The following is a 57,273-nucleotide window of genomic DNA, read 5'->3' as shown; positions in this document are numbered from 1 at the left end:
CCCATGTCGCCGGTGTGGTCGCCGCTGTAGTTCATCGCCATGACGTTGACGCCCGAGAGGATGACCCCCTCCTGTTTGGCGGCCTCCAACTGGGCGACGCCCTGCGGGGTCAGCCCGTCCGGCATGGCGGGCAGGGTGAAGGAGATGTTCAGGCCCTCGTGGGTGCGCTGGATGAGCGCGAGCGCCTGGGCGCGGCGGGCGGCCGCCTCGGCGTCGGCGAGCGCCTCGCCCTCGAGGTCGAAGTCGATCCTGCTGGCCTGGTAGCGCTCGATCACCTCGGCGTAGGCGGAGGCGAGTTCGGGGACGTCGGTGCAGACGGTGGCGAGCTCGGTGCCCTCGGCGCCGCCGAAGGAGAGCCGTACGTCGCCACCGGCCCGGCGGACGCCCTCGATCCGGGTGTCCAGCCCCTGGTCCTCCAGCGAGGTGCCGCCGTCCCACACCGGGGCGCAGCCGTCGCCCGCGACGACGAAGCCCAGCGAGAACTCCTTGACCCCGCGCGACGCCGCGGCGGCCATGTCGTACCCCGGGTCCGACCAGGCGTTGACGTACGGCACGAACTCGGCGGGCGGGCGCGCCGCGGGGGGCTGTGACACCCGGGGCTGTGAGGGCGCGGCGTGCGGCTCGGGCGACTGCTTCTGGTGTCCCGCCCATACGGCGATGGTGGCGCAGACCACCGCGCCGGCCACGGCGATTCCGCTCATGCGGGGGCTGGCCCTCATGGCTCTGGCTCCTCCTTGTGGTCCGGTACGAGGCGCCGGGGGCCTGTGCCGCCCGTGCCGTTCTCCCCGCCAAACCTCGCATATTCGGTGAAGCCTACTGAACTATGACACACCGCATGTTTGACTTATATGTCGCATGTCGTATTTTCTGCATTAGCCTCTTCCGTATGGATCCTCAGTCAGATGTGGCCGAGCGCGCGCCTTCGCGTCCCCTCCGCGCTGACGTGGCCCGGAAGGGGCCCGTGTTCGTGGACCTGTCCGGGCGCCGTGGCCGGCTGGTACGGCATGTGGGCGTCGTCGCGGGAGCCGCCTGCCTCGGCTATTCGGCGGTCCTGGGGTTGGGCTACGCGGGCGGTACGCCGTTCGCGCCGCAGACGCTGATCCCCGGGCATCCCGTCTCCACCGAGGCGTTCGGCCGGGGGCCGACCCACACCCCCGAGGGGCGTTCGGGCCCCTCCGAATCGCACGAGCGGCGGGACGCGCACGCGTACGGCTACGAGGACGAGTACGGGGACGACGCGTACGGGCCGACCGAGCGTCAGCACCGGCGCGAGCGGCACGCCTCGGGGCGCCCGGAGCACCGGGACGCCCGGGAGCCCGTCGCCCTGCCCCCCATCACCACCCGGCCGCGGCCCGCGCCTCCGCGCCCCGACCCGCCCAAGGCCCCCCGCACGGCGCCGCGGCACTCCCCCGCGCACCACCGCCCCGGCGGGCGCGAGTCCGCCGCGGGGCACCGGCCCGGCAAGCACCACAAGGCCGGCCACACGCCGTCACATCCGGCCGGTCACCCGCCCGGCAAGCGGCCCACGGGCGCGTCGCACACTCCGTCGAAGCAGCACCCCGCCGGGGCCGAGCCGCCCGCCAAGGGCTCCGGCCACTCCCAGGCCCCCGGCCACACCACCCGGCCCGGACACGCCGCGTCCCCCCAGAAGCCCCAGTCCCAGAAGCCCCCGCAGGCCGACCCGCCCAAGCCCCCCAAGGGGCCCGCCGGAGGCGGCGCCCCGGACGATGGGCCGGGCGCCCCCAAGGCCGAGGGCGAGGGCGAGGCGCCATGAGCGGCGGCAGACCGCCCAGGCTGCCGCGGCCGCGCCGCCGGCTCCCCGCGGCCCGTCAGGACGGCGCGCCCCGTACGGTGTTCCGGCTGACCGGCGCCGGCCGCCGTGCCGCGCGCCTCCGCACGGGCGGACCGGGCGCCAGGGGCAGGCTCAGGCTCACCGGCAAGCTCAGGTTCACCGGCGGGCTCAGGCTCACCGGCAAGCTCAGGTTCACCGGCGGGCTCAGGCTCACCGGCAAGCTCAGGTTCACCGGCGGGCTCAGGAGCAGGTTCCGTACCGTCAAGCTGCGCAAGCTCCGCACCCGCACCCGGATGGTGCTCGCCCTCGCGACCCTGCTCGCGCTGGTGTGCACCCTGCTGCTGGACGGCTATCTGCACGCCGAGGTCGGCAACGACGCCCGGGTGTACCGCTCACACGCCTCGCGCACGGTCCCCGACCGGCTGCGCAAGGGCGGCCCGGTGATCACCTTCGACCGCCGGGGAAAGGCCACCGAGCACGCCATCCCGGCCAAGACCATCGCGCTGACCTTCGACGACGGCCCGGACCCGCGCTGGACCCCGGAGATCCTCGACGTGCTGCGCCGCCACAAGGTGCGGGGGACCTTCTTCGTACTGGGCCAGATGGTGATCCGCCATCCGGAGCTGGTCCGCCGGATGCGGGCCGCGGGCCATGAGGTCGGGGTGCACACCTTCTCCCATGTCGACCTGTCGTACCAGGACAAGGGGCGCATGGACCGCGAACTGGCCCAGTCCCAGCTGGCCCTGGCCGGTGCGGCGTCCATCACCAGCTCGCTCTTCCGCGCGCCGTACGCCTCCAAGGTGCGCGCGCTGGACGACCGCACCTGGCCGGTGCAGCAGCACATCGGCTCCAAGGGCTACGTCAGCGCCTTCGTGGACACCGACAGCGAGGACTGGCAGCGGCCCCCGGTGAAGGAGATCGTCCAGAACGCCACCCCCGAGGGCAGGAAGGGCGCGTCGGTGCTCTTCCACGACGCGGGCGGCAACCGCGCCCGCACGGTGAAGGCGCTGTCGCTGTACATCGAGCGGATGAAGAAGAAGGGCTACTCCTTCACCACGGTCACCGGCGCGCTCGGTGCCCACAGCGCCAACCACCCGGCCCGCACCCTGCCGGTCTGGGAGGGCCGGGCGCTGATCTGGGCGGCCGCGCTCAGCCACAGCGCGCTGCCGTTCCTGATGGGGCTGCTGGGGCTGGTGGGCTTCTCGGTGATCGGGCGGCTACTGCTGATGGTGGTCCTCGCCTGGTGGCACCGGCGCTCCCGGGAGCGGCGGCGCTGGAGCCGGGTGCAGGAGGTCACCGATCCGGTGACCGTGATCGTGCCCGCGTACAACGAGAAGGAGTGCATCGCCAACACCCTGAAGTCGCTGTCCGCCTCCACCCACCCCATCGAGATCCTGGTCGTGGACGACGGCTCCACCGACGGCACCGCCGATATCGCCGAGGCGATGGGGCTGCCCAACGTACGGGTGCTGCGCCAGGCCAACGCGGGCAAGCCCGCGGCCCTCAACCGGGGCATCGCCCATGCTCGCCACGAGCTGATCGTGATGATGGACGGCGACACCGTCTTCGAGCCCACCACCATCCGCGAGCTGGTCCGCCCGTTCGCCGACTCACGGGTGGGCGCGGTGGCGGGCAACGCCAAGGTCGGCAACCGGGGGAAATTGATCGGCGCCTGGCAGCACATCGAGTACGTGATGGGCTTCAACCTCGACCGGCGGATGTACGACCTGCTGCGCTGCATGCCCACCATCCCCGGCGCGATCGGCGCCTTCCGCCGCCGGGCGCTGCTGGAGGCCGGGGGCATGAGCGCGGACACCCTGGCCGAGGACACCGACATCACCATCGCCCTGCACCGGGCCGGCTGGCGGGTGGTCTACCAGGAGCACGCCCGCGCCTGGACCGAGGCGCCCAGCTCCCTCGGCCAGCTGTGGAAGCAGCGCTACCGCTGGTCCTACGGCACCATGCAGGCGCTGTGGAAGCACCGCCGCTCGCTCATCGACCGGGGCCCCTCGGGGCGGTTCGGGCGGGTGGGGATGCCGCTGGTGGTGCTCTTCCAGATCCTCACCCCGCTGTGCGCGCCGCTGATCGACCTCTTCACCCTCTACGGGGTGATCTTCCTGGACCCGGTGCGCTCGCTGCTGGCGTGGGCGGCGCTGCTGCTGGTGCAGCTGCTGGGCGCGGCGTACGCGTTCCGGTTGGACCGGGAGAACTACCGGGCACTGGCCGTACTGCCGTTGCAGCAGATCGCCTACCGCCAGTTGATGTATCTGGTGCTGCTGCACTCCTGCGTCACCGCGGCCACCGGTGCCCTGCTGCCGTGGCAGAAGCTCAAGCGGACCGGCGAGGTGGACACCCCGCGGGCGCCCGAGGCCGTACGGTGACCGGGCTCACCCGTTCGGCTCAGCGGGCGCGGGAACACGGCGTGACGTGAAGACGCTGTGCTGGACGGAGGTGTCCCCATGACCGACGAGAGCCACCGCGACGACAGCCCCCAGGAGGGCTACCGCATCGAGCACGACTCGATGGGAGAGGTCAGGGTGCCCGCACACGCCAAGTGGCGCGCCCAGACCCAGCGGGCGGTGGAGAACTTCCCCGTCAGCGGCCAGCACCTGGAGCGGGCGCACATCCAGGCGCTGGCCAGGATCAAGGGCGCGGCCGCCCTGGTCAACGCCGAGCTGGGCGTGGTGGACAAGGACGTCGCGGGGGCGATCTCGGAGGCGGCGGCCGAGGTCGCCGGGGGCCGCTGGGACGACCACTTCCCGGTGGACGTCTTCCAGACCGGCTCCGGCACCTCGTCCAACATGAACGTCAACGAGGTGCTGGCCACCCTGGCGAGCGAGCGCCTGGGCCGCCCGGTGCACCCCAATGACCACGTCAACGCCAGCCAGTCCTCCAACGACGTCTTCCCCTCCTCCATCCACATCGCGGCCACCGCGGCCGTCACCGGCGATCTGATCCCGGCCCTGACCCATCTGGCGGAGGCGCTGGAGCGCAAGGCCGCCGAGTTCGCCGAGGTGGTGAAGGCGGGGCGGACCCATCTGATGGACGCCACTCCGGTGACCCTCGGTCAGGAGTTCGGCGGCTACGCGGCCCAGGTGCGGTACGGGATCGAGCGGCTGCGCGCCTCGCTCCCCCGGCTGGCCGAGCTGCCGCTGGGCGGTACGGCGGTGGGCACCGGGATCAACACCCCGCCCGGGTTCGCCGCCGCCGTCATCGCCGAACTGACCCGCACCACCGGGCTGCCGCTGACCGAGGCCCGGGACCACTTCGAGGCGCAGGGCGCGCGGGACGGGCTGGTCGAGACGTCCGGGCAGCTGCGGACCATCGCCGTCGGCCTCACCAAGATCGCCAACGATCTGCGCTGGATGGCGTCGGGCCCGCGCACCGGGCTCGCCGAGATCGCGCTGCCCGATCTCCAGCCCGGCTCGTCGATCATGCCGGGGAAGGTCAACCCGGTGATCCCCGAGGCCACGCTGATGGTCGCGGCGCAGGTGACCGGCAATGACACCACCGTCGCCACGGCCGGGGCGGCCGGGAACTTCGAGCTCAATGTGATGCTCCCGGTGATCGCCAAGAATCTGCTGGAGTCGATCCGGCTGCTGACCAATGTCTCCCGGCTGCTCGCGGACCGCACGATCGACGGGATCACCGCCAACGCCGAGCGGGCCCGGGAGTACGCGGAGTCCTCACCGTCCGTCGTCACCCCGCTCAACCGCTACCTCGGCTACGAGGAGGCGGCGAAGGTGGCCAAGCGGTCGCTCGCGGAGCGCAGGACGATCCGCGAGGTGGTGCTGGAGTCCGGCTATGTGGAGCGCGGACTGCTGACCCTGGACCAGTTGGACGAGGCTCTTGACGTCCTGCGCATGACACACCCTTAGCCGGGCGTTGGTCCCCGGTTGCGTCGTAGGTCACGGCATCGCGGCCCGTGCGCACCTAAGATCTGCTCATGACAGCGGACATCGTGGAGACGACGGGGACGGCGGACATCGCCCGGTGGGCACCGGGCGACCATATTCTGTGGCGCTATCGGGCCAACGCCTCCGATCTCATCCACATCTGCCGTCCCGTGACCGTCGTGAAGGACACCGCGGAGCTGCTCGCCGTCTGGCTCGCCCCCGGCACCGTCTGCGTCAAACCGCAGCTCACCGACGGCACCTCGGTGCACCACGAGCCGCTGTCCACCCGGTACACCAAGCCGCGGACCACCGCGCGGTCCCAGTGGTTCGGCACCGGTGTGCTGAAGCTGGCCCGGCCCGGCGAGCCGTGGTCGGTGTGGCTGTTCTGGGACAACGGCTGGCGATTCAAGAACTGGTACGTGAACCTGGAGGAGCCGCTGGTCCGCCGGCACCGCGGAGTGGACTCCGAGGACCACTTCCTGGACATCGCGGTCTACCCCGACCGGAGCTGGGAATGGAAGGACGAGGACGAGTTCGCGCAGGCGCAGCGGGCCGGGCTGATGGGCCCCGAGCAGGCGGAGCGGGTCCGGGCCGCGGGCCGGGCGGCCACGGCGGCCATCGAGTCCTGGGGAGCGCCCTTCCGGGACGGGTGGGAGAACTGGCGGCCCGACCCCGCGTGGTCCGTGCCCGCGCTTCCGGCGGACTGGGGCCGTACGGACAAGAAGCACACCTCGGCACACTCGAGGTCATGAACCTCTTGTCGTGTCCCAGTGTTTCAAACGTAGGATCGTCGTCCGGAACACTGCCCATGCGGGACACCAGACGCCGGCGCAAGTCACGGGCGATGCGCAAGATCTGACGTAATGTCACAGGAGGGGGCGGAGTCGTGAGCGGTGAGGACGAGCAAGGGGACGGTTACGAGGGCTACGAGGACTTCGACCGTCTCGCGCTGGACCGCAGCGGTCAGGCGGAAGCCTTCGACCACATCGGCGACCGCTACGACGACGCCTTTCCGCACAAGGAGGGCCAGCTCGACGCCGGCCGCTGGCTGGCCGAAACGCTTCCGCCCGGCTCCCGGGTGCTCGACGCCGGCTGCGGCACGGGCCTGCCCACGGCCCGTCAGCTGGTCGACGCGGGGCACGAGGTGGTCGGGATCGACATCTCCCCGGGGATGCTCAAGCTGGCCCGGGACAATGTGCCGGAGGCCACCTTCCACCATGTGGACATCGTCGATCTGCGGGTGGGCGGCCGGTACGGCCCCGGAGGCCCCCAGGAGCTCGGCCCGTTCGACGGCATCGCCGCCTACTTCACGCTGTTGCTGCTGCCCCGCCCGGAGATCCCGTACGCACTGCGGACCCTGCACGCCGCCCTCAGACCCGGGGGGCTGCTGGGGCTGGGCATGGTGGAGGCGGACGTCGACGACTTCCTCATTCCGTTCCTCGGCAACTCGGTCCGGGTATCCGGATATCTGCGGGACGAGCTGCGCCAGGCCGTCCGCGATGCGGGCTTCGAGATCGCCGGGGAGGACTCGCACGCGTACGCCCCGGCCAGCACGGACGTACCACCCGAGATCCAGCTCTATCTGAACTGCCGACGACGTGCCTGACACTCGGTGCGCCCACGAGACGCGGGCGCACGGCCCCGGACGGATGGAAACCCACGCGTGACGGAGCACCCCACCTCCCACAACAGGCGGCAGGCGGCCACCTCTGCCGCCGCCCCGGGCGCGGCCGCGCCCGACGACGCGCACGGCGCGGTCCCGGACCCGCGGACCGCCGTGCGGCAGACGGCTGCCCCCGGCCAGGAGCCGGGCGACGACCGCCGGCGTCCGGCCTACCGCACGGACGGCTCCGCCGGCCCGGCGGCCCACGACGGACCCCCGGGTCCGGACGGGGAGCCCGCGCCCCGCGCCAGAGGGCGCGGCGCCGCCCCCGAGCGCGGCGAGGGCGCCGACCGGACGGGGCCCGCTCGGCGCGGCCGCGGCGGGAGCGGGTCGGACGGGGCGGACGGTCGGGGGAGCGCCGCCGCGGCGCGCGGTGGCGGAGGCAGGGAGCGCCGGAACACGGCGGAGAGCGAGCACCCGGCGCAGCCGGAGCACGGCACACCGGAGGGCGAGCCTGTGTGGGACGCGGATCGCAATGCCGCAAGAGGCGCGTCGCGCCGGCCGGGAGCGAACGGCGGCACCGGCCCCGACGAGCAGCCCCCGGCCGCCCAGGGCGACGGGCGCGGCCGGGGAGCGGCGCGCCGGGGCACCGGCGCGGGCGAGCATCCGGAGCGGCCAGGCGAGGCCCACGCGGCGGCCGGACCCGGCGAAGCACATACGGCAACCGGATCCGGCGAGGCCCACGCGGCGGCCGGACCCGGCGAGGCGCATTCGGCGGCCGGGGCGAGCGAGTCCCACGCGGCGGCCGGGTCCGGCGAAGCACACACAGCACCCGGATCCAACGACGCCCGCAGAGCATCCGGATCCGGCGACCCCCACACCGCGGCCGCCACGGCGGGTGAGGTCGCCTACAGCGCGCCGGAGGGCGGGGTGCCCACGGTGCCGCCCGCGGGCGGCACCGCGGCGGCCGAGGCGGCCACCGCGCGGGACCGGGGCGGCGACCGGCTGCGGTTCGTGGGGGCCGCGACGCGCCGGATCGCCCGGGGCATCGACCTGGACGAGATCGTGCTGGGCCTGTGCCGGGCCACCGTGCCCACCTTCGCCGACGCGATCCTGGTCTATCTGCGCGATCCGCTGCCGGTCGGTGACGAGCGCCCGGTCGGCCCGGTGGTGCTGCGGCTGCGCCGCACCGACCGGATCCCGCTGGACCCGGACACCGACAGCGGCCGGCTTTCGCTGCTGCCCTCCCAGCCGGATCTGTCGCCCGCCGTGGGCGGCGGCCCGGCCGCCGAGCTGTGCGAGGTGGAGGCGGGCGGCCCGCTGGCCGAGGTGCTGCGCGGGGTGCGGCCGGTGTTCGGCGACTCCCAGGCCGCCCGTGCCGCGCTGCCGGAACTGCTCGGCGAGGGCCCCTCGGTGGCGACCGGTCAGCGCACCGTGCTGGCGCCGCTGCGCGGCCGCCGCCGGGTGATCGGCGCGGCCGTCTTCGTACGCCGCCCGGACCGGCCGCCGTTCGAACCCGACGATCTGCTGGTGGCGGCCCAGCTGGCCACCCACACCGCGCTCGGCGTCGACAAGGCGGTGCTGTACGGGCGCGAGGTGTACATCGCGGACGAGCTCCAGCGCACCATGCTGCCCGACTCGCTGCCGCAGCCCACCGGCGTCCGGCTGGCCAGCCGCTATCTGCCCGCGGCCGAGACCGCGCGGGTCGGCGGCGACTGGTACGACGCGATCCCGCTGCCGGGCAACCGGGTGGCGCTGGTGGTCGGCGATGTGATGGGCCATTCGATGACCTCCGCCGCGATCATGGGCCAGCTGCGCACCACCGCACAGACCCTGGCCGGGCTCGACCTGCCGCCCCAGGAGGTGCTGCACCACCTGGACGAGCAGGCCCAGCGGCTGGGCACCGACCGCATGGCCACCTGCCTGTACGCGGTCTACGACCCGGTCGCGCACCGCATCGTGGTGGCCAACGCGGGCCATCCGCCGCCGCTCCTGCTGCACCGGGGCGGCCGCGCCGAGGTGCTGCGGGTGCCGCCGGGGGCGCCGATCGGGGTCGGCGGCGTCGACTTCGAGGCGGTCGAGCTGGACGCCCCGGCCGGGGCCACCCTGATGCTCTACACCGACGGTCTTGTCGAGTCGCGGATGCGGGATGTGTGGACCGGGATCGAGCAGCTGCGGGAGCGGCTGACCGCCACCGCCCGGCTCACCGGCCCCAACCCGCCGCCGCTGGAGCCGCTGTGCGACGAGGTGCTGGACATGCTCGGCCCCGGCGACCGCGACGACGACGTGGCGCTGCTCGCGGCCCGGTTCGAGGGCATCGCGCCCAGCGATGTCGCGTACTGGTTCCTGGACCCCAAGGCGCAGACCGCCGGGCAGGCGCGTCGGCTGGCCCGCCGGGCGCTGGCCCGCTGGGACCTGGACGATCTGACGGACGCGGTGGAGCTGCTGGTCAGCGAGGTGGTGACGAACGCGGTGCGCTACGCGGAGCGGCCCATCACGCTGCGGCTGCTGCGCACGGACGTGCTGCGCTGCGAGGTCGGCGACGACGTGCCGCAGCTGCCCCGGCTGCGCCAGGCCCGGCCGTCCGACGAGGGCGGGCGCGGGCTGTATCTGGTGAACCGGATGGCGCGGCGCTGGGGCGCGACCCGGCTGTCCACGGGCAAGGTCGTCTGGTTCGAGCTCGCGATGCCGTCCTGAGCCGCCCCGCCCCCGTTCGCGACGGGTCCTGCGCCGTAGCCGTACGGTTCAGGACCCGGTGCGGAGGTACGCCACGACCATGTCGCCGACCATCCGGCGGTAGTGGGCGCGGCGCCCCGGGTCCAGGGGGTCACGGCCGAAGAGGGTGCCGAAGGTGTGCTGGTTGGCCACCGGGAAGACGGCGAACGAGCTGATCATCATGTGGACGTCGACGGCGTCGGCGTCGTCCCGGAACACGCCCTGCTCCCGGCCGCGGGCGAGGATCCCGGAGATCAGGTCGATCACCGGTGTGCCGGCCTTGGCCAGCGTCTCGGACTTGGCCAGGTGCTCGGCCCGGTGGATGTTCTCGATGGACACCAGCCGGATGAAGTCGGCGTGTTCGGTGTGGTGGTCGAAGGTCAGCTCGGCCAGGTGGCGGATGGCCCCGGCGGGGTCCAGACCGGTGACGTCCACGGCCTGTTCGGCCTCGCGGATGCCGGTGTAGGCGCGCTCCAGGACCTTGATGTAGAGCTGCTCCTTGCCGCCGAAGTAGTAGTAGATCATCCGCTTGGTGGTGCGGGTGAGGGCGGCTATCTCATCGACGCGGGCCCCGGCGTAGCCGCGTTCGGCGAATTCGCGGGTGGCGACGTCCAGGATCTCGGCCTGGGTGCGGACGGCGTCACGGAGGCGGCTGTTCTTCGGCGGCTGATCGCTCATGCTGGGGCCACTCTACGTCCAGGGGGTTCACAAGAGGGCGGTCCTGGGCCTTTACTGTCCACGCTACTAACGAACCAGTTCGTACATTAGCCGGGAAGGCGGGAGGTCGCCGGTATGCGGGGCAGTGCGCGGCAGTCACGCGGGGCGCGGGAGGGGCGGGGGTCCGCTCTGGTGGGGCTGATCGGATCCGGCGTGGGCCCCTCGCTCTCCCCCGCCCTCCACCAGCGCGAGGCCGACCGCCACGGGCTGCGATATCTCTACCGCCTGATCGACATCGATCCGCTGGGGCTCGGCCCGGACGGGGTCGGCGAGCTGGTGCGGGCCGCCGCCCGGCTGGGCTTCGACGGGCTCAACATCACCCATCCCTGCAAACAGACGGTGATCGAGCATCTCGACGGGCTGTCGGAGGACGCCGCACTGCTCGGCGCGGTCAACACGGTGGTCTTCGGCGAGGACGGCCGGGCGATCGGCCACAACACCGACTGGTCCGGCTTCGCCCGCTCCTTCGCCCGCGGTCTGCCCGACGCGCCCACCGGCGAGATCGTGCTGCTCGGCGCGGGCGGGGCGGGCTCGGCCGTCGCCCACGCGCTGCTGACCGTCGGCGCCGACCGGCTGACGCTGGCCGACACCGACCCGGCGCGGGCCGCAGGGCTCGCCGGGACGCTGGCGACACGGTTCGGCGCGGCCCGGGTCCGTACCGTCTCGCCCGGCGGGCTCCCGGAGGCCGTCGGCGGCGCCGACGGGCTGGTGCACGCCACCCCCACCGGGATGGCCGCCCACCCCGGGCTGCCGCTGCCCGCCGAACTGCTGCGGGCCGGGCTGTGGGTCGCCGAGGTGGTCTACCGCCCGCTGGAGACCCCGCTGCTGGCCGCCGCCCGCGCGGCCGGCTGCCGCACCCTGGACGGGGGCGGCATGGCCGTCTTCCAGGCCGCCGACGCCTTCCGCCTCTTCACCGGCCGCGAACCCGACGCGACACGGATGCTCACCGACCTCTCCGACCTGCTCGAGCTCCCCGCCGGAGGCTGATCATGCGCAAGTCCATCGCCACCGTGTGCCTCAGCGGCACCCTCGAGGAGAAGCTCACCGCCATCGCCGCGGCCGGTTTCGACGGGGTCGAGATCTTCGAGAACGACCTGCTGGCCAGCCCCCTGTCACCGGAGCGGGTCCGGGACCGGACCGCCGAACTCGACCTCACCATCGACCTCTTCCAGCCGTTCCGCGACGTCGAGGCCGTCCCCGAGGACCTCCTGGCCCGCACGCTGCGCCGGGCCGAGAAGAAGTTCGCGGTCATGGAGCGGCTCGGGGCGGATCTGATGCTGGTGTGCTCCAGCGTCTCCCCGGCCGCCCTCGACGACGACGCCCTCGCCGCCGAGCAGCTGCGGCTGCTGGCCGAGCGGGCCGCCGCCCACGGCATCCGCATCGCCTACGAGGCGCTGGCCTGGGGGCGGCATGTGAACACCTACGACCACGCCTGGCGGATCGTCCGGCAGGCCGACCACCCGGCGCTCGGCACCTGCCTGGACAGCTTCCACATCCTCTCGCGCGGCTCGGGCCCCAAGGGCATCGAGGAGATCCCCGGCGAGAAGATCTTCTTCCTCCAGCTCGCCGACGCCCCGCTGATGGCCATGGACGTCCTCCAGTGGAGCCGCCACTACCGCTGCTTCCCCGGCCAGGGCGGCCTCGACGTGGCCGGGCTGCTGGAGCACGTGCTGCGGACCGGCTACGACGGGCCGCTGTCCCTGGAGGTCTTCAACGACGTCTTCCGGCAGGGCGACACCGCCCGCACCGCCGTGGACGCGCTGCGCTCGCTGATCGCCCTGGAGGAGGCCGCGGGCCGCACCGACCTGCCCGCCCCCGTCGTCCCCACCGGCTTCGCCTTCGCCGAACTGGCTTCCACCGGCCTCGAGCTGCCCGCCCTGCTGACCGAGCTGGGCTTCGCCCGCACCGGCCGCCACCACTCCAAGCCCGTGGAGCTCTGGGAGCAGGGCGACGCCCGGATCGTCCTCAACTCCGGCCTCGACGCCACCACCGGGCACCCCGAACCGGCGCTCGCCGCCATCGGGCTGGAGACCCCCGACCCGGCCGCCTCCGCGGGCCGGGCGCGGGCCCTGCTCGCCCCCGTACTGCCGCGCCACCGGGCCGTGGCGGACGCCCCGCTGGACGCGGTCGCCGCGCCCGACTCCACCGAGCTCTTCTTCTGCCGCACCGAACACCCCGACCACCCCAGCTGGACCGGCGACTTCAGAGCCTGTGTCATATCCCCGCGCGCCGCCTCCGCCGCCCCCGCCGGGATCACCCATATCGACCATGTGGCGCTCACCCAGCCCCGGTACCACTTCGACGAGGCGTCGCTGTTCTACCGCGCCGTCCTGGGACTGCGGCCGCATGAGTCCCTGGAACTGGCCGATCCGTACGGGCTGCTGCGCAGCCGGGCCGTCTCAGGCGCCGACGGCTCGGTACGGCTCGCGCTCAACGTGGCCCAGATCCGCCCGGGTTCGGGCCCTTCCGGCTCGCTGTGGCAGCACATCGCGCTGCACAGCCGGGACATCGTCGCCACCGCGCGCCGGCTGCGGGAACGCGGTGCGCCCCTGCTGCCCATCCCCGACAACTACTACGACGACCTCGAAGCGCGCCATGAGCTGGACCCCGGGCTCCATCGCACCCTGCGGGAACTGGGCCTGCTCTACGACCAGGACGACAGCGGCACCTTCCTGCATCTGTACACGGCCACCGTCGGCCGGGTCTTCTTCGAGATCGTCCAGCGGATCGACGGCTACCAGGGCTATGGCGCGGCCAACGCGCCCGTACGCCTGGCCGCCCAGCACGCCCGCACCCGCTGAAACCCCCCTCCCCCCGTCCGGATACGGCCTCGCCGTCCCCCGAGGAGCCGCCATGTCGTCAGCGTCGTCGACACCGCCCGCCCAGCGCCCGTCCCCCACCGCCGCCCCGCCCGACTGTCTCGATCTGCCCGATCCACCACCGCTGCGCACGATGGTCGGACCGGGGGTCGTCGCCGTCGGGATCGGCATGGCGGCGGGCGAGATCATCCTCTGGCCGTATCTGACCTCGGTCGGCGGGCTCGGGCTGCTGTGGCTCGCGGTGGTGACCCTCGCCATCCAGACGGTGATCAACCTGGAGATCGAGCGCTACACCCTGGCCACCGGGCAGACCGTGGTCGCCGGATTCTCCCGCTGGTCCAAGGCGTGGGGCATCCTGATCTGCCTGGCCGGGGCGTTCCAGTACGTCTGGCCGGGCTGGGCCACCTCCGGATCGACCGTGCTCACCTATCTGACCGGCGGCGGCGATGTCGTCTGGATCACCGTGGGCTCGCTGGTGGGCTTCGGGGTGGTGCTGACCGTCTCACCGGTGGTCTACCGCACGATCGAGAAGGTCGAGCTGGTCAAGGTCATCCTGACGCTGTTCTTCCTCGCCGTCGTCGCGGTCGCCGTCATCGGCTGGCACACCTGGACCACGGCGGGCGAGAAGACCGTCACCGGCGTCGGCCGGATCCCGGGCGGCATCACCTTCACCATGATCCTCAGCGCGCTGGGCGCCGCCGGGGCGGGCGGGGTGCACAACCTGGTGCTCAGCAACTGGATCCGGGACAAGGGCTACGGCATGGGCGCCCATGTCCCCAAGCTGGTCTCCCCCATCACCGGCCAGTCGGAGGCATCGGGCGCCGACCGCTACGCCTTTCCGCAGGACGAGGCCAATCTGGCCCGCTGGCGGGTGTGGTGGCGGCGGGCCAACACCGAGCACATCCTGTCGTTCTTCGTGATCTGCCTGGTGACGATCGGGCTGATGAGCATGCTCGCGTACGAAACCCTCTTCGGACGCGACGACGTGGAGAACAGCCCGGAGTTCCTGCGGCTCCAGGGCGATCTGCTGGGGCAGCAGGTGGGCGACTGGCTGAAGATCCTTTTCTTCGCGGTGGCCACCGTCTCGCTCTGGGCCGCCTCGATCGGTCTGCTCGACATCATCGGACGAGTGGTCAGCGACTTCGCCAAGCGCAACTACCTGCGCGATTCGGCCTTCTGGACCGAGGGACGGCTGTACTTCGCGGTGGTGTGGGCCGAGGTCGCCATCGGCTCGGCGATCCTGCTGTCCGGGGTGAACCAGCCGATCGTGCTGCTGACCATCTCCACCTGCACCGCCTCCATCGTCACCCTCGTCTACACGGCCCTGCTGATCCGGCTCAACCGCCGCGATCTGCCGACCGCAGTACGGCTGCGCGGGCCCCGGCTGGGCATGATGCTGCTGGCCATCGGCTTCTACGGCTTCTTCGCCCTCGCGATGCTGAAGAGCCAGCTGGAGGAGAACTTCTGACGGCCGTACGGCGATACGGACCCGCGGTCCGGTGCGGGCGCGCCCCACGGCACGCCCGCACCGGCCGTCACAAGATTTACGGCGGACTCCCCGAGATGTTCGGCACTTCCGAAGACGAAACCTGGCTGCCAACCTTCGGCGGGCAATCTGTCGACAGGTCTTCTCTTGACCACAGTCGTCAGCATTTCACCTTCCAAACTGGCTGATCTTCATCTTTCGTCGTGACTGCCTCTACATATAGGTTTCAGTGCGTTTCGATCACTATCTACCCCTTTTCAAACAAAGAGGGAGTCTTTCGGTATGGTCGACCAGATGGTCTTGAAGGCGCAGAAGTGGGTAAACTCGACATATCGCGGCGTCAGCGGCTATACGACATGTCCGGAGGACGGAAAAACGGGCTGGTCCGTGATGTACTCACTGACCCGGGCTCTCCAGCATGAACTGGGCATCACCGCGCTGTCCGACAGCTTCGGCCCCTCAACGTTGGCCGAAGTCACCAAGCGCGGCGGCATCAAGTCCACCGAGACGAACCAGAACATCGTGAAGATCGCCCAGTCCGGCTTCTTCTGCAAGGGCTACCACGCGGGTGACATCGATGGCGGATACGGCTTCAACACCCAGACAGCATGCGCCGACATGCTCGACGACATGGGACTGCCGCTGGCCACTTCGATTCCGCCCAAGGCGGTGAAAGCCCTGCTGACGATGGACGCGTACGTCGTCGTTGGCGGTGGCACCGACAAGGTCCGCAACATACAGCGATGGCTGAACGGACGGTACTGGGAGAAGGAGTCCTTCTACCTGATTCCCTGCGACGGAATCTACTCCCGCGATGCACAAAAGGCCTTGATGAAGGCGATCCAATACGCGATCGGTCTGGCGGACAGCGCGGCTACCGGAAATTTTGGCCCGGCCACTCAGGCCGGGCTTCTCGCCCACCCCGTCAACAAGGGGGACAACGGGCTCTTCGTCCAACTCTTCTCGGCCGGTGCCGTGTTCAACGGACCGGCCTGGTACCGGACCACAAACGGGGAGTACAACACCCGCGAGGCGTCCTTCACGGATACCTACGACGATCAACTCGAATCGTACATACGAGCTTTCCAGGAATTCTCTCAGCTGGACAAGACCGGCGGCGGAAACTACCAGACGTGGGCCCAGTTGCTGGTATCGATGGGCGACCCCGACCGTCCAGCGACCGCGTGCGACACGCGGTTCACCATCACCGCCTCCCGTGCCGCCGCCCTCAAAGCGGCCGGATACGACTCCGTCGGGCGGTATTTGGACGAAGAGCCGGGCGGAACCCTGGACAAGGAGATCAAGCCCGGCGAACTCCAAACCATCTTCGACGCGGGGATGCGCTGTTTTCCGATTTTCCAGTACGGCGCCCGAAAGCTGGCCGACTTCAGTTACACGAGCGGTTATCAGCACGGGCTGAAGGCCCATGAGCGCGCCAAATACTACGGCTTCAATCGCGGTACCACCATCTACTTCGCGGTGGACTACGATGCCACCGATCCCGAGATCACCAGTAACATCCTGCCCTATTTCTACGGGGTCCGGTCCGGCCTGGCCTCCCGGAGTGGACATTATGTCCCGGGTGTCTACGGCTCGCGGAACGTATGCATTCGTGCGACGACCGAGGCGGACATCCGATGGGCGTTCGTCTCGGGCATGTCCTGGGGCTTCTCCGGAAACCTCGGTTTTTCCCTGCCCAAGAACTGGGCCTTCAACCAGATCAAAGAATTCAAGTTCGTCAACGGCGGCGACTCCTTCGATCTCGACCGTGTGGTTCACAAGTCGGGGGCAGACTTCGGCGCCTCTTCGATCAACACCCCGGGCACACCGACCGATGCTTTCATCGGCTACATCCAGGAGCTGTACGACCTCGCCCGCTCCTACGGAAAGGGCGACCCGAATCTGCTGGTCATGGACTACGTGCGCAGCGACTCGTACAACGACGGCCAGTGGAAGCTACTCCTCGGCGGTGCGGACTCGGGATTCATCGACTACGCCGAATCGCACGGCATGAGCATCAGAAGAACCTTTATCGACAGTTTTACCGCGACCGAACTTGGTGCGGAGCACCTGCTCGCGACAATGTGCGGTCACTACAAGATGCAGCAACCGAGCGGCAATCTCACCAATCGGGGAGACGTCGCCGGATGGGCCGGCGATCTGTCCACATTCTACGGTGAATGGCGGAGGGACGCGGACGACTACGCAGACGGGCGTTCCTACTGCGCGGCGCGGCTGGCCAAGTCGGACGTCAATTCGTCCTTTGGGTACGCGGACCTGATGGAGGACGCAGACGGCTATCTGATCGCGAATGCGATCAGAAGCGGGAAGAACATCGTCGATGCCTTTCGTGACCACTATGTCAACGGCGGAAACCTGACCCGCTTCAAGCGTTTCTATCAAAACCGCTTCCACGGAAGCAATCAAGGCGTCGTCGACGTCTCCTACGCTTTCTTCGCCCAGCAGGACGACGACCTGATCATCGCCGGCATCACCTGGCTCATCAACAGCACCGGCGGCTTCCCGACGACCGCCCCCGGCGCACTCGCCTACTCCAAACTGGAGTCGTATCTGCTGGGATTCGCGGACGCGCTGCAGTCACGTGTCGGTGCCGAGACTCGCCAGCGTGCCACGTACATCGCCCGTCACGGCGACCCACGCAAGAAGCAGACACGTTGAACGTTGACCCCGGGAGCGTCCTGGCCGTCACGGCGCTCATCGGCCTGCCACTGTCCGCAGGACTACTCATCGTCAAAGTCGTCCACACGATGGCAACCCGGCGTGTGTTCTTCTCCCGCAGCGCAATCGGAAGTAGGCGGGGTATCGAAGTCATGGCCATCAGCCTGAGCGCTGGGCTCCTTGCCTACCTCAGCGGCTTCCTCACCTTCGACATGGATGGCTCGCGCGCCGCCTGTCTCAAAGCCGCAGGCAACCCCATGCCCGATGAGGGGCCCCGAGGCAATGTCCGACTCGTCGAGAGTTATCTTCCGCTCTCGCGCGAATGCCGTTGGAGCGACGGCTCGCATCTGGAGCTTGTGCCCCTTGGGGTCAACATCGTGGTTTTCGCCGCGATGACCGGGATGCTCGCCGGAGTCGCCCTCCTCATCCGCGGGCGTTCCCATCGGCCGCCCGTCACCAGCCGAACACGACAGACAGGGGACCCCACAGCATGACATCCATATCCCGACGCGGAATCCTCACCGCCGGGTTCGGTCTGGCGGGTGGAATCGGCCTTGCCACCGGCTACTCGGGCACGGCACAAGCGGCCGAGACCGGACACACCCCGGCAACCAGCGAGTGGACCAGGAAGACCTCTGCCAATGGCTGGCCGGTCACCAGCCACGACGACATCACGCTGCACCGTGTCGAAGGCTCCCCCCTTACCGTCGCCTTGCGCGATGGCGAGACCGCCACGGTACTGACCTACATAGCCAGAAGATTCTTCTACGAGATCGACTCACACCTCAGACCCGAGGAGGTGCACGGCCATACATCGGACCGCAGGGTCGCTACCGCGTTCGAGAGCAACTACTTATCCGGCACCGCCCTTACCATTCGCCCCGACGCTTACCCGCTAGGAGCGCGGAACGGGCTGTTCCCTCAAGAGGTCACGGTGGTTCGGGACATCCTCGCCGAATGCGGCGGTGTCATCCGCTGGGGTGGCGACGAACCGGTACCCAAGGAGTCACACTTCCAGATCGACGTCGCACCTGGGGATCGGCGTCTGAAGGCTCTCGCCGGCCGGATCGACGCGTGGCGTAGGACCCCCGGCCAAGGCCCGGGAGCCATTGACACATCCCTCCCCGAGCGTCGGCGCGCGGCCCGAGCCATGGCACGAATCCAAGCCGGTCACTGAGTGCCTGCTGATCCGGCGGCGATACGGTCCGGTGCGGGCGTGCCCCTCGGCACGCCCGCACCGGGCGTCACTCCTGGTCTCTGCGGAGGAAGCCGCCGTCGTCGCCCGAGGCCGAGCTCGACGGGTCGGGCGGGCTCGGGGAGTCGCCGTCGTCCGACGGCGACGCCGAGGACGAGGCGGACGGGGACTCGCTCGTGGACTCGCTGGCCGACGGGGACGACGAGGGCGACTCGCTCGCGGACTCGCTCGCCGACGGGCTGGCGGACGGCGACTCCGAGGCTTCGCTCGAACTCGGCGGCGCGGGCGGCTTGACCGCCGCTCCCATGTCGGTGTCCAGATCGAACTTCGACGCCTTCTGACCGCTCAGCGCGGACTGGGTGTACGCGGCCCAGATCCTGGCCGGGAAGTCACCGCCGTTGACGCGGCCGCCGCCCGCGGTGCCCTTGAGCGAGACCTGCTTGCCGACGCCCTTCTGCTCGCCGAACATGCCGACCGAGGTGACCAGATCGGGGGTGTAGCCGGAGAACCAGGCGGACTTGTTGTCGTCGGAGGTGCCGGTCTTGCCCGCCACCGCCTGGCCCTGCTGCCGCACCGCCTGGCCGGTGCCGTCGTCGACCACCCCGGTGAGGACGGAGGTGACGGAGTCCGCGGCGCCGCGGCTGATCGCCTGACCGTTGGTCGGATCGGGCAACTGGGGCCGTTCATCGCCCTTCTCGGCGGACTTCACTATCGCCGGGGTGACCTTCTTGCCGTGGTTGTCGAGGGTGGCGTAGACCCCGGCCATATCGCGCGGGCTGGCGCCCATCACGCCCAGCGACATCGCGGGGCGCACGTCGAAGCCACCCGCGTCCTTGCTCATGCCCAGGTCGATGGCGGTGTTCTTCACCTTGTCCAGGCCCACGTCCACCGCCATCTGCGCGAAGACGGAGTTGACGGAGTTGTTCATGGCCTTCTGGACGGAGATGGGGCCGTAGGACTTGTTGTCCTCGTTCGGCGGGGCGAAGGCGGTGTCACTGCCCTTGACGGGCCGTCTGCTGGTGCCGTCGTAGATGGTGCTCGCCGTGATCGGGGTGCTGTCCTGCGTGGTGGAGCCGTTCTCCAGCCCCGCGGCCAGGATCAGCGGCTTGAAGGTGGAGGCGGGCTGGTAGTCCTCGCGGGTGGCGTTGTTGAAGTAGTGCTCAGTCGCACCGGCGCCGCCGTACATCGCCACGACGCCACCGGACTTGGGGTCCACCGAAACCGCGCCCACCTGGGCGTCCCCGTCGACCTTGCGCTTCTTCGGGTCCAGCTTGGACGTCAGCTCGGTGCGGACCGCCTTCTCCAGCGCCTTCTGCTTCTTCTTGTCGATGTTGAGGGTGACCGTCCAGCCGCCGGCCTCGAACTCTTTCTCGTCCACCCCGGCCTTGAAGAGCTCATCCTTGGCAGCCTTGATGAAATAGCCCGCCTGACCGTCGAGGCCCGGGATGGGGCGGGGCTCGATGGGCACGTCGAACTTCATGCCCTCGCGCTCGCTCTTGGACAGCCAGTCCTTCTCGACCATGTTGTTGAGGACGTAGTTCCAGCGGGCCTTCACCAGCCGCTTGCCGTTGGGGCCCGCCGCCGACCAGTCGTACTGGCTGGGCGCCTGGAGCACCGACGCGAGATAGGCGCCCTGCGCGACGCTGAGGTCCTCGACGTCCTTGTCGTAGTACGCGCGGGCGGCCGCCTGGATGCCGTAGGCGCCGCGGCCGTAGTAGCTGGTGTTGATGTAACCCGCGAGGATGTAGTCCTTGGACTTCTGCCGGTCGACCTTGAGCGAGATCACCAGCTCCTTCAGCTTGCGGCTGACGGTCTGTTCCTGGCTCAGGTAGTAGTTCTTGACGTACTGCTGGGTGATGGTGGAGCCACCCTGCTTGCCCCGGCCCAGCGCGGTGTTGATGAGACCGCGGGCGGTGCCGGTGAACGAGACGCCGGAGTCGCCGTAGAAGTCCTTGTTCTCGGCGGCGACAAAGGTGTGCTGCACCTCCTTGGGGATCTTGGACAGCGGCACCGACTCCCGGTTGACCTTGCCCTCCTTCGCCATGATCGTGCCGTCGCTGTACTTGTAGACGTTGGCCTCCGCCTTGGCCGCGGCGTTGGCGGGCGGAACCTCGACCAACAGATAGAGGACGAAGAACGCCCCGATGAACAGCGCACAGAGCCCCAGGACATAGCCGAGCAGCCACTTCCAGGTGAAGAAGCGGCGTATGCCCCCCGGCTTCGCCGCCCGCTTGGCTCTGCGAGCGCTCTTCTGCCGTGCGCGTCGCTCTTCCGCTCTACCCATCGCTCCCGCCGCTCCAGTCCGTAAGCCCCCCAGGCCAGCTCATGAAACTAACACCGCAACAACCCTCAAATGCCCATCGATCTAGCTTTTTCCGAAGGTGACAAAAAGCACCCACTCCAAGGGAACTGACGGCTTACGGGCGCCAAGGGTTGCCACCGGCTCGTAATGTGCTATCACTTTGCTAGACACACCACCGAACGAAACGGGGAGACCTCCCATGTCCGACGCCACCTCAACCGACGGCATCACCGACCGGGCCGACATACCGCCGCTCCCGGAGCCCCGGGTCCGGGAGCGGCCCGCGCACAACGTCAGCGGCGGACTGGCCCTGCTCGGGGGCCTGGCCGGACTCGCGGGCGGCGTCGGGCTGATCCTCGCGGGCGCCGCCGTCGCCTCCGAGCACAAGGGCGCCTGGTCCACGCTGCTGATCGTCTCCGGCATCGTGGTGATCATCGCCGCGATCCTCACCATGTGCGGCCTCAACACCATCGCGCCCGGCGAGGCCCGGGTGGTCCAGCTCTTCGGCCGCTACCGCGGCACCATCCGCACCGACGGGCTGCGCTGGGTGAACCCGCTCACCAGCCGGGAGAAGATCTCCACCCGGGTGCGCAACCACGAGACCGCGGTACTCAAGGTCAACGACGCCTACGGCAACCCGATCGAGCTCGCCGCGGTCGTCGTCTGGAAGGTCGAGGACACCGCCCAGGCGATGTTCGAGGTGGACGACTTCCTGGAGTTCGTGGCCACCCAGACCGAGGCCGCCGTCCGGCACATCGCCATCGAGTACCCGTACGACGCCCACGACGAGGACGCCCTCTCGCTGCGCGGCAACGCCGAGGAGATCACCGAGAAGCTCGCCATCGAACTGCACGCCCGGGTCGAGGCGGCCGGGGTCCGCATCATCGAATCCCGCTTCACCCACCTCGCCTACGCCCCGGAGATCGCCTCCGCGATGCTCCAGCGCCAGCAGGCGGGCGCGGTGGTGGCCGCGCGCCGGCAGATCGTGGACGGCGCGGTCGGCATGGTCGAGGCGGCGCTGGCCCGGATCGCCGAGGAGGAGATCGTGTCGCTGGACGAGGAGCGCAAGGCCGCGATGGTCAGCAATCTGATGGTGGTGCTCTGCGGGGACCGCTCCCCGCAGCCCGTTCTGAACACCGGCACGCTGTACCAGTGACGGACGAGAGCGGGCGGAAGGCACGGCAGCCGCGGCAGCGCAAACAGATGCTGCTGCGGCTCGACCCGGCCGTCCATGACGCCCTCGCGCGCTGGGCCGACGACGAACTGCGCAGCGCCAACGCGCAGATCGAGTTCCTGCTGCGCAAGGCGCTCGCGGACGCGGGCCGGCTGCCCGGCGCGGCGCGCCCGATCCCGCGCCGAGGCCGCCCGCCGCGGCGGCCCGCCGAGGGCACGGAGGGTGCGGGCCCCACCGAGGGCCCGCAGGGCACCGGCCGCGAGCCGAACCGGCCCTGATCCTTGTCACACCCTTCTGAGCTGCGGAAACGCATACCGTAGCGTAGCTATACACTCCAGGTATACGCATGGTGTAGAGTGCTGGGCATGTCAATTGGCCACACCCTGCTCGGACTCCTCGAGGGCGGCCCGCGCCACGGCTACGACCTCAAGCGAGCCTTCGACGAAAGATTTGGGCACGACCGCCCGCTGCACTACGGGCAGGTCTACTCGACCATGTCCCGGCTCCTGAAGAACGGCCTGGTGGAGGTCGACGGCATCGAGCACGGCGGTGGCCCGGAGCGCAAGCGCTACGCCATCACCGACGCGGGCATCACCGATGTGGAGGGCTGGCTCACCCAGCCCGAGAGGCCCGAGCCCTACCTCCAGTCGGTCCTCTACACCAAGGTCGTCATCGCCCTGCTCACCGGGCGCGACGCGGCCGATCTCCTCGACGTCCAGCGCGCCGAACATCTGCGGCTGATGCGCGATCTGACCCAGCGCAAGCGCGGTGGCGATCTCAGCGACCAACTCATCTGCGACCACGCCCTCTTCCATCTCGAGGCCGATCTGCGCTGGCTGGAACTCACCGCCGCCCGCCTCGGCCAACTCGCCAAGGCGGTGCGTTCATGACCCCGGCAGGCTCCCTGCTGATCGCCACGTCCCTGCACAAGACGTACGGTCACACCCCCGCCCTGGACGGTGCGGACTTCTCCATCCACCCCGGCGAGGTCGTCGCCGTCATGGGCCCCTCCGGCTCGGGCAAGTCGACGCTGCTCCACTGCCTGGCCGGGATCGTGAAGCCGGACTCCGGCTCCGTCCACTACAACGGGCGCGAGCTGACCACCCTGTCGGACGCCGAGCGCAGCGGTCTGCGCCGCGGCGAGTTCGGCTTCGTCTTCCAGTTCGGCCAGCTCGTCCCCGAGTTGAGCTGTGTGGAGAACGTCGCGCTGCCGCTGCGGCTGAACGGCACCAAGCGCAAGGAGGCCGAGGACCGGGCGTCGGCATGGATGGAGCGGCTCGAGGTCGCCGATGTGGCGCACAAACGGCCCGGTGAGGTCTCCGGCGGCCAGGGGCAGCGGGTCGCCGTCGCCCGGTCGCTGGTCACCGGGCCGCGGGTGCTGTTCGCCGACGAGCCGACCGGTGCGCTGGACTCGCTCAACGGGGAGCGGGTGATGGAGCTGCTGACCGAGGCCGCCCGGGAGTCCCGTACCGCCGTGGTGCTGGTCACCCACGAGGCCCGGGTCGCCGCCTACTCCGATCGCGAGGTCGTCGTCCGCGACGGCAAGGCCCGCGACATGGCAGGGGTCCGATGAGCGGCCAGGACGCCCCGGCGGAGGAGCCCCGCTCCCGCGTCTCCGTCACCCGCTGGGCCGCCGATCTGGCCATGGGCGGCCGGTTCGCGGTCACCGGCGGCCGGGAGAGCTGGGCCAGGACGATCATGACGGCGGTGGGCGTCGGCCTGGGGGTGGCGCTGTTGCTGCTGGCCTCCTCCATCCCCACCGCGTACGAGCTGCGCGGTGAGCGGTCCGACAGGCGCGCGGCGCTCGGCTTCGAGGTGGACCCCAAGCCCGGCCCCGACACCATCCGCCTCGGCCAGGCGAACACCACCTACCGCGACCAGGACATCGAGGGCCTGGTGATGGCGCCCGACGGCGACAGCCCGCCCAAGCCTCCGGGTATCGGCCATCTCCCGCACCCCGGCCAGATGTGGGTCTCGCCCGCGCTGAAGAAGCTGCTCGACTCCGACGACGGCAAGCTGCTGCGCGACCGCTTCCCCTACCGCACCATCGGCACCATCTCCCACGACGGCCTCTCCGGCCCGTCCGACCTGCGCTACTACGCGGGGATCACCCACAAGACCTTCGACCGGGTGGGCTCCGACTACCGCATCGACCGCTGGGGCACCAAGAACGTCGGCAAGCCCGAGCCCCTCAACCCCGCACTGCTGCTGCTGATCATCGTGGGCTGTGTGGTGCTGCTGCTGCCGGTGCTCATCTTCATCGCCACCGCCGCCCGCTTCGGGGGTGAGCGGCGCGACCGGCGGCTGGCCGCGCTGCGGCTGGTCGGTGCCGACATCCATATGACCCGGCGGATAGCCGCCGGGGAGTCGCTCTTCGGATCGCTCCTCGGACTCGCCGTCGGCACCGGATTGTTCCTGCTGGCGCGGGAGATCATCGGCGGTATCGAGGTCTGGGGCATCAGCTTCTTCGCCTCCGACATCGTGCCGTCCACCCCGCTCGCCCTGGCGGTCGCGGTGGCCGTGCCCGCCTCGGCCGTCATGGTCACGCTGGTCGCCCTGCGCGGCATCGCCATCGAACCGCTGGGGGTCGTACGGAACGCCACGCCCAAGCGCCGCCGTCTGTGGTGGCGGCTGCTGCTGCCGCTGCTGGGCATGGCCCTGCTGCTGCCGCTCGCGGGCGGCTTCGGGTCCGGCAGCGGCGGCGGCGACATGAAGGCGTACCAGGCCGCGGCCGGCGCCGTACTGGTGCTCGTCGGCACCACCGCGCTGCTGCCCTGGGTCGTCGAGGCCGTGGTGGAACGGTTCGGCGGCAGGGGCTCGGTGCCCTGGCAGCTCGCCACCCGCCGGCTCCAGCTCAGCAGCGGCACCGCCTCGCGTGCGGTCAGCGGCATCACGGTCGCCGTCGCCGGGGCCCTCGCCCTCCAGATGCTCTTCACCAGCGTGCAGGCCGAGGACGCCACGTCGACCGGCCAGGACCCGACCCGCGCCCAGCTGATGGTGAGCGTCCCGGTGGCCAACGGCACCCAAGCCCACGACGCCTTCGACCGGTACCGCACGACCAAGGGCGTGCGCGATCTGCTCGGTGTCACCGAGGACTACATCTCCGATGTGCACCGCAGCAAGGACGATCCGTCGTCGGTCCCGGAAGAGGCCATCACCATCGCCGACTGCCCCACGCTCCGCGAGGTGGTCCGCATCACCAGCTGTAAGAACGGCGCTGTCTTCCTCGTCGATTCGCCGAGCTACTACGGGGAAGGGGAGGGCTTCGCCAAACCGGGCGCCAAGGTCAACCTCGCCTACCACGACGACGGTACGCCGGACCTGCGCGAGAAGAAGGTGTGGACGATCCCTCGCTCGGCCACGAAGGTGAAGCCCCGGCAGGACCCGGGCGGCGGCGAACGCACCGGCATCTTCGCCACCCCCGGCGCCTTCGACGTCGCCGATCTGCCCGACCCCCAGGCGTCGGCCATGATCCGGCTGGACCCGAAGGTGCCGGACGGGGTCGAGTATGTGCGCAACGCCAGCGCGGTGCTCTCCCCGACGATCGATGTCATGCGGCTCACCAGCACCGAGCAGTCGGATGAGTTCACGGTCATCCGCAAGGCCCTGTTCATCGGCGCCACCGCGACCCTGCTGCTGATCGGGGCCAGCATGATCGTGACCACCCTGGAGCAGCTCCGCGACCGCAGGCGGCTGCTGTCCGTCCTGGTCGCCTTCGGCACCCGGCGCACCACGCTCAGCTGGTCCGTGCTCTGGCAGACCGCGGTCCCGGTGGTGCTGGGCCTGGCGCTGTCGATCGCGGGCGGGCTGGCGCTGGGCGTGATGCTGCTGAAGATGGTCGGCCAGCCGCTGGCCGTGGACTGGACCGGGCTCGCCACCATGACCGGTGTCGGCGGCGGGGTCATCCTGCTGGTGACCCTGGTGAGCCTGCCGCCGCTGTGGCGGATGATGCGGCCGGAGGGTCTGCGGACGGAGTAGGCACTTCCGCCATCCGCCATCCGCCATCCGCCATCGGGGGCCGTTCCCACCTGAGGGAACGGCCCCCGATGGCATGTTCAGGAGGTGGTCCGGGCGACCCGTACCGGCAGCGGCCGCAGCGCCTCCCGCAGAGCCTCCGCGAACGCCTCGAACTCCTCGGTGCGCGCCGCGCCCGCCCGCATGGCCAGGGCTATCCGACGGGCGGGCGCCGGATCGGCGAAGTCGCCGGTGGCCAGATGGTCGTTGCGCGCGGTCTCCACCCGGAGCGCGGTACGCGGCAGCAGCGTCACCCCGAGCCCGCCCGCGACCAGCTGCACCAGAGTGGAGAGCCCGGCGGCGCTGGTGGTCACCGGGGTGCCCTCGGTGCGGCCCGCCTCACGGCAGACGTCCAGCGCCTGGTCGCGCAGGCAGTGGCCCTCGTCGAGCAGCAGCAGATCCAGCTCCTTGAGCGCCTCGCGGGGGATGTCATCGCGTCCGCCCAGCCAGTGGTCCCGCGGGGTGACCAGCACGAAGTCCTCGTCGAACAGCGGCATTTCGACCACCCCGGGCGCGCCGAGCGGCACCGCGAGCAGCAGCAGATCCAGACGGCCGTGGGCCAGTCCCTCCAGCAGCGAGGCGGTCTGCTCCTCGTGCACCTGGAGATCGAGCCGGGGGTAGCGCTGATGCACCAGCTGGAGCACGGTCGGCAGCAGATAGGGCGCCACGGTCGGGATCACCCCGAGCCGCAGCACACCGGTGAACGGCGCCCGCGCCGCCTCGGCCTCCTCCAGCAGCTCCCCGACCGCTTCGAGCACGGTGCGTGCACGGACCGCCAGCCGCTCCCCCGCCGGACTGAGCAGCACCTTGCGCGTCGTACGCTCGAGCAGCTGGACACCGAGTGCCTCCTCGAGCGCCGCGACGGCGCCCGAGAGCGCGGGCTGGCTCATCCCGATGGCGGCCGCGGCATCGCGGAAGTGCAGCTGCTCCGCGACCGCGACGAAGGCCCTGAGCTGGGAAATGCTCGGCTGGCGCGGTTTGCCCGGCGGTGTGGGTGATGCGGCCACTGATAGCCACCTCCAATCAACCCCACCGAGTGTAGCTATTTCACTGATCAATGCACTCTGTGCCAAGGTGGAATCGTCCAACCCCAGGAAAACCCGGACGACCGGGTCTTTCCTATGCGAAAGCTGCAAGGAGTGCGCGTGCTCACCGTCGGTGACAAGTTCCCCGAGTACGACCTGACCGCCTGCGTGTCGCTGGAGAGCGGCAAGGAGTTCGAGCAGATCCACCACAAGTCCTACGAGGGCAAGTGGCGCGTGGTGTTCTTCTGGCCCAAGGACTTCACCTTCGTGTGCCCGACCGAGATCGCCGCCTTCGGCAAGCTGAACGACGAGTTCGCCGACCGTGACACGCAGATCCTCGGTGTCTCCGGCGACTCCGAGTTCGTCCACCACGCCTGGCGCAAGGACCACGCCGACCTGCGTGACCTGCCCTTCCCGATGCTGGCCGACTCCAAGCACGAGCTGATGCGCGACTGCGGCGTCGAGGGCGAGGACGGCTTCGCACAGCGCGCCGTCTTCATCGTGGACCAGAACAACGAGATCCAGTTCACCATGGTGACGGCCGGTTCCGTGGGCCGTAACCCCAAGGAGGTCCTGCGGGTGCTGGACGCCCTGCAGACCGACGAGCTGTGCCCCTGCAACTGGAGCAAGGGCGAGGACACCCTGGACCCGGTGGCCCTCCTCTCCGGAGAGTGAGCTGATTCGCCATGGCACTCGATGAGCTGAAGTCCGCGCTGCCGGACTACGCCAAGGACCTCAAGCTGAACCTCGGTTCGGTGATCGGCAACTCGGAGCTTCCGCAGCAGCAGCTGTGGGGCACCGTGCTGGCCTGCGCGATCGCCTCGCGTTCGGCGCGTGTGCTGACCGAGCTGGAGCCGGAGGCCAAGGCCAACCTCTCGCCGGAGGCGTACACCGCCGCCAAGTCGGCGGCCGCCATCATGGCGATGAACAACGTCTTCTACCGGACTCGGCATCTGCTGTCCGACCCGGAGTACGGCAACCTGCGCGCGGGGCTGCGGATGAACGTCATCGGCAACCCGGGTGTGGAGAAGGTCGACTTCGAACTGTGGTCGCTGGCCGTGTCCGCGATCAACGGCTGCGGAATGTGCCTCGACTCGCATGAGCAGGTGCTCCGCAAGGCGGGCGTGGACCGCGAGACGATCCAGGAAGCCTTCAAGATCGCCTCCGTGCTGCAGGCGGTCGGCGCCACCCTGGACGCCGAGGGCGCCCTGGCCGCGGGCGGCTGACCTCGGTCACATTCGGGCACGTGGAAACCCGAAGGGCGACCCACCGATCGGTGGGTCGCCCTTCGGCGTTCGTTCACCGGCCCATGGCACCGGCCCGGATTACCGGGCCCCGCCCTCCCCGGGCGGCAGACCCGTCGGCGCGGTGGGCGCCGTACCGGAGGCGGTGGCGCCGTGCGGGCCCGGGACGGCGCGCAGGGCGTTCTCCTGGCTGTAGCTGCGCAAGTAGACGACCACCGTATTGGCGACCGCCACCAGCGGAACGGCCACCACCGCGCCGCCGATGCCGCCGATCAGCGAACCGGCCGCGACCGAGAGCACCACGGCCAGCGGATGGACCCGCACCGCCCGGCCGAGGATGAACGGCTGGAGCACATGGCCCTCGATCTGCTGGACGGCCAGCACCACGATCAGCACCATCGCCCCCGTGAACACGCCCTGGGTGACCAGCGCCACGACCACCGCGAGCGCACCGGAGACCACCGCGCCCACCAGCGGAATGAAGGCGAAGAGGAAGATGAAGACGGCCAGTGGCACGGCCATCGGCACATCGAGGAAGAACAGACCCACGCCGATGAAGATCGCGTCGATCAGCGCCACGATCACCGTGCCGCGCACATACGCGGTCAGTGTCGACCAGGCGCGCGGGCCCGCGCCCGCCACGCCCTCACGGGCCTGGGCGGGGACCAGCTTGAGGGTCCAGTTCCAGATCTTCGGGCCGTCGTACAGCAGGAAGAGCGTGGAGAACATCGTCAGCAGGATGCCCGTCAGCACCTCGACGACGACCGTGACGCCCTCCAGCCCCGCCGAGGTGATCTGCTCGGTGTTGGCGCCGACCGCCTCGCGCAGGCTCTTGGCCACATGGTTGATCTGCTTCTCGGTCACATGGAACGGGCTGTGCAGCAGCCAGCGCCGCAGATCGTCGATACCGGCCTGGACCTCGCCCGAGACCTCGTCGACGTTCTCCATGACCTGCCAGACCACGAACCACACGACCAGGCCCATGACGACGAAACCGGCGATGAAGGTGAGCGCGGTGGCCAGCCCGCGCGGCACACCGCGCCGGCGCAGCCGGGTCACGGTGGGCTCCAGCAGCGCGGTGATCAGGATCGCGACGGTGAAGGACAGCACCACCAGCTGGACGGAGCTGATGACCCGCATGAGCACCCACACCGTGCCGCCGAGCACCAGCAGCCGCCAGGCCGCCTCGGCGGCCACGCGGACGCCCCAGGGCACGGCGGCCACCGGATCGGGTCTGGCGGAGACGGCGGGGGCGTAGGCGGGCGGGGCGGGCACACTGGCCGGCTGCTCCGGCCGGGCGGTCTCGCCCTCCCCCGCGGCGCCCTCAGCGCTCTCGCCCGCGGCGCCCTCAGCGCTCTCGGCACCCCGCGGGCGTTCTTCAGATGATCCGGGCCCCGGTCCGGGCCTCGGTTCAGATCCCCGTTCGGGCCTTGGTCCGGGCCCCGGTGGTGTCCGCGGGCCGGTGTCACCGTCACCGTCGCCCTCGCGCCCCCGCATCTCGGCCTGTTGGGATTCGAGCCGGTGGGCGAGCCGGGTAAGTCCGGTTCCCAGCCTGCCGACCCACTGCGGCAATTTGGACATTTCTCGTTTCCTACCCCCGGTTTCCCCCTAGGCCGTCAAGGAGACGTTACCTGCTGAGGATGCGCGAAACCCCCGACCTGAGCCGGGGGTTTCGGAAGCGTTCGATCCTGTGCCGCTACCGGGCGGGGCCCGGTGGAACCGGCTCAGTAGTGGCCGTTGGCCTGCCAGAACGACCAAGCGTCACACGGGCTGCCGTAGCGCTCGTTCATGTAGTTCAGGCCCCACTTGATCTGGGTGGCCGGGTTGGTCTGCCAGTCGGCGCCCGCCGAGGCCATCTTGCCGGCCGGCAGCGCCTGCACCAGACCGTAGGCACCCGACGAGGGGTTGGTGGCCTTGTAGTTCCAGGTGGACTCGTGGTCCACGATGTTGCTGAAGCACTGGAACTGGCCACTCGGCACGATCTGCCGCGCCATCGCCTGGACCTCGGAGATGGTGTACGAAGCCTGCTGGGGGAAGCTGGAGGAGTCACGCGTGGCCGAACGGCTCGCGACCTCCTTCTTCTCCTTCGCCTCGCGCTCCTTGGCCAGCTTCTCGGCGGCTGCCTTGTCCGCGGCGGCCTTCTTGGCCTTCGCGTCCTTGGCTGCCTGCTTGCGGGCTGACTCCTCGGCGGACTTGCGCGCCTCCGCGTCGGCCGCGGTGGACTGGACGTCCGCCTGCTGCGTCAGGGATGCGGTCTGCGCGACGGCCTGCTGCCCAGCAGGTATGTCCGCAAGGAGCGTCGAATCGGCGGCGGTCGCCTCGATCGGGTCGGACGAGCCCTGCTGCTGCTGTCCGCCCGCGGCGACGCCGACGACGGCGCCCACAGTGGTGACCGCGGTGGCCGAAGCCACTGCGAATCCCCGGACCGAAATCCGGCTCACTCGGTTTCCTTCCAGCATCGCCCGCTTAGGTGACCTCGCGGGCGCAATCGTGCCCCTGGCGCTGTCCTCCCCTTGTTCCGTCCCCGGTGGTGCGATGGGGTCGACTGGTCACGGGAGGCACGGGCCCGGTGGGGATCCCCCGCGGGAGATCCTCGAGGTGCTCGGGCGGCATACGGCGAACGCTGTTTAGTTCTGATACTGCTGTTGCTCGGTACCGCTGGGGGTACTGGTGTGCCGTATGCGGGGCCTGACAGAACCCACACACTGCCGGACACGGAGCCCCCTAGGCAATTCCCCGCCAGGTGTGAAAGCTCACATCCTGTTTACGCCCTAGGGTTTCTGGAAATCCCCGCGCACCAAGACGCCGCGCGGCTAAGCTCATTGGCCTTTCCGCGCGGCGTCCTGTGGCCGCAAACGACTCAACCGGCTCAGATGTGGCTGTCCTCCAGCATTTCGGTCACCAGCGCCGCGATCGGCGAACGCTCGGAGCGGGTCAGGGTGACATGCGCGAACAGCGGATGCCCCTTCAGCTTCTCGACGACCGCCACCACCCCGTCGTACCGCCCGACGCGGAGGTTGTCCCGCTGCGCCACATCGTGGGTGAGCACCACCCGGGAGTTGGCGCCGATCCGGGACAGAACGGTGAGCAGCACGTTCCGCTCCAGCGACTGGGCCTCGTCGACGATGACGAAGGCGTCATGGAGCGAGCGGCCGCGGATATGCGTCAGCGGCAGCACCTCCAGCATGCCGCGCCCCACGACCTCCTCGATCACCTCGGCACTGGTCACCGCGGACAGGGTGTCGAAGACCGCCTGCGCCCAAGGGCTCATCTTCTCGGCCTCGGTGCCGGGCAGATAGCCCAACTCCTGGCCGCCCACCGCGTACAGCGGGCGGAAGATCATCACCTTGCGGTGCTGACGACGCTCCAGCACGGCCTCGAGACCCGCGCACAGCGCCAGCGCCGACTTGCCCGTACCGGCCCGGCCGCCCATCGAGATGATGCCGACCTCCGGGTCGAGCAGCAGGTCCAGGGCGATGCGCTGCTCCGCGCTGCGCCCGTGGATGCCGAACGCCTCACGGTCGCCGCGCACCAGCCGCACCTGCCCGTCCGGGGTGACCCGGCCCAGCGCGTTACCGCGCTCGGACTGGAGCACCAGGCCCGTATGCACGGGCAGTCCGGCCGCGTCGGGGATGTGCGCCGTCTCGGCGGCGAACAGGTCGTCCACCTGTTCGGCCGGGACGGCGAGCTCCGTCATCCCGGTCCAGCCCGAGTCGGTGATCGCCAGCTCCGCGCGGTACTCCTCGGCGAGCAGGCCCACCGAGGACGCCTTGATGCGCAGCGGCAGATCCTTGGACACGACGGTGACGTCGTACCCCTCGGCCTGCAGGTTTCTGGCGACCGCGAGGATCCGCGAGTCGTTGTCCCCCACCTTGCCGCCGTGGTTCAGGAAGGCGGCGGGGAGGATGCCCGGGTCGGAGTGGTTGAGCTCGACACGCAGGGTGCCGCCCAGTTCCCCGATGGGGATCGGAGCGTCCAGACGGCCGTAGCGGATGCGGTACTCGTCCAGCAGGCGCAGCGCCTGCCGGGCGAAGTACCCGAGCTCCGGGTGGTGCCGCTTGGCCTCCAGTTCCGTGACCACCACGACCGGCAGCACGACTTCGTGCTCGTCGAAACGGGCCATGGCATTGGGGTCGGCCAGCAGGACGCTGGTGTCGAGGACATAGGTGCGCCGGTCGTGCTCGCGGCGTTTCTTGCTGGTCACCACGGGTGGACGAACCCCCTCGGGAGAGGTTGGGGTGCGACGGCGTCGCGGGAGTGAGGTATCCCCGCCGCAGACGGGGAACGGACCGGGCTCAGGCCCCACTGGGAGGGCCGAGCGCCGGCCCTCCGCGTCATACGCACGATCCGCACAGTCGTCCGTGTGCAAAGGGCCTCCCGGGCGAACGGCCCGATGCCGTCCGCTGGCAGTTCGACGCCCAACTGGACAGGTGGGACAGGGCGTCGACCTGGAAGGGATATTCCCTCGAACGTGCGGGGGCATGCAACGGCATATGACGGCGCGGATATGAACGTTGTGAAACCAGCGTGCTGAACGGCCCGGGGCCGGACGCCGGCCGGCGTCCGGCCCCGGGCCGGTGAACTGCGGTGCTACAAACGGGAACTAGCTGCCGTACCTGCGATGACGGGCGGCGTAGTCGCGCAGCGCGCGGAGGAAGTCGACCTTGCGGAAGGCGGGCCAGAAAACTTCACAGAAGTAGTACTCCGAATGGGCACTCTGCCACAGCATGAAGCCCGAGAGCCGCTGCTCACCGCTGGTGCGGATCACCAGGTCCGGATCGGGCTGCCCACGGGTGTACAGGTGTTCGGAGATGAGGTCGATGTCGACGACCTCGGCGAGCTCCTCGAAGGAGGTGCCCTTGGTGGCGTGGTCCAGCAGCAGCGACCGCACCGCGTCGGCGATCTCCTGCCGCCCGCCGTACCCGACGGCCACGTTGACCAGTATTCCGCCGATGTGCTCGGTGTCCCGCTCGGCCTCCTTGAGGACCGTCTGGGTGCGGGAGGGCAGCAGATCGCGGTTGCCGACGTGGTGCACCCGCCAGCGGCCGTCGGCGGCCAGGTCGCGGACCGCGCCCTCGATGATGTTCAGGAGCGGGACCAGCTCCTCCTCGGGGCGGTCCAGGTTGTCCGTGGAGAGCAGCCAGAGCGTGACGACCTCGACGTCCGTCTCGCTGCACCAGCCGAGCAGCTCCTGGATCTTGCTGGCGCCCGCCTTGTGGCCCTGCTCGGCGGTGCCACCGGCCGCGCGGGCCCAGCGGCGGTTGCCGTCGAGGATGACTCCGATGTGCTTGGGCACCTGGGCGTGATCGAGGCGGCCTTCCACCCGGCGTGCGTAGAGCCCGTACACCAGGTCGCGCAAGTTCACGTCTTCCAGCCCCTCAGTGCTTCACATGGCTCGCCATGGCAGTCCGCCCCAAGGCCGACACCCTACTGCGGGGCGGGGGGACTGGCTAACCGGGGCGACCGAATGATCGAATCCCGTCACGCTTCGTAGTCGACCATGTGGGATACGTGCCGCCCTTTTGAGCCCCAGAAGCCCGAAATAAAGCGGGCCGGTCCGTGGGGGGGAGTACGGACCGGCCCGAGGGGGGGTTTCCACCATAACGCTTCGTGAGGGGATGTCCATGCATCTCGGCGGGGCGGGCCCTCCGCGCGCCGATGTCATCCGGCGCCGAGCGCCCCCAGCACCAGTCCGGCGCCCGCCCCGAGGATCATGAACGGGCCGAAGGCCATCGCGGTCCGCCGCCCGGCCCGCCGGGTCAGCACCAGGCCCACGGCGCAGCAGGAGCCAAGCAGCAGCCCGGCGAGGGCGCCCACGAAGAGCACGTCCCAGCCGTACCAGCCCAGTGCGACCCCGAGGGTCAGCGCCAGCTTGACGTCGCCGAACCCCATCCCGCTCGGGCTGATCAGGAACAGCACCAGATACGCCCCGCCCAGCACCGCGCCGCCCAGCAGCGCCCGCGGCCAGGACCCGGCGCTGTGCGGCAGCAGCGCCGCCGCGCCGAGCAGCGCCGCGGCCCCGCCCGCCATGGGCAGGGTGAGGACGTCCGGCAGCCGGTTGACCGCCAGGTCCACGGCCGTGAGCAGCACCCCGAGCGGCACCAGCAGCAGCCACACGGCCAGCTCAGGGCGCGCGCCGACGGCCGCCGCCAGGCCCGCGCACACCAGCGCGGTGAGCACGGCGCCGAGCACCGGGCCCGTCCCGTAGTCCCGCTCGCCGTCCCGGCAGCCGGCGCAGCGGGCGGGGCCCAGCCAGCCGCGCGCCGGGCCGGTGAGCGCGTGCCCGCGCGGACAGGCGCCGCGCCAGGGCTCCTCCGGCTCGACGGCCAGCCGGTAGAGCGGGCGCGGTACGAGCAGCCCGGCGGCCGCGCCGTACGCGGCGGCCATCACGATCAGCAGCGGTTGCACGGGCCGAGCCTACGGAAGCGCCCGGCCGGTGGAACACTGCCGGGACGGGCGGACGGCGTGGAACGGGCGAAGGGGGCGCGGGTCATGGGCCGCTGGCGGGACGGTACGGGGACGCTGCGCGTGGTGGGCGGCGCCGACGGCGCGGACGGCGGCCCGGGTGGCGGCTCGAACGGCGCGAAGGAGGACCCGGGGGGCGTGGCGGGCAGCGCGGGGCGCGCGGAGGGCATTCCGCTCACCATCGCCGCCTCCTACCGCGCCCGCGCCCGCGGGCTGCTCGGCCGGGACGGGCTGACCGGCGCGCTCCTGCTCACCCCGGCGAGCGGGGTGCACACCTTCCGGATGCGGTTCGCCATCGACGTCGCCTATCTGGACCGGCGGCTCACCGTCCTGGACGTCCACACCCTGCGCCCCGGGCGGCTCGGGCGGCCCCGGCTGCGGTCCCGCCATGTGCTGGAGGCGGAGGCGGGCGCGTTGGAGCGCTGGGGCGTGCGGCGGGGCGTGCGCGTCGTGATCGCCCCCGGCCCTTCAGCGCCGCCGCCCTCTTCTGTACGCTGACGTCTCGGTGCCATGGTTGGGGCACCCTCGATCGGTCATGGTCGGGACACCCTCGATCGCGGTCGAGATCATCGAGGTAGAGGTATAGGGGTAGGGGTAGCACGGTGACGACCACGGGCAAGATTCTGCGTTTCGACGAGTTCCGCGGCTACGGCTTCATCGCTCCGGACGACGGTGGCGAGGACGTCTTTATGCACGCCAATGACCTGCTGGACGAGAAGCACCTGTTCCAGCCCGGGTCCAAGGTGCGGTTCGTTCCCGAGTACGGCGACAAGGGGCCCAAGGCCTCCGAGGTGCGCGTCGTCGAGCGTGCCGCACCGGTGCCGGTCGTACGGCCCTCCGCCGGTCCGGACGGCGACGACACCATGTGCGATGTGCTGTCGGTCGCCGAGTTCCGGCAGGAGCTCACCGAGGCGCTGGTCGAGGTGGGCGGCAGTCTGACCGCCGACCAGATCAAGCAGGTGCGCAGGCGGGTCATCGAGATCGCCCAGGCGCACAACTGGATCGAATCCTGACGTCAGGCCCTGTCGGGTCCTGACAGCAGGGTGAGGGGCCGTCGCCGCGACGAACCGTCGCGGCGGCGGCCCCTCCGCTTTCGGCGAGCCTCTGCTTCCGGTGAGCCTCCGCTTCCGGTGACCCTCAGCTTCCGGTGACCGTCAGCTTCCGGTGACCCTCAGCATCGCCCACATCGCCGCCGTCGCGGCCACCACGGTCGCCGGTGCGGTCAGCAGCCCCAGGCGGGTGAAAACCCCCAGGTCGGAGCCGGTCTCCGGGTCGTGGCGGTGGACTATGCGCCGCCACAGCAGGGTGGCCAGGGAGCCGACATAGGTGAGGTTGGGGCCAAGGTTGACGCCGATCAGTACGGCGAGCACGGGCCCGGGGCCGCCCCCGGAGGCGATCGGCAGCAGCGCCAGCACGGCGGGCAGATTGTTGATCAAGTTGGCCAGCACCGCCGCGACCGCCGCGATCCCCAGCAGCGCGGGCAGGCTCGCCCCGGTGGGCAGCACCTCCCCCAGCGCCTCCTGGAGGCCACCCGCCAGCACGGCCTGGACCACCACCCCGAGCGCCAGCACGAACAGGCAGAACAGCGGCCCGGTCGCGCCGACCGCCTCCCTTACGGTCGCCCGGCCGCGCCGCAGCGCTCTTACGGTGAGCACGAGAGCGCCCGCCCAGGCGGCCCACTGGGGGTCGAGGCCCGCCAGCGAGGTCCCGACGAACCCGGCGAGGGTCAGCAGCAGCACGGTCACCGCGAAGACCGGCACCCGGGGCCAGTCGGCGGGCGGGGGCTCACTGGTCCCTGCGGCCAGATCGTCGGCGAAGAAGCGGCGGAAGACCAGGTACTCGATGCCGATGGTCACCAGCCAGGCGGGCCCCATCAGCAAGGCGAACCGGGTGAAGGAGACCCCGCCGGCCTCCAGGGCGAGCAGATTGGTGAGGTTGGAGACCGGGAGGAGCAGGGACGCCGAGTTCGACAGATGGGCGCAGGCGTACACATGCGGCCGGGACCGCGCCCCGAGCCGGGCCGCCGTGGCGAACACCACCGGCGTGAGCAGCACCACGGTGGCGTCCAGGCTCAGCACGGCGGTGACGGCGGCCGCGACGGCGAACACCCCGCCCAGGAGCCGGTCCGTACGCCCCGCGCAGGCCCGCGCCACGGCCTGCCCCGCCGCCTCGAAGAGCCCCTCGTCCGCGCACATCCGGGCCAGCAGCAGTACGGCGGCCAGAAAGCCCACAACGGGCAGCAGTTCCCGGGCCTCCGCCCAGGCCCGTGCGGGCGAGACCGCCCCGATGGCCACCACGATCCCGGCGGCGGGCACGGCCGCGGCCACTTCCGGCAGGCCCCGGGGCCGTACCACCGCGAAAGCCAGTACGCCGAGGAGCAGGACGACGGCAAGGGTCTCGGCGACGGCGGTACTCAGAACAGACTCCGGCGAAGGGTGCGATCAACACACCCATGATGCGGCATCGGGCACCGCGGCCCCGCTCAGCGGTACGCCTGCGGCGGGCTCTTCCCCTCCCCGCCCCTTCCCGATACCCGGGGGCTCCGCCCCAGACCCCCGAGGTCTGAGCGCGGAGACCCCCACCACCCGGCGGAGCCGCATACCGACACCGCGGGAAGGGGCGAAGCCCCGGGCCAGGGGTCAGGGGCGGAGCCCCGGGCCGGGATCTGGGGCAGAGCCCCGGGTCCGGAGTCGCGGGCGAAGGGACACAGCACGGGCCGGGGTCTGGGGCGAAGCCCCGGTTTCGGGAAGGGGCGGGGAGGGGAAAGTCCGGCGGGCGCCGCCCCGCAGGTCAGGCGGTCCTGGGGAAGCTGACCTCCACCCGGCGGTTGCGCTTGCGGCCCTCCTCGGTCGCGTTGTCCGCGATCGGGTACTGCTCGCCGTAGCCCCGGATCTCGTAGTTGACGGAAGGGTCGAGATCCTCGGCGAGCGCCTGCTGCACCGCGTTGGCCCGCTGCTTGGACAGCACGATGCCGTGGCCCGCGGAGCCCAGGTCGTCGGTGAAGCCGAAGACGCGGACGCTCTCGGCGTTCTGCCGCTCGGCCTCGGAGGCGATCTCCTTGATCCGGGCCCGCGCGTCGCCGCCCAGCTTCGCGCTGTCCTTGCCGAAGAGCACCTCGGCCTGGAGGGCGAACTTCACCTTGGCGTTGGTGTCCTCCCGCCGCTCGTCGCCGTCGTCCGTCTCGACCACGGACTTGATGTCCAGGACCCGGCCGGGCGCCAGCTTGGCACCCTCGGGCATCTTCAGATCGGAGTCCTTGGCGTCGATCTTGGTCGGCGGGGTGGTGTCGGCGGGCGCGCCGGGGCCGCTGTCCGCGTGGGCGGGCGGCGCCGGGGCGGTGAGGGTGACCAGGAGCGCGGTGGAGGCCAGCGCGGCCAGTACGGGGCCGCGGCGCGCGGGGCGGGCCGTCGTCTGCGGTGTCATGGCGCGGCTCACCCGGAGAGGGTGATGCTGACGGACGGCATGGTCGGGATCTGGAAGTCGATTTCCTTGACGCTCTTCGGCGGGGCCGGGAACTGCGCGAACAGCGGGCGGCTCTCATTGGGCTTGATCCCGGAGAGCCCCGTGGTGCACAGGCACTGGCCGTCGGTGTCCCTCAGGACGAGATAGCGCTTCTTGCCCTTCCCGTCGATGAGGGATGCTCCCGAGACGGACGGGCTGGGCTTCACGTCGGTCTCCTGCGAGCGCCAGGCGAACGCGGTGAAGAGCTGGCTGCCGTGGTTCGTGACGGTGGCGTTGACGGTCACGAACCCGCCGTCGTCGCGCACCGCGGAGTGCAGGGTGACGACGACCCCGCCGGGCCCCTTCATCTCGCCGATGGTCTTGGAGGAGTCCGCCGCGGGCTCCTGCTCGTCGCCGTCGTCCTTGCCCGCGGTCGACGTCCGGTCCGCGGCGTCGTCGGGCTTCTTGTCGCCGTCGCCGTTGCCGCACCCGGCCACGGCGAGGGCCAGGGCCGCGGCGAGCGCCGTCGCGGCGGCCCCCCTCCGGGCCTTCGTCGTGTGCCGAATGCTCATCGCTCGCTGTCCTTTGCTCTTCTGCTCTTCGTTCGCTCGTCAGTCGGCCAGGTGCACGGAGAAGAGATCCTTGGCGTCGGGGAAGAGATCGAGACGCGTCGGGTCGATGGTCAGGTCGGTTCCGTCGCAGAGGAGGTCGATGGGCGGCTTGTCGTCCTTGCCGTCGTCCTTACCGCCGTCCCCGCCCTTACCGTCGTCGTCCTTACCGTCGTCGTCCTTACCGCCGTCGTCCTTACCGCCGCCGTCGGGCCGCTCGGTCGGCGGGGCGGGCGGCCCGGCCGTACACCGCGGGGTGACGACCGCCTTGGCCGTCGCCTCCCCGTACTGGCTCTCCGTGCCGGGGATGACGGTCTTGCCCACGGGCTTGTGCGTCTTCACGGTGACGGTGAAGGACGTCGGCAGGAAGTCGGGCCCGCGGCAGTCGGTCACATCCGCCCCGTTCTGGTCGGCGAACCACTGCGCCTGATCACAGGCGTTGGTGCCGCCCAGCCCCCGTCCGTCCAGCAGGTCGTCCCATGCGCTGCCGTTTCCGATCGCCTCCAGGAACCCCTTGCGCAGTTGGTCGCGGTAGTCCTGGGCGGCCGCGAGGGCCGCCGCGTCGGCGGCGGTCTGTCCGCCGTTGCGGGTGGCTCCGGCCTGGCCGACGGCGAAGAGGGCGAGCGCCAGGAAGAGCAGGCCCGCCACCGCCGTGATGTAGATCGGAAATGCCTGCCCCGCGTCGCTCCTGAGATCTCGGCGCGCTGTCACGGGACCGGTCAGATGCCGACGACCTGTGCGACCTTGTTGGAGATGGCGTTTGCGATCTCGCTGCCGATGTCCGTGCTCGACACAACCAGGACGATGGCGACCACCACGGCGATGATCCCCAAATATTCGATCGAGGTCTGCCCCCGATCGTTCCGCATGACGCGCTTCCCCATTGTGTTCCCCTCCATGGGCTGCCGTCCCTGTGTGGTCCGGCGACTCAACCCCCGTGGTGTCGCTCGCGACACGAGCAAAGTACGCCGAAACAGCCGTCTCGGAACAGTGCCCCAGGAAGCATTGCCTTCCCCGTTCACCACGTTCGAACCGTGGACGTGACCGCCAACCCCGACCGCGCATCCGTCTCACCCCCTCCCGCACCGAGGAGTTCTCCGTCGAAGACTGTCCCACATTCAATTGCAACCGCGAAGGAGCTTCACCTAAAAGAGACCGTCAGTCCCCGGTCACCGAGCCGAAGTCGGTGCCCGAGCCGATGAAGAACCCCGCAACGAGCAACACCATGGTCCCGGGCACCATGAAGGTCGTGATGACCATGGTCGCCTTCGGCACCGCGCGGGCCGCGCGCCGCCGGGCGTTCTGTGCGTCCGTACGGCGCATGTCGTTCGCAATGGCGATCAATGTCTCGACAATCGGAGCGCCCAGCTCCTCGCCCTGCTGAAGGGCGGTGACGAACTGTGCGACCTGTTCCGAGTCATTACGTTTACGTAGTTCCTCGAACGCCTGACGGCGGCTGACTCCCATGTCCATTTGCCGAAGTGTGATGCGAAGTTCATCCGCCCAGGGGCCCTCGTACTTCTCGGCGACCCGGTCCAGGGCCTGACGGAAGCTCAAACCGGCGCTCACCACGACGGCCAGAACATCCAGAAAGTCCGGCAACGTCCGCTCGATCGCGTCCTTGCGCTCGCGCACCGCCGCCCAGATGCCCACCTCGATCCAGAACAGGCCGAACGCCACCAGCAGCAGCGCCAGCAGGACTTGACCCTTGAGCAGCATCACCAGCGCCCCGACGAAGCCGAGCGCCCCGTAGACCGCCCGCCGGGCCGCGTAGCGATCCACTGTCAGACCGCCCGGGTTGCCCGCCAGATCGATCCGGCGGCGGACCCGGGCCACCCGCTTCTCGCCCATCAGCCGCAGCACCAGCGGGGCGTAGCGCATGCCCAGCCGGTCGACGGCCGACCCGACCACGGTCGTCCGGCTGGAGCCGACCTCCAGGGCCACCGCCAGATCGCTGGGCAGCTTGGCCTCGCTGCGGTACAGCGTGATGCCGTAGGCGATGCCCGCCACCGCGAGACCGGCCGCCAGCGCCAGCAGCAGTGCCATCTCCCTCAAGTCCCCTCTACCTGGATTCGCTCGTACGTCGGTCTCGGACGGTCCTAGACGTCGATCTTGGACATGCGGCGGATGAGGAAGAAGCCGATCCCGTACAGGCAGAAGGCCACGACCACCGCCGCCTGCCCCCAGAAGGACGAGGTCATCCGGTCCAGTGAACCGGCCGAGATCCGGTTCATCAGCAGCAGCGTCCCGATCCCCAGCAGCGGTACGACATAGGCGGTGACGGTCACCTGCGAGAGCTGGGTGCGCACCTCCCGCCGGGTCTCCTTGCGCTCCTCCAGCGTCTGGGTGAGGTTGCGCAGCGAGCTGACCACGGTCCCGCCCGCGCGGTTGGACAGCACCAGCGTGGTGACCAGCACCACCAGCTCCCGGGACGGCAGCCGCTCGGCCAGCTCCTCCAGCGCGTCGTCGATCGAGTGGCCGACGGCCAGCTTGGCCGCGACCTTGGCCAGCTCCTCGCCCGCCGGCGCCTCCATCTCGTCCGCCGCCATGCCGAGCGCGGTGCGCAGCGCCAGCCCGGCCTGGGTGGCGTTGGCCAGGATCCGCGACAGCTCGGGCAGTTGGTTGATGAAGCGCTCTATCCGCTTCTGGCGCTGCCAGCTGAGGAACGCGAAGGACCCCCACACGGCCACCACCGCCGCTATCGGGCCGAAGAACGCCGCGAGGAAGGACGCCGCGATCAGCCACAGCCCGGCCGCCGCCCCCGCCGTGTAGACGAAGAACTCCCCCGGGGTGATCTCCAGCCCGGTGGCCGCCAGCCGCAGCTCCAGCTTCCGGCCCAGGGAGGTGGTGCGCAGCCGCCGGTCGACGCCCGAGAAGCGGCGCGCGCGGGCGGTGCCCGGCAGCGGGCCGGTCTCCGACAGCCGGTCGATCAGCGCGCGCTGCTGCTCCTTGCCGCGGACGTAGGTGTGCACGCCCACGACGCCCAGCGCGCCGCACACCAGCGTCGCGCCGAGGGCGGCCGTCGCGAGATGGTCCATGGGCCCTGCTACCTCCGGTCCCTGGGGTCGAACGGGGGTCGGTCCTGTGGGGGCCGGCCGAACGGGGGACGGTCGTACGGGTCGTACCCGGCCGCGCGGGTGGCCAGCTGTGCCGGGAAGGCGGCCACGCCGAAGGCGGGCGGCACCGGCTCGCTGGCCATTCGCAGCCGCTCGGCGACCCGCTCCGGCAGCGGGAAGTAGCCGAACCGCCCGTGCACCACCCGGTCCGCGCCCATCGGCTGGGCGTCGAAGCGGCAGACGGTGGCGATGCGGTACGACTCGTGGCCATGGCTGTCGAGCAGCGCGATCTCGCTGATCCGCCGCGAGCCGTCGGCGTGCCGGACGAGCTGGACGATGCAGTCCACGGCGCTGTTGATCTGGTCCCGCAGCGCCTCGTAGGGGATCGCCACGTCCGACATGGAGGCGAGCGTCTGGAGCCGCATCAGCGCGTCCTCGGCGCTGTTGGCGTGGACGGTGGCCAGCGAACCGTCGTGGCCGGTGGACATGGCCTGGAGCATGTCGAGGGTCTCACCGCCGCGCACCTCGCCGACGATGATGCGGTCGGGGCGCATCCGGAGGGAGTTGCGGACCAGGTCGCGGATGGTGATCCGGCCCTTGCCCTCGACGTTGGGCGGCCGGGACTCCAGCCGGATGACATGGGTCTGCTGGAGCTGGAGTTCGGCGGCGTCCTCGACGGTGATGATGCGCTCCCCATCGGGGATCAGCCCGGAGAGGGCGTTGAGCAGCGTGGTCTTGCCGGATCCGGTGGGGCCGGAGACCACGACGTTGAACTTGGCCCGCACCAGCGCCGCGAGCAGCATCAGCATCTGTTCGTCCAGCGTGCCCATGCCGATCAGCTCATGGAGGGTGTAGGCGCGGGGGAAGCGGCGGATGGTGAGCGTGGCACCGGTGAGGGCGAGCGGCGGGATGATCACGTTGACGCGCTCACCGGAGGGGAGCCGGGCGTCGACCATCGGATTCGACTCGTCCACGCGGCGGTTGACCGTGGAGACGATGCGCTCAATGGTCTGCATCAGCTGCTCTTCGGAGGCAAAGCGGACGGGGACCAGCTCGACCCGGCCCGCGCGCTCCACGAAGATCTGGTCCGGGCCGTTGACCATGATCTCGGTGATGGAGGCGTCCTCGAGGAGCGGTTCGAGCACCCCGAGGCCGAGCGCCTCGTCCACCACCCGGCGGATCAGCTGGGAGCGCTCGCTGGTGGACAGCACCGGGCCCTCGCGGCTGATGATGTGGCCGAGCACGCGCTCCAGCCGGGAGCGGCGCTCGGCGGTGGAGAGCGAGGACATCTCGGCGAGGTCGATCTCCTCCAGCAGCTTGGCGCGGTAGGCGGAGACGAGCTGCCCGTCCTGGCGCCCGCTGCCCTCGCCGGGCCCCTCGGGCGCGGTGATACGGGCCCGCAGGCTCATCGTTCGCCTCCCAACGCGGCCGACGCCAGGTCGCCCGTACCGCCGTCTCCGTCGTCGCAGGGCATGGTGGCGCTCTTCTCGGCGCTGCCGAAGTCGAAGCCGGGGATGACGGAGGGGATCTCCACGGTCGCGGTGGCCTGCGCCTCCCCGCCCCCGCAGCCCCCGCTGCCGATGCTCGCCCCGTCGGCCAGCCACCCGCTGATCGCCGCCTTCCCGGCGGCCTGCGGGCTGGTCCGCGGCTCGTCCAGCGACGCCGTCCGCGCCGCCGCCCGCGCCGCGGTCCCGGCCTGCTGCGCGGCGTACGCGGCGATGCCGAGCTGCACGGCGGCGAGCGCGACGAGGATGAGGACCGGCAGAAACCCGAGGAACTCGATGGACGCCGACCCGGCGTCACCCCGCCCCCGACGCGACGCGCCGCGGCGCCGCCCCACCCGGCCCGGGGCCGTGGCCGCCGCCGGACGGCTACGGCGGCTGGGCGCCGTCGTGGGGCGTCCATGGCCGAGCGCCATCGTCGGGCGCCCATGGCCGAGCATCGTCGTGGGGCGTCCATGGCCGGGCACCATCGTGGGGCGTCCATGGCTGAGGACGTGACGGGTCATCTCACTCTCCTCCGCCCGCCAGGTCGGTCTCGTCCGCCGCGCCCGCCGTGCCCGTGACCGTCCAGGGGAAGTCGGCGGCGCCCGGGAAGAGGATCGGGACGTGGAGCTTGACGGTGGCCTTGTAGACCGTGCCGTCGCCGCCGCCGCACTCGATGTCGGCGTTCCAGGAGCCGGGGATGTCCTTCGCGGCCGCGTCCTGGCAGGCGCCCGCGCCCTTGGCGGCGCCCGCGCGGGCGCCCTTGTCGGCGGCGTTGCCCGCCAGCGAGTACGTGTAACCCACCAGCACCAGCTGCCAGATGACCGCGAGCACGGTCAGGGCCAGCGGCAGGACGCCCAGGAACTCGACCGTCACCTGGCCCCGGTCACCGCCGCCCCGCTTGCGCAGGAAGCTCCTGGTGGACGGAGGGGCGATCTCGTTCAGCGCGTCGGTGCCGTCGCCCACGCCGCCCTGCGCCGGGTCGCCGCCCGCCTCTATGGCGTGGCGCCGCCGCAGCCCCGGCAGCACGCGCTCGCCGCCGCCCCCGGCCGCGTGGCCGCCCCGGTGGGCGGCGCGGCGGCCGCCGCCCGGGGGCGCCGCCTCCACCAGGCCCAGCTCACCGGCCAGCCCCCACAGCGCCTGTTTGACGGCCGACTTGGCGTCCAGATCGTGCATCCGGCCCGAGTCGACGGCGGGTTGCAGCTCCTTGAAACCGGCCGGGATCGCCGTACGCGCCACGGTCGTGCCGGTGGCCCGCTGAACCAGCTGCGGCTGGATCTCCGCGCTGCGGGTGTGCCGGTTGACCACGGTCACGGTCTCCTCCGCCTTGCGGATCTGGAGCCGGTCCCAGAGCCGGACCATGCGCTTGGCGGCGCGCACCGCGACCACGTCCGGGGTGGTCACCAGCAGCGCGATGTCCGCGAGCTCCACGGCGGCGGCGCCCGCGGAGGTCATCTGCGTACCGCAGTCGACGATCACGATCTCGAAGCGCGACCGCAGCGCGCCGATGACCTGCCGGGCGGTGCGGTCGGTCACCTCCTCGCCGCGCTCGCCCTCGCCCGGCGCGAGCAGCAGCCCGAGCCCGGTCTGGTGGGTGAACACCGCGTCCTGGAGCACTCGCGGCGAGATGTCGTTGATCTGCGCCAGATCGGCGATCGAGCGCCGGAACTGGACGTCGAGGTATGAGGCGACGTCCCCGGACTGGAGGTCCATGTCGACCAGCGCGACCTTACGGCCCGCGGCCCGCGCGGCGAGCGCGAGCTGTACGGCGGTCACGGTGGTGCCGACCCCGCCCTTGGCGCCCGCGACCGCGACCAGTTTGCCGCCGGGCCCGGCGGGATACGGATCGCCGCCGCCCCCGAGATGGCGCCGCACGCCCGTGGCCCACTGGGCGGCGCCCTGCACGCGGGCCGTCAGCTCCTCGTACCCCAGCGGTATCCCGGCGATGCCGCGGGCCCCGGCGTCCATGGCGGCCGAGTACAGCGCGGGCCCCGCGTCGGCGGTCACCAGCACCACGCCCACCGCCGGGAAGCGCAGCGCGATCTCGCGGATCAGCTCCAGCGCCGGGGCCGGGCCGATGCGCTCATGGACGAGGACGACCTCCGGCAGCTCCTCCAGGGAGGCGGCGGCCAGCGAGGCGAGGGTGTCGAGCAGCAGGGTCGAATCGCCCACCGGCGCCGACGGTTCGACACCGGGCAGCTGGCCGAGCAGCCCGCTGAGGGAGTGGGCGGCGTCGGGGTCGCCGACGGCCGGCAGAATTCTGATCGTCACCGCGGCACCTCCTCACTCATTTGTCGCCGTCGAGGGTGTAGGTGCGGTCGTCGGGGTCTATGGAGGGGCCCCCGCCGGGCGCGACCAGCGCGAGCCGCACATGCGAGGCGAACGACTCGGCGTACGCGACGCGCTGGGCGTTCCTGGTGTCGAGCGCGAAGGTGATCGGCACGGCCTCGTCGATCCGCCGCTTGTCGTCCTGGTCGGGCTCCAGGGCGGTGATCTTGCCGAGGTCGAGCACCTCGGCGCCCGCGACGATCAGCTTGGAGACCGGCTTCTCGCCCTGGGTGCTGCCCTCGAAGGTGGCGTAGATGTTGACCCTGGCCCCCGGGGTGATCTTGCCCGCGACACCGGTCGCCGCGTCGACCATGATCGCGATCTCCTGCTGTCCGGGCTTCAGGGCGGGCCGGCTCACGATCATGTCGCGCTGGAGCAGCGACCCCTTGGTCAGCTGGGTCACCGCGATCTTCCCGCGTAGCTCGTCGAGATCGGTGACGGCGGTCGAGGGCACATAGCGCTTGGGCATCGAGACCTTCTCGAACTCCCCCGCGTCCAGCGCCTTGTACGGCTTGACGTCCGAGGTGAGCTTGTAGGCCGTGGTCTCCGGGCCGACCTTCGACTCCACGTCGTTGACGACGGAGAGGACTCCGGCGAAGGCGCCGACGGCACACAGGACCGACAGGAGCAGCAGGATGACTCCGCGGCGCTGGCGTGAATTCATGGGTCGCACAACCTCGTTCGGGGACGTTACCGGCTGGTCAGGGCGGGACGTTGGGTCGTGAGCAGTGCGGGGATCTCATCGCCGCGGGCCACCGGGCAGGAGCAGAAGGCGCAGCGGTCACCGATGAGTTCGAAGCCGCACCAGTGGCACTCCTCTCTCCGTACGGAGGCCACGAGCTGGTAGAGGACCGAGAGGTCCGGGATGGCCGCGGCGAACTCGATCAGCTTCGGGGTGCCCCACCAGCGCGCCGACTCGGCGGGCAGCGGCACCTCCGCCACGCCGCGTACGCCCCAGGCGGGGGCGAGGGCGCCGGTGACCCAGTCGTCGTGGCCCGCGCCGCCGCCCCCGTAACCGTGGCTGCTGAGCTGGCCCCGGGCGATCGTCATGGCGGTGGCGTACCCGGGGGCGGGCAGCTCGGTCGCGCCGCCGACCTTGACCAGGTGCGGGGCGGGGTGGGCGAGCACCCCGAAGTGGGCGCCGGGCACCCAGGACTTGACGTGCGAGGTGAGGCTGACCGGGACCCGGTCCAGCTTGGCGACGCTGCCCAGCAGCGCGCCCGCGTGGATGTAGTGGGAGAGCAGCCGGGCGGCGCACGCCAGGACGCCGGGGCTGAAGTCGGATATGGACAGCTGGCGCAGCTGACGGGCTAATACGGCGACGGCCAGCGGCGGCAGTTCGAGCGGCAGCAGCGCCATCCGGTCGCTCTCCAGGACGGAGCGCACGGTGTGGAGCCTGCGGATCACGGCCGCGGGGGTCGCGGCGGGGTAGAGCACGACGAGATAGCCCTGCTGGTCGAGGAGGGTCCCGACCTCGGCGAGGGCGTCGTCGAGTGACTGTGCGTCCGGCGGGCGGAGCACGACGGCCGACGGGGTCTGCCCGTCGGGCGGCGGAAGCACCAGCTCACGGCCGGTGACTGCTATCGCGGTGGGCACGTCGGCTACCCCGTCTCACATCGGCGCCGAGCGGCGGCGGCCGCAGGTCGTTACTGCCCCTGTCTGTTACTGCCCCTGTCCTGGTGCGTCGTCACTTTATCCACGAAAACGGCGTGAGAGAACAGTTCCTCTGGGTTACGCACTCCAGGCCCGATCCTCAAGCGCGCGCATCCCCTTGACAAGGGCATTGGTCTGGACCACGTTACGTTCACACGGTGGCCACCGTCCGCAAGCTCCTCCTTCACACCGGCTTCCCAACGGATTCCCCCACGGAGGCAGTCATGGACCGTGTCCCACGCCCCCGCCCCAACCGACTCAGACGCAACCTCGCCCGGCTGACCGGTGCGTTCGCCGCCACCGCGCTGAGCGCGACCGCACTTGTCGCCCTCGGAGGCACCGCCTCGGGCGCCACCCCGAGCGCCACCTCAAGCGCCACCTCGCGCGCCGCCTCAAGCGCCACCTCGCGCGCCGACGAGGGCACCGCCTCAAGTGCCGCGGCCGCCAACCTCGCCCAGAACCCCGGCTTCGAGTCCGGCCTCAGCGGCTGGACCTGCTCGGCCGGGAGCGGCACCACGGTCGCGAGCCCCGTCCACAGCGGCTCGGCCGCCCTCAAGGCCACCCCGGCGGGCTCGGACAACGCCCGCTGCGCCCAGACCGTGGCCGTCAAGCCCAACTCCTCGTACACCCTCAGCGCCTGGGTCCAGGGCAGCTATGTGTACCTCGGCGCGAGCGGCACCGGCACCACCGACGTCTCGGCCTGGACGCCCTCCGCGACCGGCTGGCAGCAGCTCAGCACCGGCTTCACCACCGGCGCCAACACCACCTCGGTCACCGTCTACACCCACGGCTGGTACGGCCAGCCCGCCTACTACGCCGACGACATCAGCCTGTCCGGCCCCGGCGGCGACCCCGGCGATCCGGTGCCGGGCGCGCCGAGCGGGCTCAAGGCCGGCGCCGTCACCTCGTCATCCGTCGATCTGTCCTGGTCCCCGGTGACCGGTGCGACCGGCTACAACGTCTACCGCGACGGCTCCAGGGTGCAGTCGGTCGGCGGCACTTCCGCGACCGTGACCGGACTGGCGCCGTCCACCTCGTACCAGTTCCAGGTCACCGCCACCAACGCGGCGGGCGAGTCGCCCAGGTCGGCCGCCGTCACGGGCACCACCTCGGCCGGAGGCGGCGGGGGCGGCGGCGCCGTGCCCAAGCACGCGGTCACCGGCTACTGGCAGAACTTCAACAACGGCGCGGCCGTGCAGAAGCTGCGCGAGGTCCAGAACCAGTACGACATCATCGCGGTGGCCTTCGCGGACGCCACCGGCACCCCCGGAGCGGTCGACTTCACCCTCGACCCCGCCGTCGGCTATGGCAGCGAGCAGCAGTTCAAGGACGACATCAAGGCCAAGCAGGCGGCCGGGAAGTCCGTCGTGATCTCCATCGGCGGCCAGAACGGCACGGTCTCGATCAATGACTCCACCTCCGCGAACAACTTCGCCAACTCCGTCTACGCCCTGATGCGCGAGTACGGCTTCAACGGCGTCGACATCGACCTGGAGAACGGCCTCAACGCCACCTATATGACCCAGGCACTGCGCTCCCTGTCGGCGAAGGCCGGGTCCGGCCTGGTCATCACCATGGCCCCGCAGACCATCGACATGCAGTCCACGTCCAACGCCTACTTCCAGACGGCGCTGAACATCAAGGACATCCTGACGGTGGTCAATATGCAGTACTACAACAGCGGTTCCATGCTGGGCTGTGACGGCAAGGTCTACTCACAGGGCTCGGTCGACTTCCTCACCGCCCTCGCCTGCATCCAGTTGGAGGGCGGGCTCTCCCCGTCCCAGGTCGGCCTGGGCCTGCCCGCCTCGACGCGGGGCGCGGGCAGCGGCTATGTCTCCCCGGCGGTCGTGAACAACGCCCTGGACTGTCTGGCCCGAGGAACGAACTGCGGCTCCTTCAAACCGTCCCGGACCTACCCGGGTCTGCGCGGCGCGATGACCTGGTCCACCAACTGGGACGCGACGGCCGGCAACGCGTGGTCGAACGGGGTGGGCCCCAAGGTCCACGGCCTGCCCTAACGTGACGCGGCCCCTTTCGGGGGCGTGACGCGGCCCCTCTCGCGGGAGGGGTCAAGGGGGCCGGGAGCGCAGCCGCTCTTGGCCCCCTCATCCGCATTTTTCACCCTCACGTGCAGGGAAGACATCGCGCGGGCTTGACAACGCTATTGGTCTGGACCACCTTATACGCACGCCACAGGGGCCCCTGAACGCGCACTGGCACCACCTCCCCCACATCCCCCCACGTACGGAGGCTGTCGTGGTACGCGCACAGTTCACCAAGCGGCTGCTCGGAGCCGCCGCAGTCGTCGCCCTCGCCGCAGGAGGGCTCATATCCGCCGGCTCGGCCAACGCGTCCGAGGACCATCCGGACGCGGGGCAGCACGCCGCCGCCGTCCCCGAGCACGCCGTCACCGGCTACTGGCAGAACTTCGACAACGGCGCGACGAAGCAGAAGCTCTCGGACGTCCCGGACGACTACGACATCATCGCGGTGGCCTTCGCCGACGCCACCGGCTCCCCCGGAGCGGTCGACTTCAAGCTCGACCCCGCCACCGGCTACAGCGACGAGCAGCAGTTCAAGGACGACATCAAGGCCAAGCAGGCGGCCGGGAAGTCCGTGATCATCTCCGTCGGCGGCGAGAAGGGCACCATCTCGGTCAGCGACGACGCCTCGGCGGACGCCTTCGCCTCCTCCATCACCGGCCTGATGGACAAGTACGGCTTCAACGGCGTCGACATCGACCTCGAGAACGGCGTCAACTCCACCTACATGACCAAGGCCCTCAAGGCCGTCCACGACAAGAAGAGCGATGTCGTGGTCACCATGGCGCCGCAGACCATCGACATGCAGTCGGCGTCCACCGAGTACTTCAAGACCGCCCTGGGGATCAAGGACTTCCTGACGGTGGTCAACATGCAGTACTACAACAGCGGCTCGATGCTGGGCTGTGACGGCAAGGTCTACTCACAGGGCTCGGTCGACTTCCTCACCGCCCTCGCCTGCATCCAGCTCGAGAACGGCCTCGACCCGTCCCAGGTGGGCATCGGCGTGCCCGCCTCCACCAGCGGCGCCGGCTCCGGCTACGTCGAGCCGGGGGTCGTCAACGACGCCCTGGACTGCCTCGCCAAGGGCTCCGGCTGCGGCTCCTTCAAGCCGTCCAAGACCTACCCCGGCATCCGCGGCGCGATGACCTGGTCCACCAACTGGGACGCGGCCGGCGGGAACGCCTGGTCGAAGGCGGTCGGCCCGCACGTCCACGGGCTGTAGGCCGCGGAGCCCGTAGAACCCCGGAGTACGAACGACAGTTCGTCGTACGCCGGTGCGCCCCGCCCATGGCAGGCGGGGTGCACTGGCGTACAGGTGTTCGCTAGGGCTTGGGCAGCACACAGCCCGCCAGGTTGAGGTCGATCTTGTTGCCGGTGGTCACGCACTTGGTGATGGAGTAGGTCTCCTGGGCGTAGTTGATGCCCTTGCGCACCGTCACCGTGCCGTTCTCGTCCACCTCGCACGGATTGTTGAGGGTGCAGCGGCCGCCGTCCTCGTTGCCCGTGTTGTTGACGGCCACGACCTTGCCGGACGCCGGGTCGACGACGGGAGAGCCCGAGGTTCCGCCGATCGTGTTACAGGCGGAGGTGTAGCGGACCGAGTCCTTCCAGGTCCAGTCCCCCTCCTTAAGCCGATATGCAAATCCGTCGATATTGCAGGAGTAGATCGTCTTCCAGTAGCCGGAGACCACATTGATGGCGGAGCCCTGGGTCGGGTGGCTGTCCGACAGCGTCAGCGCTTTGATGCCGTACGACGACTGGATCTGGGCGTACGTGGACGTGAGCTGGTACAGCGACACGTCGGTGTCGGTCATCGTCGCGTACGCGACCTTGCTCGCCCGGACGGTGCCGGCCCGGCCGCCCGAGGCGGTCAGCAGGGTGAAGCTCCGGCTGGACGGCTGGTCGACGATCACCTCTCCCGCGCCGGGGAAGCCGCTCTCCAGGCAGTGGCCGTTGGAGAGGACGAGCGCGGGGTCGCTGTCGGCCGAGCCCGGTGTACGGACGACGGAGCCGGAGCAGTTGCTGAGCGCCACCGTACCCGCGAAGTCGACCGCCTTCGGGGCCTTGGCGGAGACCTTGGCGGGGGCCTCGGCAGGGGCCTTGGCGGGGGACGCGGCCGTCGCGGGCGCCGCGCCCGCGCCGACGAGGGTCGCGCCGCCCAGTAACAGGGCCGAGAGCGCACCGACGAGAGATCTGTTCATGCGGGGGGTTCCTTCCCTCGATGAGAGATTCCTTCGGCTTCGACCATTTCCCACCCTTGCGCATGTCATGCGCATGGCCGAACACTGGCGCAGCAGTCGCTCGCCCTTAACCCCCCAGGAGATGTCATGCGACGTCGCATCAGCGGTAGACGGGCCACCGCCCTCACCGCCTTGCTCACTCTCGCACTCGCCGCACCCATGGCAGCTCAGGCCGACGATCCCGCTCCACGGCCCGGCACCGACCGCACCGCATCACCCACTGCCCAGGGCGCCGACGAGAGCGTGCGGCAGTACGAGGTCTCCGGCCCCGCCACCAAGGCCGACCGCTCCGCGGTCGCCGCCACCGGGGTGTCCATCGACGAGGTGGACGCCCGCTCCCTGGTCGTCACCGCCGACGCGGCGCAGGTCAAGCGGCTGCGCGCGCTCGGCTACCGGCTCACCGCGCTCCAGGGCCCGCCCGACCGCGCCGAGGGCAGGGCGGCCAAGCCGTTCGACTTCCCGTCGGCCGATGCGAAGTACCACAACTACGCCGAAGCGAACTCCGAGATCAACGCGGCGGTGGCCAAGTATCCGTCGATCCTCAGCAAGCGCGTCATCGGAAAGTCGTACGAGGGTCGGGACATCGTCGCCCTCAAGATCAGCGACAACGTGGCCACGGACGAGAGCGAGCCCGAGGTCCTCTTCACCGCCCATCAGCACGCCCGTGAGCACCTTACGGTGGAGATGGCGCTCTATCTGGTGCGGCAGTTCACCGAGGGCTACGGCAGCGACTCCCGGATCACCAATGCCGTCAACGGCCGGGAGATCTGGATCGTCCCCGACGTGAACCCGGACGGCGGCGAGTACGACATCGCCACCGGCTCCTACCGCAGCTGGCGCAAGAACCGTCAGCCCAACTCCGGCTCCTCGTCCGTGGGCACCGACCTCAACCGCAACTGGGACTTCAAGTGGGGCTGCTGCGGCGGCTCCTCCGGCTCGCCCGGCTCGGAGACCTACCGCGGTCCCCGCGCCGCCTCCGCCCCCGAGGTGAAGGTCGTCGCCGACTTCGCCCGCAGCCGCGTCGTCGGCGGCAAGCAGCAGATCAAGGCCGCGATCGACTTCCACACCTACAGCGAACTGGTGCTGTGGCCGTTCGGCTGGACGTACGACGAAACCACCACCGGCATGACGCGGGACGACTACGACGCCTTCGCCGCGGTCGGCAAGAAGATGGCCGCGAGCAACGGCTACACCCCCGAGCAGTCGAGCGAGCTGTACATCACCGACGGCGCGATCGACGACTATCTGTGGGGCACCCAGAAGGTCTTCGCCTACACCTTCGAGATGTACCCGACCGACTCCGGCGCGGGCGGCTTCTACCCGCCCGACGAGGTCATCGACCGCGAGACCAGCCGCAACCGCGACGCGGTGCTCCAACTCGTGGAGAACGCGGACTGCATGTACAGGTCCATCGGCAAGGAGGCGCAATACTGCACCTGAGCCCGACGCGGGCGCTGTCCCGGCGGAGGGTTCCGCCGGGACAGCGCCCGCGATGGCGCGGCTGTGGGTTGGTCAGCCGATGGGGTTGACGAAGGTGCCGGGGTGGGTGGCGCTGCGCTGGTCGACGAGGGAGTCGGTCTCCCAGGGCCACTCGATCTTGAGGGCCTTGGTCTCGTCGGGCGGGGTGATCTCGACCCAGGCCGGCTGGTAGAAGCCCTCTTCTTCCTTGGTGAAGGCGAGGTTGAGGGTGAACTCGGTGCTCTGGCCGGCCTCCACCTCCAGCGAGCTCCACTTCTGTGAGGAGCGGGCCAGGGACCAGCGCTCGCCGCCGTTCACCGAGGTCAGGTCCACACCGGGGAAACCACCGAGCTTGCAGGAGTAGGAGCCCTTGTTCATCAGGACGATGGTGGCGGTCGTCCCGCCGTCCTCCGGCACCGGGAGCGCGTCCTCACCCGTGGCGAAGGCGGCTTCCAGGTTTTCGGTGCGGCAGCGCTCGACACCCGCGTGCGCCCTGCCGCCGCCTTCAGAGGCGTCCTGCCCGCCCCCCGACTGATCCTGCGAGGCACCCGCCTCCGAGCCCCCCTTGGCCTTGGCGCCGGAACCCTGCGCACCGCCGGAGGAACCCGAGGAGCCGCCGGACCCGGCCGGGGCCGTGTCGGCCTGGCCCGCGGACTTCTCGTCGCCGGCGTCCGAGCCGTTGCAGGCCGTCAGGGTCAGGGCGGCGGCCGCGGTCAGGACCGCGGCGGCGACGCGGATGCTGCGACGGCGGGCGATACGGGCAGTGGTGTTGGAGCGCATTTCGGGTCCCCCGGGAGAGGTCGGTGTCGTGGCCTGCTCGGTACGACAACAACTCTGACCGGGGCCACTACCGAACCACCGCCGTCCCGCTAACACCCGGCTAACACGACTGTGACCAGGAGATGACCACGACGAACAGCTCGTTGGCCTCGGTGTCGGTCACGACGCCCCCGCAGCGCTGCCAGGTGCCGTACCCACGTCCGGGTCGTCGCCTTCGCCGTACGACGGCAGTCGGGCGCCCCTGCTCTCGGCGACCCGCAACACGTCGCACAGCGCCTCGCATAGCCGGTCCGCGAGGTAGCGCAGCTCCCGCGTGTCTGCCCTGGGGGCGTCCAGCAACGCTCGGGCGTGCCGGAGGAGTTCCGCTCCCATGGAGATCTGTACGGCCTCGATCGCGTCCGCACGTCGACTCAGCGGGCTGTTCCCGTCGTCCGACGACAGATAACACGGCTTGCCGTCAGGGTCCGTCCACGGCAGCAGGCGCAGACCGGTACCGGTCATCGCGCTCATCCGGACACCTCCATGGCCCGATGGACGGCCTTGTGGCCGGACGGCAATAAGGCGAGAAGTGCACTCACGCAGGCGAGGAACCGCTCCCTAGGGTTGCTCACGTTCATCAGCTCCTATCAGCTGGTGGGCCACGCCCTCGGGCCGGTGCACCCCGGTCGCGAGGGTCTCGCGTTTCTTCACGCTGTGTGGCGCTTCCCTCACAGAGTGGAGGTCGTTCTAGCTACGCTGGAAGGAGGGCGCGCCTGACAACGCACCTTTCAACTCGGGGAGTCAGCCCATGAAGATGGACCGAAGGCCACGCACCGCCAGGGAGAAGTACGGGGAGGAGCTGAGGCTCCGTCGCATAGCCGCTGACCTGACGCAGGAAGCGCTGAGCGAACGCGTGGTGTGCTCGCCTACGCTGATCAGCCATTTCGAGGCCGGACGCAGGTTACCGAAGCCCGACGACGCGGCGCGGATCGACCAGGCGCTGGGGACGGACGGGTTCTTCGTCCGGTGGCTGGAGGACTTGGAGTCGAAGTTCGCCGACCACTTCGCGGTCGTGGCCGAGCTGGAGCCGCATGCCACGGAGATCCAGCAGTACAGCATCTCCCTCATCCCGGGCCTGCTACAGACGGAGGCATACGCTCGCGCAGTCTTTGAGGCGTACAGCCCCAATCATCGGGCTGACCTTGACGGACGCGTTGTAAACCGCATGGCCCGTGCCCGGATCCTCGACGATCCGTTGAAGCCCGTGGTGTGGACGCTGCTCGACGAGGCGGCGCTACGGCGCCCTGTTGGTGGCCCGCAGGTGATGGCAGAGCAACTGCGCAGGATCGCCGACTTGGCGGAGGCGCGCCGACTACGGCTGCACGTGCTGCCCTTCGCAGCAGGGGCGCACGCGCTTATGGAGAGCATGATGACCCTCATGACCTTCGAGGACGCCGCGCCAATCGCTTACGTCGAAGGGTTTCGAGTCGGACACCTGTTGGATGATCCGTCCCTGGTACGCGCAAGCCAGTCAGCCTACGCTCTTGCTCTCAGCGAGGCGGCGACGCGCCAGGAGTCCCTGGCCCTGATCAGGGTCATAGCAGAGGAATACGAACATGGTCAGCAGTAAGCACACCATCCCCAACGCCTCGGCACTCATAGGGTGGTTCAAGTCCAGCTACAGCGGAGGCAGCAACGGCGACTGCCTCGAAGTAGCGCAAGGTCGCGCCGACGTCCCCGTCCGCGACAGCAAAGACCCGCACGGCCCGGCGCTCGTATTCGAGTCGTCCGCCTGGTCGGCGTTCGTCTCCGCCGTCAGGAGCGGGGAGTTTCCCACCACCTGACCCGTCGAAGCGACGGCGGCCGAATCCGGCGGTTTCCGCCGGATTCGGGCGCCGTCCGCTAGATGACGATGCTCAGCAGGGCCGCCACCACGAAACCGGCCACCGACAGCACCGTCTCCAGGACCGTCCAGGACTTCAGCGTGTCGCTCTCGGTGATGCCGAAGTACTTCGCCACCATCCAGAAGCCGCCGTCGTTGACGTGCGAGGCGAAGATCGAGCCCGCCGAGATGGACATGATGACCAGCGCCAGATGGGCCTGCGAATAGTCGCCTTCGGAGAGCATCGGGGTGACGATGCCCGCCGTCGTGACGATCGCGACCGTCGCCGAGCCCTGGGCCACCCGGAGCACCACCGAGATCAGCCAGGCCAGCACGATGACCGGCAGGCCCGCGCTGTCGAAGGCGTCGGCCAGGGCCTGGGCGACACCGCTGCCCTTGAGGACCGCGCCGAAGACGCCGCCCGCGCCGACCACCAGGAGGATGTTGCCCACGGGCTTGAGGGAGGCGGTGGAGACGGTCTCCAGGGACTTGCGGGACCAGCCGCGCCGGATGCCCAGCAGGTAGTAGGCGAGGAGCAGGGCGATCGTCAGCGCCACGAAGGGGTGGCCGAAGAACTCGATGACCGAGCGGCCGGTGCTCGGGTCAAGCGCGACGGAGGAGAACGTGGCGCAGAGGATCAGGACGAGCGGGGTGCCGATGATCGCGAGCACCGTGGCCACCGGGACCGGCCGCTCGGCCGGGGTGGCGCCGGAAGCGCGCTGCTGGGCCGCGACCGCCTCCCGGGACTCCTCGGCCGCCTCGACCATGTCCTGCGGTACGGGCACGAAGATGCGCTTGCCGATCCAGGCGGCGTAGCCCCACGCGGCCAGCACCGACGGGATGCCCACGATGATGCCCATCAGGATGACCCAGCCCAGGTCGACATGGAGCAGTCCGGCCGCGGCCACCGGGCCGGGGTGCGGCGGCAGGAAGGCGTGGGTCATGGACAACCCCGCGAGCAGCGGCATCGCGTAGAGCAGGATCGACTTGCCGCTGCGCTTGGCGGCCGCGTAGACGATCGGCGCGAGGACGAAGATGCCGACGTCGAAGAAGACGGGTATGCCGAAGATCAGGCCGGTGAGCCCCATCGCGAGCGGCGCCCGCTTCTCCCCGAAGATGCCGAGCAGCCGGGCGCTGAGCGCCTCCGCGCCGCCGGAGACCTCGAGGATCGCGCCGAGCATGGTGCCCAG

At 70.4% G+C, this 57,273-nt stretch carries 51 protein-coding genes (2 of these 51 running past the window's edge); 26 read left to right on the top strand and 25 right to left on the bottom strand.

Annotated features, from left to right (window positions below):
- Positions 1–719: the 5' portion of a chitinase gene (locus J2Z30_RS41275; protein WP_044570628.1), read on the bottom strand. The gene continues 376 nt to the left of window position 1, outside the view; only the first 719 of its 1,095 coding nucleotides appear in the window; it begins with the start codon at positions 717–719; its stop codon lies beyond the left edge, outside the window.
- Positions 720–886: 167 nt separating this feature from the next.
- On the opposite strand from J2Z30_RS41275, the gene J2Z30_RS41270 reads away from it, so the two are divergent.
- From J2Z30_RS41270 to J2Z30_RS51495, 6 genes are all read left to right on the top strand, one after another.
- Positions 887–1,774: a hypothetical protein gene (locus tag J2Z30_RS41270; RefSeq protein WP_209469053.1), complete on the top strand. Its 888-nt coding sequence runs from the start codon at positions 887–889 to the stop codon at positions 1,772–1,774.
- Positions 1,771–4,173 carry a bifunctional polysaccharide deacetylase/glycosyltransferase family 2 protein gene (locus J2Z30_RS41265; protein ID WP_372453390.1) on the top strand — a complete coding sequence of 801 codons (2,403 nt, stop codon included), beginning with the start codon at positions 1,771–1,773 and terminating at the stop codon, positions 4,171–4,173. Before J2Z30_RS41270 ends, J2Z30_RS41265 begins: the two co-directional genes overlap by 4 nt.
- Positions 4,174–4,251: 78 nt before the next feature.
- Positions 4,252–5,670, top strand: coding sequence for a class II fumarate hydratase (locus J2Z30_RS41260; protein WP_044570633.1), 1,419 nt, complete (start codon positions 4,252–4,254; stop codon positions 5,668–5,670).
- Between the two features lie 68 nt (positions 5,671–5,738).
- Complete coding sequence (gene fomD / locus J2Z30_RS41255; RefSeq protein ID WP_044570635.1) at positions 5,739–6,440, top strand: cytidylyl-2-hydroxypropylphosphonate hydrolase; 702 nt, start codon at positions 5,739–5,741, stop codon at positions 6,438–6,440.
- Between the two features lie 134 nt (positions 6,441–6,574).
- The gene (locus J2Z30_RS41250) at positions 6,575–7,294 is read left to right on the top strand and encodes a class I SAM-dependent methyltransferase (RefSeq protein WP_044570636.1); all 720 of its coding nucleotides are present in this window, start codon (positions 6,575–6,577) and stop codon (positions 7,292–7,294) included.
- 513 nt (positions 7,295–7,807) lie between these two features.
- A complete protein-coding gene (locus J2Z30_RS51495) occupies positions 7,808–9,988 on the top strand; it encodes a SpoIIE family protein phosphatase (RefSeq protein ID WP_372453392.1) in 2,181 nt (726 codons plus the stop codon).
- A gap of 48 nt (positions 9,989–10,036) precedes the next feature.
- On the opposite strand, the gene J2Z30_RS41240 is transcribed toward J2Z30_RS51495, so the two are convergent.
- On the bottom strand, positions 10,037–10,684 hold the full coding sequence (locus J2Z30_RS41240) for a TetR/AcrR family transcriptional regulator (protein ID WP_044570640.1): 648 nt from the start codon (positions 10,682–10,684) through the stop codon (positions 10,037–10,039).
- 114 nt (positions 10,685–10,798) lie between these two features.
- Here J2Z30_RS41240 and J2Z30_RS41235 point away from each other — a divergent pair, with 114 nt between their 5' ends.
- From J2Z30_RS41235 to J2Z30_RS41210, 6 genes are all read left to right on the top strand, one after another.
- Positions 10,799–11,710, top strand: a complete 912-nt coding sequence (locus tag J2Z30_RS41235) for a shikimate dehydrogenase (protein WP_044570642.1) — start codon at positions 10,799–10,801, stop codon at positions 11,708–11,710.
- A 2-nt stretch (positions 11,711–11,712) separates the two neighbouring features.
- Complete coding sequence (locus J2Z30_RS41230) at positions 11,713–13,524, top strand: bifunctional sugar phosphate isomerase/epimerase/4-hydroxyphenylpyruvate dioxygenase family protein (protein WP_044570644.1); 1,812 nt, start codon at positions 11,713–11,715, stop codon at positions 13,522–13,524.
- Positions 13,525–13,576: 52 nt separating this feature from the next.
- Positions 13,577–15,010, top strand: a complete 1,434-nt coding sequence (locus tag J2Z30_RS41225; protein ID WP_044570647.1) for an Nramp family divalent metal transporter — start codon at positions 13,577–13,579, stop codon at positions 15,008–15,010.
- A gap of 300 nt (positions 15,011–15,310) precedes the next feature.
- Entirely contained in the window at positions 15,311–17,707 is a 2,397-nt protein-coding gene (locus J2Z30_RS41220) for a glycoside hydrolase domain-containing protein (protein ID WP_044570649.1), read from the top strand.
- Entirely contained in the window at positions 17,704–18,201 is a 498-nt protein-coding gene (locus J2Z30_RS41215) for a hypothetical protein (protein WP_044570651.1), read from the top strand. Before J2Z30_RS41220 ends, J2Z30_RS41215 begins: the two co-directional genes overlap by 4 nt.
- Positions 18,198–18,884, top strand: a complete 687-nt coding sequence (locus tag J2Z30_RS41210) for a hypothetical protein (protein ID WP_052701393.1) — start codon at positions 18,198–18,200, stop codon at positions 18,882–18,884. Before J2Z30_RS41215 ends, J2Z30_RS41210 begins: the two co-directional genes overlap by 4 nt.
- A gap of 67 nt (positions 18,885–18,951) precedes the next feature.
- Here J2Z30_RS41210 and J2Z30_RS41205 read toward each other — a convergent pair whose 3' ends face one another.
- Entirely contained in the window at positions 18,952–21,186 is a 2,235-nt protein-coding gene (locus J2Z30_RS41205) for a transglycosylase domain-containing protein (protein WP_044570653.1), read from the bottom strand.
- Positions 21,187–21,403: 217 nt separating this feature from the next.
- Between J2Z30_RS41205 and J2Z30_RS41200 the strand changes: the two genes are divergently transcribed.
- From J2Z30_RS41200 to J2Z30_RS41180, 5 genes are all read left to right on the top strand, one after another.
- Positions 21,404–22,360, top strand: coding sequence for an SPFH domain-containing protein (locus J2Z30_RS41200; RefSeq protein ID WP_044570656.1), 957 nt, complete (start codon positions 21,404–21,406; stop codon positions 22,358–22,360).
- A gap of 47 nt (positions 22,361–22,407) precedes the next feature.
- Positions 22,408–22,656, top strand: coding sequence for a type II toxin-antitoxin system antitoxin (locus J2Z30_RS41195; protein ID WP_245389029.1), 249 nt, complete (start codon positions 22,408–22,410; stop codon positions 22,654–22,656).
- 87 nt (positions 22,657–22,743) lie between these two features.
- Entirely contained in the window at positions 22,744–23,268 is a 525-nt protein-coding gene (locus J2Z30_RS41190) for a PadR family transcriptional regulator (RefSeq protein WP_044570662.1), read from the top strand.
- Complete coding sequence (locus J2Z30_RS41185; RefSeq protein WP_044570664.1) at positions 23,265–23,951, top strand: ABC transporter ATP-binding protein; 687 nt, start codon at positions 23,265–23,267, stop codon at positions 23,949–23,951. Before J2Z30_RS41190 ends, J2Z30_RS41185 begins: the two co-directional genes overlap by 4 nt.
- Complete coding sequence (locus tag J2Z30_RS41180; RefSeq protein WP_044570666.1) at positions 23,948–26,356, top strand: ABC transporter permease; 2,409 nt, start codon at positions 23,948–23,950, stop codon at positions 26,354–26,356. Before J2Z30_RS41185 ends, J2Z30_RS41180 begins: the two co-directional genes overlap by 4 nt.
- 77 nt (positions 26,357–26,433) lie before the next feature.
- On the opposite strand, the gene J2Z30_RS41175 is transcribed toward J2Z30_RS41180, so the two are convergent.
- A complete protein-coding gene (locus J2Z30_RS41175; RefSeq protein WP_044570668.1) occupies positions 26,434–27,399 on the bottom strand; it encodes a hydrogen peroxide-inducible genes activator in 966 nt (321 codons plus the stop codon).
- A gap of 138 nt (positions 27,400–27,537) precedes the next feature.
- On the opposite strand from J2Z30_RS41175, the gene J2Z30_RS41170 reads away from it, so the two are divergent.
- A complete protein-coding gene (locus J2Z30_RS41170) occupies positions 27,538–28,092 on the top strand; it encodes a peroxiredoxin (protein WP_044581484.1) in 555 nt (184 codons plus the stop codon).
- Positions 28,093–28,103: 11 nt separating this feature from the next.
- On the top strand, positions 28,104–28,643 hold the full coding sequence (locus J2Z30_RS41165; protein ID WP_044570671.1) for an alkyl hydroperoxide reductase: 540 nt from the start codon (positions 28,104–28,106) through the stop codon (positions 28,641–28,643).
- A 99-nt stretch (positions 28,644–28,742) separates the two neighbouring features.
- On the opposite strand, the gene J2Z30_RS41160 is transcribed toward J2Z30_RS41165, so the two are convergent.
- The 5 genes from J2Z30_RS41160 to J2Z30_RS41140 form a co-directional block, all read right to left on the bottom strand.
- Entirely contained in the window at positions 28,743–30,242 is a 1,500-nt protein-coding gene (locus J2Z30_RS41160) for an AI-2E family transporter (RefSeq protein WP_044570673.1), read from the bottom strand.
- 143 nt (positions 30,243–30,385) lie between these two features.
- Complete coding sequence (locus tag J2Z30_RS41155; protein ID WP_020868746.1) at positions 30,386–31,102, bottom strand: aggregation-promoting factor C-terminal-like domain-containing protein; 717 nt, start codon at positions 31,100–31,102, stop codon at positions 30,386–30,388.
- 428 nt (positions 31,103–31,530) lie between these two features.
- Positions 31,531–32,868, bottom strand: coding sequence for an RNA 5'-3' helicase PhoH2 (gene phoH2 / locus J2Z30_RS41150; RefSeq protein WP_044570675.1), 1,338 nt, complete (start codon positions 32,866–32,868; stop codon positions 31,531–31,533).
- Positions 32,869–33,264: 396 nt separating this feature from the next.
- Positions 33,265–34,026, bottom strand: a complete 762-nt coding sequence (locus J2Z30_RS41145; RefSeq protein ID WP_044570676.1) for an isoprenyl transferase — start codon at positions 34,024–34,026, stop codon at positions 33,265–33,267.
- A gap of 296 nt (positions 34,027–34,322) precedes the next feature.
- Complete coding sequence (locus J2Z30_RS41140) at positions 34,323–35,048, bottom strand: prepilin peptidase (RefSeq protein WP_044581485.1); 726 nt, start codon at positions 35,046–35,048, stop codon at positions 34,323–34,325.
- 105 nt (positions 35,049–35,153) lie between these two features.
- Here J2Z30_RS41140 and J2Z30_RS41135 point away from each other — a divergent pair, with 105 nt between their 5' ends.
- The gene (locus J2Z30_RS41135; RefSeq protein ID WP_044570678.1) at positions 35,154–35,624 is read left to right on the top strand and encodes a DUF192 domain-containing protein; all 471 of its coding nucleotides are present in this window, start codon (positions 35,154–35,156) and stop codon (positions 35,622–35,624) included.
- 104 nt (positions 35,625–35,728) lie between these two features.
- Entirely contained in the window at positions 35,729–36,139 is a 411-nt protein-coding gene (locus J2Z30_RS41130; RefSeq protein WP_044570680.1) for a cold-shock protein, read from the top strand.
- Between the two features lie 141 nt (positions 36,140–36,280).
- Here the strand turns inward: J2Z30_RS41130 and J2Z30_RS41125 are convergent, their stop codons facing one another.
- The 12 genes from J2Z30_RS41125 to J2Z30_RS41070 form a co-directional block, all read right to left on the bottom strand.
- Entirely contained in the window at positions 36,281–37,543 is a 1,263-nt protein-coding gene (locus J2Z30_RS41125) for an SLC13 family permease (protein WP_044570682.1), read from the bottom strand.
- Positions 37,544–37,916: 373 nt separating this feature from the next.
- The gene (locus J2Z30_RS41120) at positions 37,917–38,549 is read right to left on the bottom strand and encodes an OmpA family protein (protein WP_044570684.1); all 633 of its coding nucleotides are present in this window, start codon (positions 38,547–38,549) and stop codon (positions 37,917–37,919) included.
- 8 nt (positions 38,550–38,557) lie between these two features.
- Positions 38,558–39,139, bottom strand: coding sequence for a hypothetical protein (locus J2Z30_RS41115; protein WP_044570686.1), 582 nt, complete (start codon positions 39,137–39,139; stop codon positions 38,558–38,560).
- A 39-nt stretch (positions 39,140–39,178) separates the two neighbouring features.
- Entirely contained in the window at positions 39,179–39,886 is a 708-nt protein-coding gene (locus J2Z30_RS41110; RefSeq protein ID WP_052701394.1) for a pilus assembly protein TadG-related protein, read from the bottom strand.
- An 8-nt stretch (positions 39,887–39,894) separates the two neighbouring features.
- Entirely contained in the window at positions 39,895–40,059 is a 165-nt protein-coding gene (locus tag J2Z30_RS41105; RefSeq protein WP_037950645.1) for a Flp family type IVb pilin, read from the bottom strand.
- A 274-nt stretch (positions 40,060–40,333) separates the two neighbouring features.
- Positions 40,334–41,221 (bottom strand): DUF5936 domain-containing protein, encoded by an 888-nt coding sequence (locus J2Z30_RS41100; protein WP_020868756.1) that lies wholly within the window; start codon positions 41,219–41,221, stop codon positions 40,334–40,336.
- 53 nt (positions 41,222–41,274) lie between these two features.
- On the bottom strand, positions 41,275–42,213 hold the full coding sequence (locus J2Z30_RS41095) for a type II secretion system F family protein (RefSeq protein ID WP_044570692.1): 939 nt from the start codon (positions 42,211–42,213) through the stop codon (positions 41,275–41,277).
- 8 nt (positions 42,214–42,221) lie between these two features.
- Positions 42,222–43,640: a TadA family conjugal transfer-associated ATPase gene (locus J2Z30_RS41090; RefSeq protein WP_044570695.1), complete on the bottom strand. Its 1,419-nt coding sequence runs from the start codon at positions 43,638–43,640 to the stop codon at positions 42,222–42,224.
- Positions 43,637–44,239: a TadE/TadG family type IV pilus assembly protein gene (locus J2Z30_RS41085; protein ID WP_372453388.1), complete on the bottom strand. Its 603-nt coding sequence runs from the start codon at positions 44,237–44,239 to the stop codon at positions 43,637–43,639. Before J2Z30_RS41085 ends, J2Z30_RS41090 begins: the two co-directional genes overlap by 4 nt.
- A 1-nt stretch (position 44,240) precedes the next feature.
- On the bottom strand, positions 44,241–45,986 hold the full coding sequence (locus J2Z30_RS41080) for an AAA family ATPase (protein ID WP_209469051.1): 1,746 nt from the start codon (positions 45,984–45,986) through the stop codon (positions 44,241–44,243).
- A 16-nt stretch (positions 45,987–46,002) separates the two neighbouring features.
- A complete protein-coding gene (cpaB, locus tag J2Z30_RS41075) occupies positions 46,003–46,707 on the bottom strand; it encodes a Flp pilus assembly protein CpaB (protein ID WP_044570697.1) in 705 nt (234 codons plus the stop codon).
- Positions 46,708–46,733: 26 nt separating this feature from the next.
- Positions 46,734–47,639: a hypothetical protein gene (locus tag J2Z30_RS41070; protein WP_044570700.1), complete on the bottom strand. Its 906-nt coding sequence runs from the start codon at positions 47,637–47,639 to the stop codon at positions 46,734–46,736.
- A 281-nt stretch (positions 47,640–47,920) separates the two neighbouring features.
- Here J2Z30_RS41070 and J2Z30_RS41065 point away from each other — a divergent pair, with 281 nt between their 5' ends.
- Both J2Z30_RS41065 and J2Z30_RS41060 read left to right on the top strand, forming a co-directional pair.
- The gene (locus J2Z30_RS41065; protein ID WP_052701395.1) at positions 47,921–49,717 is read left to right on the top strand and encodes a chitinase; all 1,797 of its coding nucleotides are present in this window, start codon (positions 47,921–47,923) and stop codon (positions 49,715–49,717) included.
- Positions 49,718–49,955: 238 nt separating this feature from the next.
- The gene (locus J2Z30_RS41060) at positions 49,956–50,966 is read left to right on the top strand and encodes a chitinase (RefSeq protein ID WP_078956691.1); all 1,011 of its coding nucleotides are present in this window, start codon (positions 49,956–49,958) and stop codon (positions 50,964–50,966) included.
- 100 nt (positions 50,967–51,066) lie between these two features.
- On the opposite strand, the gene J2Z30_RS41055 is transcribed toward J2Z30_RS41060, so the two are convergent.
- On the bottom strand, positions 51,067–51,945 hold the full coding sequence (locus J2Z30_RS41055) for a S1 family peptidase (RefSeq protein WP_044570704.1): 879 nt from the start codon (positions 51,943–51,945) through the stop codon (positions 51,067–51,069).
- 126 nt (positions 51,946–52,071) lie between these two features.
- On the opposite strand from J2Z30_RS41055, the gene J2Z30_RS41050 reads away from it, so the two are divergent.
- On the top strand, positions 52,072–53,424 hold the full coding sequence (locus J2Z30_RS41050) for a M14 family metallopeptidase (RefSeq protein WP_044570707.1): 1,353 nt from the start codon (positions 52,072–52,074) through the stop codon (positions 53,422–53,424).
- Positions 53,425–53,496: 72 nt separating this feature from the next.
- Here J2Z30_RS41050 and J2Z30_RS41045 read toward each other — a convergent pair whose 3' ends face one another.
- Entirely contained in the window at positions 53,497–54,222 is a 726-nt protein-coding gene (locus J2Z30_RS41045) for a DUF4232 domain-containing protein (RefSeq protein ID WP_044570709.1), read from the bottom strand.
- A 159-nt stretch (positions 54,223–54,381) separates the two neighbouring features.
- On the bottom strand, positions 54,382–54,732 hold the full coding sequence (locus tag J2Z30_RS41040) for a hypothetical protein (protein ID WP_044570712.1): 351 nt from the start codon (positions 54,730–54,732) through the stop codon (positions 54,382–54,384).
- Positions 54,733–55,009: 277 nt separating this feature from the next.
- On the opposite strand from J2Z30_RS41040, the gene J2Z30_RS41035 reads away from it, so the two are divergent.
- Together J2Z30_RS41035 and J2Z30_RS41030 are read left to right on the top strand one after the other, a co-directional pair.
- Positions 55,010–55,831 carry a helix-turn-helix domain-containing protein gene (locus J2Z30_RS41035; RefSeq protein WP_044570713.1) on the top strand — a complete coding sequence of 274 codons (822 nt, stop codon included), beginning with the start codon at positions 55,010–55,012 and terminating at the stop codon, positions 55,829–55,831.
- Positions 55,818–56,045, top strand: coding sequence for a DUF397 domain-containing protein (locus J2Z30_RS41030; RefSeq protein ID WP_044570715.1), 228 nt, complete (start codon positions 55,818–55,820; stop codon positions 56,043–56,045). The genes J2Z30_RS41035 and J2Z30_RS41030 overlap by 14 nt, the downstream gene beginning before the upstream one ends.
- A 58-nt stretch (positions 56,046–56,103) precedes the next feature.
- Here the strand turns inward: J2Z30_RS41030 and J2Z30_RS41025 are convergent, their stop codons facing one another.
- Positions 56,104–57,273, bottom strand: partial view of a GntP family permease gene (locus J2Z30_RS41025; protein ID WP_044570716.1) — the 3' portion only. It continues 303 nt past the right edge of the window; only the last 1,170 of its 1,473 coding nucleotides appear in the window; its start codon lies beyond the right edge, outside the window; the stop codon is at positions 56,104–56,106.

It is taken from the genome of Streptomyces iranensis (genome assembly GCF_017874715.1).
Classification (GTDB): Bacteria; Actinomycetota; Actinomycetes; order Streptomycetales; family Streptomycetaceae; genus Streptomyces; species Streptomyces iranensis.
This window is presented reverse-complemented; position numbering and strand designations above follow the sequence as displayed.

Coding starts and splice junctions, on each gene's coding strand:
- J2Z30_RS41235 (WP_044570642.1), top strand. CDS start 10,799: ATGCGGGGCAGTGCGCGGCAGTCACGCGGGGCGCGGGAGGGGCGGGGG.
- J2Z30_RS41220 (WP_044570649.1), top strand. CDS start 15,311: ATGGTCGACCAGATGGTCTTGAAGGCGCAGAAGTGGGTAAACTCGACA.
- J2Z30_RS41115 (WP_044570686.1), bottom strand. CDS start 39,139: ATGAGCATTCGGCACACGACGAAGGCCCGGAGGGGGGCCGCCGCGACG.
- J2Z30_RS41205 (WP_044570653.1), bottom strand. CDS start 21,186: ATGGGTAGAGCGGAAGAGCGACGCGCACGGCAGAAGAGCGCTCGCAGA.
- J2Z30_RS41135 (WP_044570678.1), top strand. CDS start 35,154: ATGGGCCGCTGGCGGGACGGTACGGGGACGCTGCGCGTGGTGGGCGGC.
- J2Z30_RS41095 (WP_044570692.1), bottom strand. CDS start 42,213: ATGGACCATCTCGCGACGGCCGCCCTCGGCGCGACGCTGGTGTGCGGC.
- J2Z30_RS41230 (WP_044570644.1), top strand. CDS start 11,713: ATGCGCAAGTCCATCGCCACCGTGTGCCTCAGCGGCACCCTCGAGGAG.
- J2Z30_RS41185 (WP_044570664.1), top strand. CDS start 23,265: ATGACCCCGGCAGGCTCCCTGCTGATCGCCACGTCCCTGCACAAGACG.
- J2Z30_RS41085 (WP_372453388.1), bottom strand. CDS start 44,239: ATGACCCGTCACGTCCTCAGCCATGGACGCCCCACGATGGTGCCCGGC.
- J2Z30_RS41140 (WP_044581485.1), bottom strand. CDS start 35,048: ATGGCCGCCGCGTACGGCGCGGCCGCCGGGCTGCTCGTACCGCGCCCG.
- J2Z30_RS41090 (WP_044570695.1), bottom strand. CDS start 43,640: ATGAGCCTGCGGGCCCGTATCACCGCGCCCGAGGGGCCCGGCGAGGGC.
- J2Z30_RS41180 (WP_044570666.1), top strand. CDS start 23,948: ATGAGCGGCCAGGACGCCCCGGCGGAGGAGCCCCGCTCCCGCGTCTCC.
- J2Z30_RS41030 (WP_044570715.1), top strand. CDS start 55,818: ATGGTCAGCAGTAAGCACACCATCCCCAACGCCTCGGCACTCATAGGG.
- J2Z30_RS41165 (WP_044570671.1), top strand. CDS start 28,104: ATGGCACTCGATGAGCTGAAGTCCGCGCTGCCGGACTACGCCAAGGAC.
- J2Z30_RS41055 (WP_044570704.1), bottom strand. CDS start 51,945: ATGAACAGATCTCTCGTCGGTGCGCTCTCGGCCCTGTTACTGGGCGGC.
- J2Z30_RS41200 (WP_044570656.1), top strand. CDS start 21,404: ATGTCCGACGCCACCTCAACCGACGGCATCACCGACCGGGCCGACATA.
- J2Z30_RS41225 (WP_044570647.1), top strand. CDS start 13,577: ATGTCGTCAGCGTCGTCGACACCGCCCGCCCAGCGCCCGTCCCCCACC.
- J2Z30_RS41260 (WP_044570633.1), top strand. CDS start 4,252: ATGACCGACGAGAGCCACCGCGACGACAGCCCCCAGGAGGGCTACCGC.
- cpaB (WP_044570697.1), bottom strand. CDS start 46,707: ATGAATTCACGCCAGCGCCGCGGAGTCATCCTGCTGCTCCTGTCGGTC.
- J2Z30_RS41190 (WP_044570662.1), top strand. CDS start 22,744: ATGTCAATTGGCCACACCCTGCTCGGACTCCTCGAGGGCGGCCCGCGC.
- J2Z30_RS41210 (WP_052701393.1), top strand. CDS start 18,198: ATGACATCCATATCCCGACGCGGAATCCTCACCGCCGGGTTCGGTCTG.
- J2Z30_RS41100 (WP_020868756.1), bottom strand. CDS start 41,221: ATGGCACTGCTGCTGGCGCTGGCGGCCGGTCTCGCGGTGGCGGGCATC.
- J2Z30_RS41265 (WP_372453390.1), top strand. CDS start 1,771: ATGAGCGGCGGCAGACCGCCCAGGCTGCCGCGGCCGCGCCGCCGGCTC.
- J2Z30_RS41160 (WP_044570673.1), bottom strand. CDS start 30,242: ATGTCCAAATTGCCGCAGTGGGTCGGCAGGCTGGGAACCGGACTTACC.
- J2Z30_RS41270 (WP_209469053.1), top strand. CDS start 887: ATGGATCCTCAGTCAGATGTGGCCGAGCGCGCGCCTTCGCGTCCCCTC.
- J2Z30_RS41035 (WP_044570713.1), top strand. CDS start 55,010: ATGAAGATGGACCGAAGGCCACGCACCGCCAGGGAGAAGTACGGGGAG.
- J2Z30_RS41040 (WP_044570712.1), bottom strand. CDS start 54,732: ATGAGCGCGATGACCGGTACCGGTCTGCGCCTGCTGCCGTGGACGGAC.
- J2Z30_RS41120 (WP_044570684.1), bottom strand. CDS start 38,549: ATGACACCGCAGACGACGGCCCGCCCCGCGCGCCGCGGCCCCGTACTG.
- J2Z30_RS41105 (WP_037950645.1), bottom strand. CDS start 40,059: ATGGGGAAGCGCGTCATGCGGAACGATCGGGGGCAGACCTCGATCGAA.
- J2Z30_RS41195 (WP_245389029.1), top strand. CDS start 22,408: ATGCTGCTGCGGCTCGACCCGGCCGTCCATGACGCCCTCGCGCGCTGG.
- J2Z30_RS41050 (WP_044570707.1), top strand. CDS start 52,072: ATGCGACGTCGCATCAGCGGTAGACGGGCCACCGCCCTCACCGCCTTG.
- J2Z30_RS41045 (WP_044570709.1), bottom strand. CDS start 54,222: ATGCGCTCCAACACCACTGCCCGTATCGCCCGCCGTCGCAGCATCCGC.
- J2Z30_RS41240 (WP_044570640.1), bottom strand. CDS start 10,684: ATGAGCGATCAGCCGCCGAAGAACAGCCGCCTCCGTGACGCCGTCCGC.
- J2Z30_RS41065 (WP_052701395.1), top strand. CDS start 47,921: ATGGACCGTGTCCCACGCCCCCGCCCCAACCGACTCAGACGCAACCTC.
- fomD (WP_044570635.1), top strand. CDS start 5,739: ATGACAGCGGACATCGTGGAGACGACGGGGACGGCGGACATCGCCCGG.